Raw genomic sequence first — 57,671 nt, 5'->3', positions numbered from 1 at the left:
TGGCCCGCGTCCACGCCGGCGGCCACGACCCCGAGGCGCTGGCCGCCGCCGACGCCTGCGCCGCCCGCGTCTGCGCCCTGCAGGGCGAGGGCGGGCAGTGGTGGTGGCACTACGACGCCCGGGACGGCTCGGTCGTCGAGGGCTACCCCGTCTACAGCGTCCACCAGCACGCCATGGCGCCCACCGCCCTGTTCGACCTGGCCGACGCGGGCGGCACCGACCACCGGGAAGCGGTCCGGCGGGGCCTGCGATGGCTGGCGGGCCCGCCCGAACTGCCCGCAGGCGCCACGATGATCCGCGACGACCTGGGCGTCACCTGGCGCAAGGTCGGCCGCGGCGACCCCAGGAAGGCCGTCAGGGCCGCCCGGGGGCTCGGCACCCGTACCGTACCCGGGCTGCGCTTCGGCGCCCTGGACCGGATCTTCCGCCCCGCCGCCGTGGACCGCGAGTGCCGGCCGTACGAGTTCGGCTGGATGCTCTTCGCCTGGCTCGGCGGGCCCACGGCCGGCACCGCGCAGGGGGAGGACGCGTGAACGCGACAAGCGTCCTGTTCGGCGTCCGGATCGACGCGCTGACGATGGACCAGACCGTCGAGCGCTGCATGCGGGCCGTCCGTGACCGCGAACCGCTGGAGATCGGCGTGGTCAACGCCGCCAAGCTGGTCGGCATGCGGCGCGACCCGCGGCTGGCCGAGGCCGTCACCGGCTGCGACCTGGTCCTGGCCGACGGCCAGGCGGTGGTGTGGGCGAGCCGGCTGCTGCGCTCGCCGCTGCCCGAACGCGTCGCCGGGATCGACCTGTTCATGCGGCTGCTGGCCGCCGCGCAGAGCGAGGGCGAATCCGTGTACTTCCTCGGCGCGCGCGCCGACGTCCTGGACCGCATGCTCGACCGGGTCCACCGCCGCTTCCCCGACCTGGTGGTCGCCGGGCACCGGGACGGCTACTTCACCGACGACGAGCAGTCCGCCGTCGCCGACGCGGTCCGCGACAGCGGCGCCGCGATGCTCTTCCTCGGCATGACCTCGCCCAAGAAGGAGATCTTCACCGCCGGCTACGGCAAGCAGACCGGCGTGCGGCTCGTGCACGGCGTCGGCGGCTCCTTCGACATCCTGGCCGGCGTCACCCGCCGCGCCCCCCGCGCCTGGCAGCGGCTGGGCCTGGAGTGGCTCTACCGCCTGCTCCAGGAGCCCCGCCGGCTGGCCCGCCGCTACCTCACCACCAACGCGGCCTTCGTCCGGATGACGGCCCGCGAGATGCTCCGCCCCACACCTCCCCCCGGCCTCGGCGCCGGCCCCGTGAAGAGGAGTCGCTGATGCGCGTCGTCGTGGTTGGACAGGGGTATGTCGGCCTGCCGCTGGCGATCCGCGCCGCCGAGGTCGGACACGAGGTCGTCGGGTACGACGTGGATCCGGCCAGGGTCAAGAACCTCGCCGCCGGCGTCTCCTACGTCGAGGACGTCAGCGCGCAGCGCCTGGTCGCCGCCCTGGACAAGGGCGCCTACCGCCCCAGCGACTCGGCCCGCGACTGCGCCGGCTTCGACGTGGCCGTGGTCACCGTACCCACCCCGCTGCGCGAGGGCATACCGGACCTGCGCTTCATCGAGGACTCCGCCCGCACCCTCGCCCGCTACCTGCGCCCCGGCGCCACCGTCGTCCTGGAGTCGACCACCTACCCGGGCACCACGCAGGAGCTGTTCGCGCCCCTGCTGGAGGACGGCTCGGGCCTGGCCGCCGGAGCGGACTTCCACCTCGGCTACAGCCCCGAGCGGATCGACCCCGGCAACCCGGTGTGGGGCTTCCAGCAGACCCCCAAGGTCGTCTCCGGCGTCGACGCGGCCTCCCTGAAGGCCGTGCAGGGCTTCTACGGCGAACTGGTCGACACCACCGTGCCCGTCGCCTCACCCAAGGAGGCGGAACTCGCCAAACTCCTGGAGAACACCTTCCGGCACGTCAACATCGCGCTCGTCAACGAGATCGCGATGTTCGCCCGCCACCTGGACATCGACGTCTGGCAGGCGATCGAGGCCGCCTCCAGCAAACCGTTCGGCTTCATGAAGTTCACCCCGGGACCCGGCGTCGGCGGCCACTGCCTGCCCATCGACCCGTCCTACCTGTCCTGGCGGGTCCAGCGCGAACTCGGCCAGAACTTCCGGTTCGTGGAACTGGCCAACGACATCAACGGCCACATGCCCGAATACGTCGCCCGCCGCGTCATCGACGCCTTCAACCGCCGCCGCCGCTCCGTCAACGGGTCGCGCGTGCTGCTGCTGGGGCTTGCGTACAAGAAGAACACCGGCGACGCCCGCGAGTCGCCCAGCCTGCGCATCTCCCGGCTGCTGCTCGACATGGGCGCGAAGGTCAGGGCCGCCGACCCGCACGTGGTGGAGACCGCGGCGGTCGACCCCCGGCTGGTGCGGGTCGAACTGACCCGCAAGGAGGTGGCGGGCGCCGACGTCGTGGTACTGCTCACCGACCACGACGCCTTCGACTACGACCTGATCGTGCGGCACGCGGGCTTCGTCCTCGACTGCCGCCACCGGCTGTCCGGACCCACCGTCGAGGTGCTGTGATGAAACGCGTCGTGTGCGTGGCGGGCGCCCGCCCCAACTACATGAAGACCAAACCCGTCATGGACGCCCTGGAGGCGGCCGGCGCCGAGGTGGTGCTCGTCCACACCGGACAGCACTACGACGAGGCGATGAACGGCGTCTTCTTCCGCGACCTGGGACTGCGCCCGCCGGACCGGTTCCTGGGCGTGGGCTCCGGGAGCCACGCCCAGCAGACCGGCCGGGTGATGGCGGCCTTCGAGCCGCTGCTCGCCGACCTGGCCCCGGACGCCGTGGTCGTCGTCGGGGACGTCAACTCCACCCTGGCCTGCGCCCTGGTCACCGCGAAGGCGGGCCCGCTGCTGGCCCACGTCGAGGCCGGCCTGCGCAGCCGCGACTGGACCATGCCGGAGGAGGTCAACCGGGTGGCCACCGACCGGGTCAGCGACTACCTGCTGGCCCCCTCGCCCGACGCCGTCGACAACCTGCGGGCCGAGGGCTACCGCGAGGACCAGGTGCACCTGGTCGGCAACGTCATGATCGACACGCTGCTCGCCAACCTCGAACGGGCCCGGGCCCACGGCGTCCTGGCCGGGTACGGCCTCACGCCGGGGGAGTACGGCCTGGTCACCCTGCACCGACCGGCCAACGTCGACGACCCGGCGGTGCTCGCCGGCCTGCTCAAGGCGCTCGGCGAGATCGCCGGACGCTGCCCGCTGCTGCTGCCGGTCCACCCCAGGGCCGCCGGCCGCCTGGCGGACCTCGGCGTGCCGGGCGGCGTGCGGCTCGTGCCGCCCGCCGGGTACCTGGACTTCATCGCCCTGCAGGACGCCGCCCGGATCGTACTGACCGACTCCGGCGGCGTGCAGGAGGAGACCACCGCGCTCGGCGTGCCCTGCGTGACCCTCCGGGACAACACCGAGCGGCCCATCACCGTCGAGCAGGGCACCAACGTGCTGGCCGGCCGCGACCCGGACCGAGTCGTCGCCACGGCGCTGCGCGTCCTGGACGACCCGCCCGCGCCGCGCCGCCCCGCCCTGTGGGACGGCCGGGCCGGGGAGCGCGTCGCCCGGGTCCTGCTGGAGGGAGGCACCGCGCGCACCCGCCCCAGACCCACCGACCGGCCGGCGCCCGCCGCGTGAGCCGGGCCGCCGCGGGGGCCGAAACCGCCCTCGTCCGGTCAACACGCACCATATGCTCGACCACGTACTTGGGGCCGCGAGGGGGACATAGATGGATCTCGCCGAGATCTTCCGGGTCATGCGCAGGCGGTGGTACGTCCTGCTGCCCGGACTGCTGCTCACCGCCGGCCTGGTGACGGGCGCCTACCTGCGGGTGCCCCTGACCTACCAGTCGCAGAGCACGGTGGTGCTGCTCAACTCGCAGAAGGCGACGGTCGCCTTCGACGGCAACCCGTTCCTGAGCACGCAGACCTCGCTCACCGGCATGGCCGACAGCCTGGCCCGCAACCTCAACTCCGACGCCTCGGTGGCCGATCTGCGGGCCGAGGGCGCCAGCGGCAGCACCCTCGCGAAGATCGCCGACAACGCCCAGGGCCCCCTGATGTGGCTCACCGCCACGGGCACCGACAAGGCCGCGGTGCTGCACACCGACCGGCTGCTGACGGCCTACGCCGCCAAACGTCTCGAACAGTTCCAGGTCCAGCAGTCCGTGGCGCCCAAGGCGATGATCCGGATGGCCACCGTGGTGCCGCCGCAGATCCCGGTGGCGAAGACCAAGACCCGCACGGAATACCTGGTGCTGGCCGCGCTGATGGGCATCGTGATCAGCCTGGTGGCGACCTTCTGGTTCGAGGCGAGCAGGCGGCCCGCGCGCGCCGCCGCGGCGGGCACGGCGGCCGGCGCGACCGCGGCCGGGCAGGCGCGCGAGGAGGCCGCGGCCGGGCGGGAGCCGGCGCGGGAGGAGGCCGCGGCCCCGCCGGACACCCACGTACGCCCCGCTCCCCGCTGGTCCGCGGCCCGTACCGGGGAGCCCGGCCCCGACGGCGGCCCCGGCCCGGGCGACCGCGGCGCCCCGGACCCCGCGGATCACGCGAATCCCGCGGACACGTCCGGGACGCAGGCGCACCGCTTCGTGTGACCACCGCACCCACCAGCCGCCCGGCGAGGAGTCGGCCCATGGACCAGGCGCGCCCCACCGGCACCCCGGCGGGCCGGCCCGCCGCGCCCGCGCGCCCGGCACGCCGGGTCCCGTTCTGGGCGATCCCGGACGACGAGGACGAGCCGCGCCGGGACGCCCCCGGCGCGAACGCCTCGCGGTCCGGAAGGCCGCGCCCGCACCGGACACCGCCCCCGGCGCCCGCCGCGGCTCCGCCGTCCCTCGGCCGCAAGGTCCGCTCCGCGGCCGGCTGGAGCCTGGTCAACACCGTCGTCATGCGGCTGGGCAACTTCGCCACCGGCATCGTCCTGGCGCGCTTCGCCCTCGGCCCCGCCGCGTGGGGCGTGTACGGCGTCGCGCAGACCGTGCTGCTGGTCCTGCTGTCCGCCAACGAACTCGGTGTCGGGCTCGCCGTCGTCCGCTGGGACGGCGACCCCCGCCGCTTCGCGCCCACCGTGCTGACCCTCAGCGCCCTGTCCAGCACCGCGCTGTACGCCGCCCTGTTCGCCGCGGCCCCGGCCATGGCGCACGCCCTCGGCTCGCCCGACGCGGCCGCCGTACTGCGGGTGATGTGCCTGTGCGTCGTGCTCGACGGCGTCTCGCAGGTCCCGGCCGGCTTCCTCACCCGGGAGTTCGCCCAGGGCCGGCGCATGGCCATCGACGCCGTCAACTTCCTCGTCAGCACCGCCGTGACCCTGCTCCTCGCCTTCGACGGGCGGGGGGCGATCAGCTTCGCCTGGGGCTCGGTCGCGGGCAACGTCGCCGCGCTGGCGGGGCTGTGCCTGGCCGCCCCCGGCACCCTGCGTTTCGGCTGGGACCCGGCGCAGGCCCGCGCGCTGCTGCGATTCGGGCTGCCGCTGGCCGGGGCCAGCCTCCTCGCCCTCGCCGTGGTCAACGTCGACACCCTGGTCGTCGGCGCCACCCTCGGCAAGGTGTCCCTGGGCTTCTACGTCCTCGCCTTCAACATCTCCGGCTGGCCGGTGCGGATCGTCTCCGAAGCGGCCCGGCGGGTGTCGTTCGCCGGCTTCTCCCGCCTGGCCGGCTCCCCGCGGGCCCTGGCCGAGGGCTTCGGCCGCGCCCTGGCCGTCCTCGTCACCGGCACCGTGCCGCTGTGCGTCCTGCTCGCCTGCCTCGCCGCCCCGCTGATCGGCCTGGTCTACGGCGGCCAGTGGGTCCCCGCCGCCAGGGCACTGCCCTGGCTGATGGCGCTCGGCCTGATCCGGATCGGCTGCGAACTCGCCTACGACTGCCTCGTCGCCGCGGGCCGGCGGCGCTCCCTGATCGGCGTCCAGGCGCTGTGGCTGGCCGCCCTGTTCCCCGTCCTCGTCGCCGCCGCCCACCGCGACGGCATCGTCGGCGTCGCCCAGGGCCATGTACTGGTCGCCGGCGGCGTCATCGTCCCGGTCTTCCTGCTCGCGCTGCGGGGGAGCGGCATCGGGCCCGGGCGGGTGGCCCGCGCCTGCGCCCGGCCGTTCCTCGCCGGCGCCGTCATGGCCGCGGTCACCATCGCCCTGCACGGCCGACTCGGCGACGGCCGGCCCGCGCTCGCCGCCACCGGCTGCGCGGCCGTGGCCGCGTACGCGCTCTGCGTCCTGCCGGCCCTGCGGTCGCCGCGCGGCGGGAAGTCCACTGCCGAGACCACGAAATGAGACCACCATGACCGACAGCCCCGACACGCCGCCCGGACCGGGAGGAAGACCCGCGGGGGACGGCGGCCGGGATCCGGACCCGCGGGTGGACGCCGCGGGCCCGCCGGCCGGCCCGGGCGGCCGTACGGGCGACGGCCCCGCGCGGACCCGCCGCACGCGAGGAGAGCCGGGCGGGGGCGGGGGGAAGGGCCGTGAAGACCGGGCGGCCGGGGGCCGCCGGCGGTGGTGGTCCGGCAGAGCCGCGTTATTGATCGCTTGCGCCGTGGTGACGGCGGTCGCCTTGTCGGTGGTGCTCGCCACCCGCTCGGGACGGAGCGACACGACCGGCGGGCGCTGCCCCGTCGAAGCCCTCACCTGCGCGCCCGGCCAGTCCGACCCGGCCGACTCGGCGCCCGCGGCCACGCGCGGGCCGACGCCGGACGGTGGCAGCGGCGCCCGCGCCCCCGGCATGGGACGTACGTCCCCCACGGCGACGGCCGACCCGGCGGCGACGGACCGCGGCGACGCCAAAGCGCCCACCGCACCCGGGACCTGCCGCACAGCGGCGGCGTGCGGCTTCCCCGACGCACGCACCACCGGCCCGCGCCTGGCGCTCACCCCGCACCGGGTCGGCGCCATGAGCATCAGGACCGACGGCACCGTCATCCGCCGCTGGGACATCACCGGCTCGCTGGACGTGTACGCCAACAACGTCACCGTCATCGACAGCAGGATCACCTCCGACAACTGGTGGGGCATCAACCTGCGGGCCGGCTACAGCGGCCTGCGGATCCTGCACACCACCATCACCGCCGTGCCCGGCAAGGGCCCCGACAACGGAGGAGTGGACTACGCGGTGTCGAACATGGGGGCGAGCGCGGTCGAGGTCGGCTGGTGCGACGTGTCGGTCTTCGGCGACGCCCTGTCCATGGGCCAGGGCTACCTGCACGACAACTACGTGCACGACATCACGCCGTTCAGGAACCAGGGCGGCGAATGGCAGCACACCAACGCCGTGATCAGCGACGGCGGCGGCGCGGGCGGGCTGACCGTCCGGCACAACACACTGCTCAACCCGACCCCCGTCGACCGGGGCGCCTCCGGCAGCGTGGGGCTGTTCGCCGACACCGGCACCGTCAAGAACGTCACCGTCGAGGACAACTGGCTGGCCGGCGGCGCGTACACGCTCTACGCCGGAGGCAGCGGCGCGACCGGCATCAAGGTCACCGGGAACGTCTTCTCCACCGAATACCACCCGGCCGCCGGCGGATACGGCGCGGTGACCGCGTGGAACGAGGGCGGCGCGGGCAACGTCTGGCGCGACAACCGCATGTCCGACGGCCGGGCCGTCGTGCCGGGGACGACCTCGTGACGCCCGGCGGGGCCGCGGGCCCGCTGCGTGCGGCCGCCCGCCTGCCCTGGACGCTGCTGAAGGGGGCGTTCGGCTGGCTCGTGCTGTTCGAGCTGCGCAACAAAGTGCTGCTGGCCGGCTCCGCACTGCGCCTTCGGCGGATCGAGAACGCCGAGACCCGCCGCCTGGCGGCCGCCCTGCCGGTGCGCCCCACCGCCTTGGTGGCCACCGTGATCGCCACCCACGAACGGCCCGAGGCCCTGCGCGCGGCCGTCGGGTCCGCGCTGGCCCAGACCGTCCGCGACCAGGTCGTCGTGGTGGTGGACGACGGCGCCGGGCTGCCCGAACTGCCGGACGATCCACGGCTGTTCGCGGTGTCGCTGTCGGTCAACACCAAGACCGCGGGGGTGGTGCGCAACGTCGGCATCCGCCTGAGCCGCTCCCGGTACGTGGCGTTCCTGGACGACGACAACCTCTGGGAACCCGAACACCTGGCCCGCGCCCTGGAGGCGCTGGAGGCACCCGGCGGGCCGGACGGCGTGTACACCGCGCTGCGCCGCGTACTGCCCGACGGCACCGAGCACGACATCCTGTCGGTGCCCTGGGACCGGCGCCGCTCCGCGCGCGAGTCCTTCCTGGACACCAACGCCTTCGTCGCACGCCGCAACCGCGCCCTGCGCTTCAGCCGGCTGCGCCGCACCCCCGAGGTGCTGCCGCGCGAGGACTGGGAGCTGATCCACCGCTACGCCCGAACCCACCGGATACGCCACCTGCCGCATCCGACCGTCCGCTACCTGGTGAACCCCGGCAGCTTCTACACCCGCTGGTAGGACCGCGCGCGGCCGCCGGTCCCGCGGTCCGCGCGAACGCCCCGGTTCGCCCCCGCAATTGCCCCGATCGACCGTATCGTTGCCCCAATCGCCCGCGCCCGGACGTCCCGGGCGCTTCGACCGTCAGGTGGTTGACCATGCCCGCTGCCCGCACCCTGCGCAACCGACTCGTGGACGCCCCCGACTCGCTCGGCGAACGCCTGCGCGCCGCCCGCTGGGAGCGCTTCCGGCGACTGTTCCCCGGCGCGGCCCGCATGCGTGTCGTGGACCTCGGCGGCACCGCCGACATGTGGCTGCGGGCACCGCTGCGGCCCGCCCACGTCCACGTGGTCAACCTCGAACCGCACCCCGCGGACCTGCCCGACTGGATCACCGCGCAGAACGCGGACGTCACGGACCCGGCGGTGGCCGCCGCACTGGGCGGGTTCGACCTGGTGTTCTCCAACTCCACCATCGAGCACGTCGGCGGCCACAGCCAGCGCCGCCGCTTCGCGGACGCGGTACTGAAGCTGGCGCCGCTGCACTGGGTGCAGACCCCGTACCGGTACTTCCCGGTCGAGCCGCACTTCGTGGCGCCCGGATTCCAGTTCCTGCCGCTGTCCGCCCGCGCCCGGCTGGTGCGCCGCTGGCCGCTGACCCACTCGCGCCCGGCCGACCGGCAGGAAGCCATGGACGCGGTCATCGGCATCGAGCTGCTCGGCCGCGCCGAGATGCGCTACCTCTTCCCCGGCGACCTGCTGCTCGGCGAGCGGGTCCTCGGCCTCACGAAGTCGCTGATATCGGTGCGCGCGGAGCGGGACCCGGGGCCCGGCGAAGCGTCGCGGGGCTGAGCAGCGCCGCCACCGCTGCCCGGCTCGGCGCCCGGCCCAGTGCGGCCCGCGAGATCTCCCGCAGCAGCACCGCCGCCCAGAACGCCGCCGCGCCGATCGGGCCGTGCCTGCGGCGGTGCAGCCGCACCCGGTTGAGCACCAGCAGCGTCCACAGGAACGGCGACACCCGCGAGTCGCCGCCCAGGTGCACCGCCGAGGCGTCGGGCCGCAGCAAGGTGGCGAAGCCGGCGTCCCGGGCCCGCAGGCAGTACTCGGTCTCCTCCGAGTAGAGGAAGAACGACTCGTCCCACGGGCCGCACGTGTCCAGGCACTCGCGGGACAGGGCCATCAGGGCGCCGGTCGCCCAGTCGGCGCGCGTGGCCGAGGTGTACGCGGCCGGGTCGGTGACGAGTTCGCCCAGGTGCCGGAAGCGGCCCGCCCTGCGGTTGCCGAGCACCGCCTCCCCGAAGGCCCGGCTCACGCTGGGCTCCCGGCGCAGCGAGCGCACCACCGTGCCGTCCTGCTCGTACAGCAGCGGCACACTGATGCCCACCCGCGAGCCGTCGGGCAGCGGGCGGCCGAGCGCGGCCACCAGCGACGCGGCGCAGCCCTCCCGCATCCGGATGTCCGGGTTGCACACCAGCGCGGCCCGGATCCCGCCCGGCCGGCCCGCCGCCGCGGCCAGCGCCGCGTTGACGCCCGCCGCGTAACCCGCGTTGCGCCCGGTCTGCACGATCACGGCGTCCGGCGCGAGGCGCCGCACCACCTCCACGGTGTCGTCGGCGGAATCGTTGTCCGCCACCACCAGCTGCCAGTCCAGACCGGCCATGCCCGAAGGCAGCGACGCCACGAAGTCCGGCAGCACCCTCGCGCTGTTCCAGGTGACGACGAGAACGGCGACCGGTCCCGGCCGTGCGTCGGACTCGGCGGGGGTGTGCGCAAAGGTCATCGGGACTCCACGAGTTGGGGTTCGGGCTCGGGCACGGCCGCCGGCCCGCCGGAGGTCTCCCGGCCGCCGGCCGCGGCCGCCTCACGTCGTACGAAGCCGAGGGCGGCGCCCCCGGCGCCGAGCGTCACGAAGAACATCCCGGCGAACATCGGGAACATCAGGGCGTCGAAGGTCGCGCTGATCACGAGTGCCACCGCCGCCGAGGCGAAGAACGCCTGGCCCAGCTCCCGGTCGGACTCGGTCGCGGCCAAGCGGCGGATGGCGCCGCCGTGGTGGATCCCGGTCAGGAACAGGGTGAACAGCGCCACCAGCCCCAGCAGGCCCATCTCGGCCAGGGTGAGCATGTACTGGTTGTCGGTGAAGAAGTACAGGTCCGGGGTGAAGGTGCCGAACCCCCGCCCGAACCACGGGCGCTCGCGCAGGTACGGCATGATCGCCGAGTACTTGACGGTCCGCGCCTGGGTGCTGCTGTCGGAGTTGGTCAGGAACGTCGAGAACAGCGTGGTGATCGTGCCGATCAGGCCCGGCACCAGCACCTTGAACACACCCACCGACGCCACCAGCAGCCCGATCGCCGACCAGCGGCGCCGCGGCCCCCACCTGGGCACCAGCACCAGCACCACGATCAGCGCGCCGATGATCGAGGTGCGCGACACCGTCAGCGGCAGCGCGCCGCCCATGACCACCACCGGGCCCCAGCGCCGCCACGCCGAGGCGTGTCGGCGCACCGGGTCGAGCGCCTGCTGCACGGCGAAGGGCACCAGGATCGCCAGCATCCCGCCGAACTCCAGCGCCTGCGCGGTCGTCGAGCGCGGTCGCACGAACGACCCACGGTCCAGGGTGCGCACCGAGGCCACCGACGAGTGCAGGCCCGGGACGCGGATCGAGTCCGCGATGTTCGTCGCGGTGAAGAAGTCCCAGTAGCCGATCGCGGCGACCACCGTGCCCATCACCACCATCCGGCGCAGCAGGGTGTCCAGCCGCTCCCGCTCGTGCACCCCCGCCGAGGTCAGCACCACCAGCGACACCCACACCAGCAGCCCGATCAGCCCGCGGTCGGCGGCCAGCACCTCCTCGTGCGAACTGCCCCGCGTGGCGTCGGCGACGTACGCCATCAGCACCGCGGCGGCCAGCACGCACATGACCACTCGCGGGCCCCTGGTGCCCGGCGCCGGGACCACCCGGCCGGTCAGCCACGACGCCAGGTACCACAGCAGCCCCAGGAGCGCGAACACGTTCGCGGGGGTACCGACCCCGCCGAGCGCCGGCAGGTCCAGGTTGGACGGGATGAAGAACGCCAGCGCCATGTAGCCGGTGAGGATCGTGGTGGCGTCCAGCGGCCGGCGCAGCGGGCCCCGGCGCGGCCCGCCCCCGCGTCCCGCGCGGCGAAGGCGCGGCCGGCGCGCCGCCGCGCCCCTGCGCGCCCGCCGGGCCAGGGCCGCGCTCTCCGCCGCGAAGGCCAGGAAGAACGCGGCCACCAGGCCGGCGATGACGACAGCGGCCACGTACTGGTAGCGGCTCTTGAGTCTGGAGACCGGTGTCTGCGGCAGCACGATCGGCGCGGCCTTCACGTAGTACTGCGGCGGGACCTTCGCCGCTGCCTGCAGCGCCCGCAACTGGTCGGCGGCGAACTGGGTCAGCGTCGCCGTCTCCCGGAGCACCTTCGCCCGGTCGGTGCCGGTGACGGACAGCGACACCAGCGGCCCCGAGGTGTTCGCGGCGAAGCCCACCGCGTACCGGTCGGTGACCCCGAGGCCCAGCAGGCCGTGCGCGGCGTCGTTGGACTGCAGCGTCCTGATCAGGACGTCGGCGGTCACCACCAGCGAACCGCCCGCGTCGGCGATGGGGTTGCCGAACGCCGGGGCCAGCTTGGCCACGGCCGTGGAGTCCAGCAGCGACACCGAACTCTGCGACTCGTACGACACCGGCACGGAGCTGTACAGGTAGCCGCCGGCCAGCAGGCTCACGAGGGCCAGCGGCACCACCACGTACCAGCGGCGGCGCAGCACCGCCAGGATCTCGCCCAGGTTCACCCGGCATCCCCCCGTCGGCCGGATTCGCGGCGGTATCGCGCCGGAGCGGCCGTTTCGGTGGCGACGCCCGCTGTGTCCTGCCAGTATCGGAGCCGACCCGAGGAGGCCCCGTGTCCCCTGGTGAGGTGCTCCTCGCCCTGCTGCGCCGCTGGTACGTGCTGCTGCTCGCGGCGGCGCTGACCGCGGTCGGTGCCCACCATGTGCTGCGCCCGGCCCCCCGGTTCCTCAGTTCCGCGGTGGTCGTCCTCAAACCCCCGGTGACCGGCAACCAGCCCAACCAGCTCGCCAACCTCCAGCCGCCGCTGGCCGCCGTCTCCTACGCCGTCGTCCAGCAGCTCCGGTCGCCCGCGGGCGAAGCCGAGTTGCGCGCGGCCGGCGTCCACGGCACCTACCGGCTGGCGCCCCGCAACAGCGGCACCAGCGTCACCCCGGCCTACCTGATCCCCTCCCTGCAGGTGCAGGCACGCCTCGCGGACCCCGCGGGAGCCGACCGGGTGGTGCGGGAGATCATCGACGTCTACACCCGGCACGTGGACAGCCTGCAGAGCGCGCAGGACGTCCCGCCGGCGGCGCGGATGAGCGTGGACCTGCTCGTGCCGCCCAACGCCGCGCGCGTGGTGGGCAGCAGGAGCCGGGCCCTGGCCGGCGTGGCCGTCGCGGGCGTCACCGGCGGCCTGCTCGCCGCCTTGTGGACCGACCGCCTGCTCACCCGCCGCCGGGCCGGACGGCCCCGTGGCGCCGGGCCGTGGCGGCGTCCGGCCGGCCGCGCCCGCCCGGCTGCGGCCCCGCGCTGACGGCCCGCTCCCGCGCGGCGCCGGCCCGCGCCGAACCCGCCGTACGGTCCCCGGGATCGGCCGCATCAGATCCCCCGCCGGTTCCAGGACCGCCACCACAGCCACTCCCGGCCGCGCTCGGCCACCGCGGACAGCACCAGCGGCTGGAGGTACGGCATGGCCCGCGCGCCCACCCGGCGGCGCAACCGCAGCGCCCGGTACTCGGGCAGCGCCTCGTAGGACGGCAGGCAGTCCGCCGCGAACTCCACCAGCTCCTCGACCGGCACGACATCGGTGCGCCCCCGGTCGTACGCCCGGTACGCGCGGCGCAGCGCGAACCTCGCCAGCCGGGTGTGCACCGTCCGCGACAGCCCCGCGGCGTCCGGCAGCCGGTCCCCGCACTTGTCGAGCACCGCCTCGAACGCCGCCCGCCGCTGCCGCAGGTCGTCCAACTGCCCGCCGAAGTCCACGGTGGACATGTTGGCGCCGTGCACCCGGTAGTACGCCTGGTCAGCGCCCCGCACGTACCCCACGTCCGCGTGCGCGGCCAGCCGCATCCACATCTCGATGTCGCCCGCGTGCGGCAGCTTCGGGTCGTAGCCGCCGACCTTGCGCTGGAGCTCGGTGCGCACCACCACCTCCGGGGAGGTGATGCAGCCGGTGCCCTCGCGGAAGCGGCGCTCCAGCCACCACAGCCCGGGGTAGACGACCGAACCGGTGGCGCGGGTACGTGCTCCGGGCAGCGGGTCGCCGTGCCGGAACCGCAGCGGCCTGCCGTAGCAGAAACCCGCCTCGGGGTGGGCGTCCAGCAGGGCCGCCGCGCGGGCCAGCGCCCCGGGCACCAGCCGGTCGTCCGCGGACAGCAGCGCCACGTAAGTGCCGTCAGCCCACTCCAGCAGGCCCTCGTTGTACGTGGCGATGTGCCCCATGTTCCGCTCGTGCACCCGCACCTCGATCCGCGGATCGCGGGCCGCGAGCTCGCGGGCGGCCCGCGCCGAGTCGTCCGGCGAGGCGTCGTCGATGATCAGCACCCGGACGTCGAGGTCCTCCGCTCCGTCCAGCACACTGCCCACGCAGTCGGCCAGGAAGCGGCCGTACTTGTAGCAGGGGATCACGACGCTGACACTGCTCATCGCCTGGTTGCCAATCTGCCGGTGCCCGCGGGCTACTGGACTTCCGTGGTGGTGCCGTCCGGCGGCGCCGGCGGCGGGGTGGTGGTGAAGGTCGGCGCCACCCAGTAGTTCGCCGAGCCGTAGGTGCCGGAGGGGAAGGCCGTGGCGGCGCCGTACCGGAACACGCCGTTGGGACCGCCCGCTCCGTCGGCGGTGGCCGTCAGCGGATACGCCTGGTGGGCGGCGCCGAAGTAGCCGCCGTCGACGGAGTAGTTGCCGTTCGGCGCGTGGTAGGAGACGACGTACGGGGTGTTCGCCGTGATCGCCACCGCATGGGCGAAGGTCAGCAGCTGCCAGCCCGAGGCCGTTTCGCCGGAGAAGGTGCCGGTCGCGAGCTGGGTGCCGTCGGCCGCCCACAGGCTCCCGGTGTGCGTCCCGGTGTTGCCCGGGCCCTTGTAGAAGGTGACGCCCGTGACGTAGCCGGCGACCGCCGAGGTGAACCGGGTACCGAGCTCGACGGAGTTGGTGTCACCGGTCATGTCGGTGTTCGCCGGGGTGGTGGCCGTGCTCCACAGCGTGCACGGGCAGGTGACGGCGGGCGGCGAGGAACTCGTGGTGAAGCTCCACGTCGCCGGATCGGTCATGCGGTTGCCCCACAGGTCGTCGACCTGCACCGACGCGGTGTACGTGGTGCCCAGCGCGAGCTGCGTGGACGGGGTGAAGCTGACGCTGTTCGCCGCGCCGAGTGTCGTGCTGCCCGGCACCGGGTTGTCGGCGGAGTCCTTCACCGCGAACCGCAGCGTGTCCGCGTCCACGGGCTCGCTGAACGTGGCCGTCACCGGCGCGGTGATCGGCACGTTGACCGCGCCTGACGTCGGTGAGGGACTGGTGACCGCGGGCGGCACGGTACTCGCGGCGGAGGTGTCCAGCACCGCGTCCACCCAGTAGTTGCTGCCGTCCGAGGGCGTGTTCGGGAAGCCGCCGGAGGAACCGTAGTGGTAGACGCCGTTGGCGCCGTCCGTACCCGACTGCAGCGCGGTCAGCGGCGCGAGGCCCGCCGACTTGGAGGTGAAGTAGCCGCCGTCGTAGGAATAGCCGCCGTTCGGGGCGAAGTAGGAGGCGATGTACGTGGTACCGGCCTTGACCGGCACCGGCGTGGGGAAGTTCAACTGCTGCCAGCCGGAGGCCGTCTCGCCGGTGAACGTCCCGGTGGCCAGCCGCTGCCCGGACGCCGACCACAGCGACCCGGTGTGCGTGCCGGTGTTCTGGGGCGACTTGTAGAAGCGCACGCCGGTGATCGAACCCGTCGTCGTGGTGCGGAACTTCACCCCGAGCTCGACCGCGCTGGGGTCGCCGCTGTTGACGGTGGTCGGGACCGACGTGGCCGGCCACACCGTGCACGGGCACTGCTGCGGGCCGACGGTCAGCGGGATCGTGGTGGTGGCGCCGATGTTGACGCTGTCGTCCACGGCCCGCACCTCGATCTGCGCGGAGCCGGGCGCGGACGGCGTCCAGGTGTAGGTCCAGGAGTTCAGGCCGGTCGCGGCGTTCCAGGTGGCGCCACCGTCGGTGGACACCTCGACCCGCGCCACCACGCCGCCCACGTCGGAGGCCGTACCGGTGACCGTCACCGGCCGCAGCGCGGGCACGGTCGCGCCGATCACCGGACCGGTCACCGACACCACCGGTCCCAGGATGTCGGTGGAGGGCGCGGCTGCCACGAGGTCGCTCTGCAGCGTCCTGGGCTGGACGCCCATGTCGGCCAGCACGTTGACGGTGGCCTGCTGCATCCGCTTGTCCGCGGTCACCACGCCGGCGCCCGGGTCGGCGGTCGGCACGTCGGTCAGGCCCCACGACCACTGCACCGTCCCGGAGCCGAACACCAGCGCCTTGGACGTCTGGTCGCGGAATTCGACCAGGCTGTGGGTGGCCGTGCCGTTGCCGTAGGTGTTGCCGTAGTCGAGCCGGTACTTGCCGTCGGCGATGTCGACAGTCGTCGAGGACAGGTCGATCTCCCCGGCCGGCCGGGTGCTGTCGGACAGGTCGCTGTCCCACTCGTAGCCCAGCGTGCCGGCCGGGAAGGACGCGACCTGGGTCGGCGTCAGGCTCGCCACCGACGTGTTGCGCCACAGCCGCATCTTCGCGTACGTGCCGGGCACGGTGATCGCGTCGCTGCGGTAGCCGTTCACGGTGAACAGCGAACCGGTGAGGATGTTCTGCGGCTGGAACGGCTCGCCCTTCTTGGCGCTGTTCGGGTCGAGGAAGGCGCCGGTCCACACCGTCGGGTCCGGGTCCGGGACGCCGTCCGGCTGCGCCAGCTCCAGCTTGGTCTCCTTGTAGCACACCAACGTGCGGTCGGCGGTGTTCGCGCCGTCGACGCTGGGCGCCAGGCGGGTCTTCCAGGACACCTCGTTGCCCGAGAAGAACGCCTCGTCCACCCCTGCCTTGCGGGCGTTCAGCGCGTTGGTGAACTGGTCCTGCGTCCAGTACTCGTCGTGGCCGGAGGACATGAAGACCTTGTGGTTCAGCAGGTCCGCGGGCCGGGTCGAGACGTCGACGCCGGACAGGTAGCTGACGTCGTAGCCGCCCCGTTCCAGCCAGGACAGCATCTCGAACTCGGAGCCGTAGACCCCGTTGTCGCCGCCTATGTCCAGCGGCCGGTTGTAGCTCACCGCGTACGCGCGGCCGTCCGGCGCGGGTCCGTTGCCCTGGTACAGGTTGCGCCCGCCCCACATGTTGTACGCCTGCCAGGTCTCGTCGTCCGTCTGCACGACGATGTCGGAGTGGCTGGAGTCGTCGCGCACCACGAACGGGTACGGCATCACGCCGTTGCCGTCGACCTGGTCGAAGTTGGCGATGTACAGCCCGGAGACGGCGTCGGCGGGCACCGTCCAGGACGCGGTCACCGGCCAGTTCCCGCAGTCCACCAGCCCGGTGGAGTCGCCGTCGCACTTCAGCGGCTTGCCGTCCGGGACACCGTCGACGACCTTGGTGTCCAGCGGACTGCCCGGACTGCCGTCCGTGGTGAAGTTCGCCGGGTACGTCGCCGCGGCCTGCGTGCTCGTCGACATCTCCCGGGCGCCGTCCCCGCCGTACCAGCCCAGCCGGTAGACCTCCAGGTGGTACGCGACCGGCGACTGCACCTTGAACTGGACGGTGTCACCGGCCTGGACGCTCACCCGGGTCGAGAAGCCCTGCACGTTGCCGTAGGCGTTGGGCGAGAACCAGTCGGACATCGGGGTGCCGGGCTTGGAGTTCTCGCAGACGACGGGGTTCGATCCGCTCCCGCACGGATCGGCCGCCGCGGCGCCGCCCGCCGCGGTCAGCGGCAGTACGGCCGCGGCCAGCGCGGCCACCAGAGCGCACAGCGCGCCCCGGAGATGTCTGCTCGTAGCGTGCATCGGTACCTCTCAGGCGGTGCGGGGCCCCGGTTCGGCGGGACGGGTGGTGCGGTGTGTGGGGGGAGGGGAGCGGTGCGGCGGCCGGCCGGTCAGCGCAGGGCGCCGGCCAGGACGTCCACCACCCGCTGCTGCTGGTCGGCGGTGATCTGCGGGTAGAGGGGCAGGGACAGGATGCGGTCGGCGGCCTCCTCCGCGTGCGGGAAGTCGCCGCGGCGGTGGCCGAGATGGGCGAAGGCGGGGGTGAGGTGGACCGGCGCCGGATAGTGCACGCCCGCGCCGATACCCTCGGCGTTGAGCTTGCCGACCACCTCGTCGCGGTCGGCGCCCAGCACACGGATCACGTACAGGTGCCACACGTGCGCGCTGCCGGCGGCGGTGACCGGGAGCACCACCCGGCCCGCCGCCACCAGGCCCGACAGCAGCTCGTCGTAGCGGGCGGCGGCCGCCCGCCGGGCGGTGTTGCCGGCGGCGAGCCCGGCCAGTTTGGCCCGCAGCACCACCGCCTGCAGGCCGTCCAGCCGGCTGTTGAACCCGGCGACGTCGTGCCGGTACTTCGCGACGCCGCCGTGGTTGGCGATCGCCCGGACCAGCCCGGCCCGTTCCCCGTCGTCGGTCAGCACCGCGCCCGCGTCGCCGTACGCGCCGAGGTTCTTGCCCGGGTAGAAGCTGGTCGAGGCGATGCCGCCACGCCCCGGCGAGCGGCCGTCGCGGGCCGCGCCCTGGCTCTGCGCCGCGTCCTCCACCACGGCCACCCGCGGCGGCAGGGCCGCGGCCAGGGCCTCCACGTCGGCGCACTGGCCGTACAGGTGCACCGGCACGACCGCGCGGGTGGCGCCGCCCACCGCGTCGAGCGCGGCCGGGCCGTCCATCAGGTACGTGTCCGGGTCGCAGTCCACCAGCACCGGGCGCGCCCCGGTCCTGGCCACCGCCCCCGCCGTCGCGATGAACGTGTTCGCCGGCAGCACCACCTCGTGACCGGCGCCCACCCCGCTCGCGCGCAGCGCCAGTTCGAGGGCGTCCGTGCCGTTGGCGACACCCACGCAGTGGGCGACCCCGGCGAAGGCGGCGTACTCCCGCTCGAAGGCCCGCACCTCCTCGCCGCCGATGAACGCGGTGTTCGCCAGGACCCGCTCGAACCCGGTCCTGACGTCCTCGGCGACCTCGGCGTGCGCCGCCTTGAGGTCCACCAGTGGGATCTGGTTCATGTCGCTGGGCTCCCCATCCGTACGGCCGGCCGCGTTCCGGTGCGGTGCGTGTCGCCGGTCCGGTCGCTGTCGTCCGTGTGGTCCGTGTGGTCCGTGTCGTCTGTGCGGTCTGTGCGGTCCGTGTCTTCCGTAGTGCTCACGTGGTCTGCTGCGCGCTCCGTGCGGTGCGGGTCGGCCGTGCCGTCCCGGTCGTCGCCGTGCTCGCCGTGGCCGCCGTGGCCGCCGTGGTCGCGGTGGAGAGCGCTGTCGTGGCCGCTGTCGTGCTTGGCGCTGTCGTGCTTGCCGACGTCGTCCACGCCCTCGGCCGGGCGGGCGCCGCCCTCCGGCCGCGGCTTCGTGCGCAGTTCGGCCAGGGCGGGCGCGCCGGCCGCCCGCAGCCTGCGGGCCGGGTTGCCCGCCCAGATCTCGCCCGGGGGGACGTCGCCGAGCACCACGCCGCCCATGCCGACCAGGGACCAGGCGCCCACCGTGACGTTCTCCCTGATCAAGGCGCCGGCGCCGGCGTACGCGCCGCGTGCGAGACGGACGCCGCCGCCCAGGCGCGCCCCGGAGGCGAGGGTGGCGAAGTCCTCGACCACGTCGTCATGGGTCAGCACCACCTGCGGCATCACCGCGACATGGGCCCCCACGCGTACCGCCGCCGTCACCGCGCAGTGGGCGAGCAGCACGCAACCGGGGCCGACCGACGAGGTGGCCGAGACCGCCGCAGCGGGGTGGACGAGCGTGGCCCAGCGGTCGCCGTCCAGCCCGAGCCGCCGCACCACCCGCGCCCGCGAGGTGGGGTCGCGCGGACTGCCGACGCACACAAGCACCCGCGCGTCCGGCATCTCGTGCGCCAGAGCGCTCGCGCCCAGCACCGGCACCCCGTCCACCTCGCGGCCGTGCAGGCAGGGGTCGTCGTCCAGATGCCCCAGCAGGCGCCAACGCGTGCGGCGCGAGGCGCGGTTCACGTCCCGTACCGCCTGGGCGGCCTCCCGCGCGAAGCCGCCGGCCCCGACGATCAGCAGCGGCTCGCCGGCGCCGCGCCCGCCGCCCCGGCCGCCGCTCGCGGCCCCGCCGCCCGCCTTCACCGGTCCGCCTGTTCGCGCAAGGCGGCCACCACCCGGTCCTGCTGGTCGTGCGTCATGGAGTGGAACAGCGGCAGGATCAGCGAGTGGGAGCTGATGCGCTCGGTGACCGGCAGCGGGGCGTGCTCGTGGCCGGCGTAGGCGGGTTCGAGGTGCGCGGCCATGATGCCGCGGCGGGCGGAGACGCTGTCCCGCGCGAGGGCGGCGAGCAGGGCGCCCCGGTCCACCGGGAAGGACGGGTCCAGGAGCACCCAGTAGGACTGGAAGTTGCCCCGGCCGTACGCGGGGTCGCGGACCGGCGTCAGCCCCGGCACCTTCTCCAGCAGCGTGTCGTAACGGGCGGCGAGTTCGCGGCGGCGGGCCACCATCGCGTCCAGCCTGCCGAGCTGCACCAGTCCGACCGCGGCCTGGATGTCGGTCATCCGGTAGTTGAAGCCGACCTCCAGGTAGCTCTCCAGGACGGGTGCGGCGCCGGCGTGCCGCTGCGCGGCCGACACGTTCATGCCGTGCTCGCGCAGCCGGCGCAGCCGCGCCGCCCACTCGGCGTCGTCGGTGGTGACCATGCCGCCCTCGCCGGTGGTGACCAGCTTGCGCGGGTGGAAGGACCACGCGGCGAGCAGCGCCCCCTGCCCGACCGGCTTCCCGCCGACCGTGGCGCCGATCGCGCACGCCGCGTCCTCCACCAGCGCGACCCCCCACCGCGTACAGGCCGCCCGCAGGGAGTGGACGTCGGCGGGCACCCCGCCCTGGTGGACGGCGAGCACCGCCTTGGTGCGCGCGGTCCGCACCGCGTCCACCGTCGCCGCCGTCACGTTGCCGGTGGCGGCCTCGACGTCGGCGAACACCGGGGTGGCGCCCGTGTACCGCACGGCGTTGGCCGTGGCGATGAACGACAGCGACGGCACCACCACCTCGTCGCCCGGGCCCACGCCCAGCACGACCAGCGCCAGGTGCAGCGCCGTGGTGCAGGAGCTGACCGCGACGGCGTGCCCGGCGCCCACCCGCCCGGCGAAGGCCCGCTCGAACTCCTCGACCCGAGGCCCCTGCGCCACCCAGCCCGACAGCACGGCGTCCGCCGCCGCCCGGGCCTCCTCCTCGCCGAGCCACGGCACCATCACCGGGATCCGCGCGGCCGCGTTCACCCGGCGGCCCCGGGGGCGCCGGCCGCCACCGCCGAGCGCTCGGCCCGCCACCAGTCGACCAGGTCCCTCAGGCCCTCCCGCAGACCGATCCGCGCGGTGAAGCCGAGGCGCTCCGCCGCGTACGAGGTGTCGGCGAGCCGCCGGGTCACGCCGTTGACCGCCCGCGCGGGGCCGAACTCCGGCTCGGCCTTCGCGTCCATCGCCTCCAGCAGCGCCTGCGCCAGCCCGAGCAGCGACGTCTCGGCGCCGGCCGCCACGTTGAACACCTCGTCGGTCAGTCCCGGCCGGGCGGCCAGCACATTGGCCCGCGCGATGTCCCGCACGTGCACGAAGTCCATCGTCTGCGTGCCGTCGCCCAGGATCAGCGGCGGCCGCCCGGCCTCGATCCGCTCCATCCAGCGGATCAGCACCTCCGTGTAGAGGCCGTGGATGTCCATCCGCGGGCCGTACACGTTGAAGTACCGCAGCGCCACGTAGTCCAGCCCGTACATGGCGTGGAAGCTGCGCAGCATCCCCTCGTTGAACGCCTTGGCCGCGCCGTAGAAGGTGTCGTTGTTGTACGGGTGGTGCCGCTCGGTGGTCGGGAAGCTCTCCGCCAGGCCGTACACCGACGCCGAGGACGAGGCGACCACCTTGCCGACGCCGGCCGCGGCAGCCGCCTCCAGGACGTTGAAGGTGCCGTCCACCAGTACCTCGTTGGCCAGCCTCGGCTCCTGCGCGCACTGCGTGATGCGGATCGCGGCCAGGTGGAAGACCAGGTCGGCGCCCTCGGTGACGCGGCGGACCGTCGCGGTGTCGCGGATGTCGCCGTCGACCACCTCGACGGCGCCGCTGCGCAGGGCGGAAGCCAGGTTCTCCGGCCGCCCCCGCACGAAGTTGTCCAGCACCACCACGTGGCCTGCCCCCGCGGCCACCAGCAGGTCCACCACGTGCGAGCCGATCGTGCCGGCGCCGCCGGTGACCAGGATCCTCTTGCCGCGCAGGTACGGGGCGGGGTCCGCCTGCGCCGCCTCCGACGCCTGCGCCCTCTCGTCGTCCGTGCCGCGCTCTCGCGTGTCCAAGCCTCTTCCCCCCAACTCAGGTCCGCCGTTCCCCCGGCGGAACGCCTCGGGTGATGCGCTGTTGCCGCGGCCGGTGCGCGGGGCGGGCCCGCGCACCGGCCGTCTTTGCGTGCCGCGTGCCGCGTGCCGCACGTCGTGCGTGTCGCGTACGGGCCGGTGCGTGCCGGGTGTCAGCGGCCGCCGGCCCGCAGGCCCACGACGGCGCCGCGGAACTCCAGGCTGCGCGAGGCCGCTTCGAGGATGTCCAGGACCCGCAGCCCCGCCCGGCCGTCGGTCAGCGCCGGCCGGCCCTCGGCGATCGCGGCCGCGAACTCGTCGACCATGGCGCGCAGCGCCTCCTTCTCCTTCAGCGCCGGCGCCACCATGTCGCCCGTCCGGTAGGAGACGAGCATCTCCCGCCGCTCACTGACCCCGATGTCCTGCGGCGCGGTCAGGTCCACACCGCGGTCGAACACCGCGAGCCGCTGCGAGGGGTTGAGATCGTCCCAGATCAGGGTGCGCTTGGCGCCGCCGACCATGGTGGTGCGCACCTTCGTCGGCGACAGCCAGTTGACGTGCACGTGGGCGATCGCGCCGCTGCTGAGCTGCAGCGTCAGATACGTCACGCAGGCGCGGCCCGCGCCGATCGGGTCCGCGCCGTGCGCGGCGACCGCCACCGGCTCCACGCTGTCGGGCAGGATGAAGTCGAGGATCGACAGGTCGTGCGGGGCCAGGTCCCACAGCACGTCGATGTCCTTCTGCACCAGCCCCAGGTTGATGCGCACCGAGTCCACGAAGTGGATCTCGCCGAGTTCGCCGGAGCGCACCAGCTCCCTGATCCTGGCCACCGCCGGGGTGTAGCAGTAGGTGTGGTCGCACATCAGGGTCAGCCCGCGCCCCGCGGCCTCCTCGACCAGCCGCGCGCCGTCCGCGTACGTGGCGGCCAGCGGCTTCTCCACCAGCACGTGCTTGCCCGCGCGGACCGCGGCCAGCGCCACCTCCAGGTGGGTGCCGGCCGGCGTGGCCACCGCGACGGCGTCCACCTCGGGATCGGCGAGCACCTGTGAGTAGTCCGAGGTGGCCCGCACCGTGGAGTAGCCGCCCAGCACCCGCCGGGCCCGGTCCACGTCCAGGTCGCACACCCAGCGCAGCCGGAAGTTCGGGCTGGACTGGAAGTTGCGTACGAGGTTCGGCCCCCAGTAGCCGGCCCCGACGACCGCGACGCCCAGCGTCCTGGCGTCCTCCCGCCGCGCGTTCCGCTTGCGGTCCGCCACGTCCGCCGCGGACGTGACCTGTGCAGCACTCATCAATCCCCCCACACCGAGTGGTTCCCCATGCTCCGCCCGGCCCTCGGGCGTCCCCACGCCCGGACCGGAGGAGTTGCTGACTGTGCGGTCGGCGCGGGGCGGGACGCCGGGGCGCCCGGCCAGCGCCGTGCTGCGGTGCTCTCGTGCGGTGCTCTCGTGCGGTGACTCGCCGTTCCCGTCGGGGCTGAAGCGGATGGCTCCGCCCGCGACCGCGGCCGGTCCGGCACGGTGAGACGCTCCGCGCAAACCGGCTCCGCGTCGCTCAATCTAGACCACTCGCTTCCAGCTCGGGGGAGACTTGGACGAAACACTCGGCGGGCCCGCGGATCGCGGCTGCATACTCACCTGCGTGACGAGCATCGTGATTCCGGCGCACAACGAGGCACCGGTCATCGGCCGCCTGCTGGACGCCCTGCTGAGCGGCCCGGCCGACGGTCCCGCGCCGGACGTCGTGGTGGTCTGCAACGGCTGCACGGACGACACCGCGAAGGCCGCCGCCCGTCCCGGCGTGCGGGTGGTGGAGGTTCCGCTTCCGTCCAAGCACGACGCCTTGCGCACCGGCGACGCTCACGCCCGCGGCTTCCCGCGGCTGTACGTGGACGCGGACGTGGTGATCGGCGCCGCCGATGTCCGTGCCCTGGCCGAGACGGTGGCCGGCGGCGGCCCGGTGCTGGCCGCCGCGCCCGCCCGGGACCTGCCGATGACCGGCTGCGCCTGGCCGGTCCGCGCCTACTACCGGGTGTGGCAGCGGCTGCCCGCGGTACGCGAGGGGCTGTTCGGCCGCGGGGTGATCGCCGTGTCGCGCGAGGGGCACGCCCGGCTGGCCGCCCTGCCGCCGCTGATGGCCGACGACCTCGCCGCCTCGCTCGCGTTCGCGCCGGGGGAGCGGCGGGTGGTCGAGCAGGCCCGCGTCACGGTCCGCCCGCCGCGCACCTGGGCCGACCTGATCCGGCGCCGGGTACGCGCGGACACCTCCTCCGCCCAACTGGAGGCGCGCCAGGCGGAAGAGGCGCGCCGGGCGCGGGCGGGCGCACCGGCGCCGGCGGCCGGGGGAGCCGCCGGCGCGGGAACGGCCGCAGCACTTGGATCACCGGCCGGGAACGGCGGAGGGCCGGACGCCGGCGCGGGAGCTCCCGGCCCCGCTCCCGCCCCTTCCGCCCCCGCCGCCGGTGCCCCGGGGCCGCCGCCCTCCGCCCGCACGCGGCCGGCCGACCTGCGGCGCCTGCTGTACGCCGAGCCCTGGCTGCTGCCGCACGTGGCCGTGTTCCTCACGGTCGCCGCGGTGGCCCGCCGTACCTCACGCAAGGCCATCCGCGACGGGGACTTCGACACCTGGCTGCGGGACGAGAGCAGCCGCCGGGACTGACCCGGCGCGCACGAGGGGGGACCCGAACGATGTATCTCGCGGACCGCGCCGCTCCTGCGGCGGATCCCGCCCCCGGCAGGGGAGGCGGGCGAGCCCCGGCGGTCTCGTCCGTCGTCCTCGCGCTGGGTGCCGTCAGCCTGGTCACCGACGTCTCCTCGGAGATGGTGACCGCCGTGCTGCCGCTCTACCTGGTCGCGGGCCTGGGCCTGAGCCCCCTCGGCTTCGGCACCCTGGACGGCGTCTACAACGGCGTCGGCGCGCTGGTGCAACTGACCGGCGGTCACCTCGCCGACCGGGTGCGCGACCACAAGCTCGTCGCCGGGCTCGGCTACGGCCTGTCGGCCCTGTGCAAACCGCTGCTTCTGGTCGCCAGGAGCCTGGGCCCCCTCGGGCTGGTGCTCGCGCTGGAACGCACCGGCAAGGGCCTGCGCACCTCGCCCCGCGACGCCCTGATCTCGCTGTCCACCCCGCCGGAGCACCGCGGCCGGGCCTTCGGCGTGCACCGCGCGATGGACACCACCGGCGCGGTCCTCGGCCCCATGACCGCCTTCCTCATCCTGCGGGCCGCCGCGGACGGTTACGACGCCGTGTTCGGGGTCAGCGCCTGCGTCGCGGTGCTCGGCGTGCTGGTACTGGTGCTGTTCGTCCCCGGCAGGGACCGCGTGTCCGCCGGCGGCCCCGGACCGCGCCCGGCCCCGGTGGACCTGCGCCAGGCCCTGGCCCTGCTGCGACTGCCCCGCCTGCGTGCCCTGACCGGCTGCGCGGTGCTGCTCGGCCTGACCACCGTCAGCGACGCCTTCGTCTACCTGACGCTGCAGCGCCGGGCCGGCGTCGGCGAGGAGTTCTTCCCACTGCTGCCGCTCGGCACCTCCGCGGTGTTCCTGCTGCTCGCCGTGCCCGCGGGCGTCCTGGCCGACCGGATCGGCCGGCGTGTCGTGTTCCTCGCCGGACACGCCGGGCTGCTCGCCGCGTACGGGCTGCTGCTGTGGGCCCCCGCCACGCCCGCGCTGGCGTACGCCGTGCTCGCCCTGCACGGCGCCTTCTACGCGGCCACCGACGGGGTGCTGCCCGCCGCGGTGGCCGACGCCGTTCCCGGGGCGCTGCGCGGCACCGGACTCGCGCTGGTCGGCACGGGGCAGGCGCTCGCCCGGTTCTGCTGCTCCCTGGCGTTCGGCGCCGCATGGACCGCGTGGGGCGACGGCCGGGCCCTGCTCGCCTCGGCGGCCGGACTGGCGCTGTGCGCGACGGCCGCCGTCTTCGTCCTGCGCCCGGCCGAGGAGACGCCGTGACCGAACGACACGCCCTGCCACCCGCGGGAACCGGCGGCGGCCGGACACCGATGAGCGCGGGACGCCGCCTGCTCGTCCTCGGCGTCGCCGTACTGCTGCTTGCGGGCATCGGCACCGGTTTCGTGCTGCACGCGGCCTCACGGGCGGCCGAGGACGGCACGGCGCGGGCCGGCGACCCCGCCGTGACCGCGGGCGCCGTGGACCTGGACCGGCACGGATGGATCGCCGTCGTCAGCACGGCGCCGGGCCCGTACCGCGGCCGGGTCGCCACGGTCGCCGCGGACCGTCCGCGCGGCGGGCGCACCGCCTCCGGCCTGAAGTGCGCACGCTTCTACGCCGCCTCGGGCACCGGGGTGTGCCTGCAGTCCGCGCCCGGCGTGGTCTCACAGACCGACCGGGCGGTGATCACCGACGCCGCCCTGCGCGTCCGTCGCACCTTCCCCCTCGCCGGAACCCCCAGCCGCGCCCGCGTCTCGCCCAGCGGCCGGTTCGCCGCGTGGACGGTCTTCGTCGGCGGGGAGTCCTACGGCGCCGCCTTCTTCTCCACCCGCACCTCCATCGTGGACACCCGCACCTGGCGGCTCCTGCCCAGCCTGGAGGACTTCGCGATCACCCTGCACGGGCAGCGCTACCACGCCGCCGACGACAACTTCTGGGGCGTCACCTTCGCCCGCGACGACGACACCTTCTACGCCACCCTCGGCACCGGCGGGAAGACCTACCTCGTCAAGGGCTCCGTCGCCGCCCGCACGGTCACGGCGCTGGGCGTGGAGAACGTCGAGTGTCCCTCGCTGTCGCCGGACGGCACGCGGATCGCCTTCAAGAGGCGGGTGCTGGCCGGCGCCTCCCTGTGGCACGAGTACGTGCTCGACCTGCGCACCCTGCGCGAGACCCCCCTGGCCGAGCGGCACAGCGTGGACGACCAGGCCACGTGGCTGGACGACCGCACCGTGGCCTACGCCCTGCCCGCCCCGGACGGCGGTTCGCGCACGGACCTGTGGAGCGTGCCCGCCGACGGCACCGGCAGTCCCCGGCTCCTGGCGGCGGACGCCTCCTCACCGGCGCCGCTGTGACGGGGCCGCGGTGACCGCGCCGCCGTGACGGGGCTGCCGCGCGGGGGAGCGGCGCTCGGGGCGGTCGCGGCGAGGGCACCACGACCGGGCGGTCACGGCCGCGGCGACGGATCGCGCCGCCGCGGCCGGGAAGCCGCGGTTCGTCACCGTGACCCGGCCGCCCCCGGGGGTCGTGACCCCGCCGCCGTACCGGGCGGTTGTGACCGCGCGATCGCGACCGGGCCGGGCCCCCCGGGGCAACCGGCCCCCGGCAACCGGCCCGCGGCATACGCCAACCGCGCCCGGCGACCGGCCGTTTGCGGCGAATCCGGTGCGCGGCCCCGGCGGCCGTGGCAGCGTACCGTGCGCGGAACGTCGCACTGGGCGACCGTGACGCGCGGGCGGGGCGCACGACCGCCGCCCGGGCGTGCCCGGGCCCCGCCGGCCGGGTGGCGCGCCGTACCGCCGTCACGAGACCGCACCGCGGTGGTTCGACGGGCCCGACCGGCGCCCGCCACCGCGGGCGACCCGAGGGGGGCAGAGAACGTGATCCCGACAGAACACACCAGAGGCGGCGCCCGCCGCGGACGGCTGCCGCGGCCCGTCGCCCGGGCCCGGGCCACCGCCGCGGGCGCCGCGCGGCCGGCCGTCGCGGGCCCGCGCGGCGGGCGGACGGCCGGACCCACCGCCGTGGCCCTGGCCGCCGCGCTCGGCCTGGCCGCCGCCGTCACCGTGGCCGCCCAGCCGGCCGCGGCCGCCGTCCCCGGCACGGCGACCGCCTACGTGGCCGACGCCGGCGACAACGCCGTCTCCGTGGTGGACACCGTCACCGGCGCCGTCACCGGCACGATCCCGGTCGGCAGCGACCCGCAGGCCGTGGCCGCGTCCCCGGACGGCGCCCGCGTCTACGTACCCGACATCGGGTCCAACGCCCTGTCCGTGATCGACACCTCGACCCGGTCCGTGACCGCCACCGTCCCGGTGGGCGTCAGCCCCACCGCCGTCGCCGTCAGCCCGGACAGCGCCCGCGCCTATGTCGCCGACCTCGGCGCCGCCTCGGTCAGCGTCGTCGACACCGCCACCGGCACGGTCACCGCGACCGTGCCGGTCGCCCAGGGCCCGGACGCGCTGGCCGTCACACCCGACGGCTCCCAGGTGTACGTCGCCAGCAGCAGCGGCACCGTCTCCGTCGTCGATACCGCGACCGACTCGGTCACCGCCACCGTGCACGCGTTCTCCTTCCCGGTCGCCGTCGCCCTCGCCCCGGACGGATCCCGCGCCTACGTCGCCGACCTGGGCTCCGGCAAGGTGTCGGCGCTCGACACCGCGACGCACACCGTCACCGCCGCCATCGCGCCGGACGCCCCGCCGTACGCGCTGGCCGTGTCCCCGGACGGCTCGACCCTCTACACGGCGGGCGGCCCCGCCGACTCGGTCTCCGTGGTCGACCTCGCGGCGGGCACCGTCACCGCCACCGTCCGCGCCGGCACGAATCCGCAGGGCATAGCGCTGACCCCGGACGGTTCGCTCGCCTACGTCACCGACCTCGGCTCCGACGACGTCACGGTGATCGACACCGCCGCCCGCGCGGTGACCGCCACCACGCCCGTGGGCCGCGACCCCGCCGGAGTGGCGGTCTCCTTCACGCCGCTGCCCCCACCGGCCGTCACGTCGGTCACCCCCCGCTCGGGGCCGCCCTCGGGCGGCACCGCCGTCACCGTCACGGGCACCGCCCTGGGCGACGCCACCGCGGTCACCTTCGGCCCCGGCCACCCGGCCACGCGGTTCGACTGCACGGCGACCTCCTGCACCGCGACGGCCCCGGCGGGCGCGGTAGGCACCGTCGACGTCCAGGTCACCACCCCGGCGGGCACCAGCGCCGCCACCACGGCCGACCACTTCACCTACGCGGCCGCCGACGTGGCCGTGGCCCTGACCGCCGACCCGCGCCCGGGACTGCTCGGCGGACGCATCGACTACACCCTGACCGTCACCGACCGCGGCCCGTCCCCCCTCACCTCGGCCACCATCACCGCGTCACTGCCCGCGCCCATGACGGCCGACTCGGCCGACTGCGCGACGCGGACGGGCACCGTCACCTGCGCCGTGGACGGCCTGGCGGCCGGGACCTCGGCGACCCGCCACTTCTCCGTTCCCGTGGGCCTGCTCTCCCTCGACCTGCCCTACACCGTGACCGCCTCCCGCACCGCGAGCGACCCCGTCGACACCAGCACCGCCGACGACCGGGCCGCCAGCACCTGCACGGTGCTGACCTCACTGGTCATCACCTGCTCCTGACCGTCCCCCCGACGGCCGGGAGGCCCCCGCCCCGGCCCGGTCCCGCCCGCCCGCAAACCCGGTGGACAGGTCCGGGCCGGGGCAGCACGATGACGACCGTGTTCGGCACCCTCTTCGGCTTCCTCGGCGCGTGCACCCTGATCGCCGCCTCCCCCGGCCCCAGCACGATGCTGATCATCCGTCAGTCCCTGCGCGGCCGGCGCGCCGGCTTCCTGACCGTGCTGGGCAACGAGACGGGCGTGTTCGTCTGGGGCCTCGTCGCCGCCTTCGGCCTGACCGCGCTGCTAGCGGCCTCCCAGGCGGCGTACGACGCCATGAGGATCACCGGCGCGGTGGTCCTCGTCGGCTTCGGCGTCCAGACGCTGCGGTCCGCGCGGGCCGCCCGCGCCGGGGACGGGGCACCGGACGGGCCCGGCGTGCCGCGGGACCCGGCGGGCACGGGTGAGCCGGGGGCGGGGAGCGGTGAGGAGGGGGCGGGGAGCGGTGAGGAGGGGGCCGGTGCGGCGGGGGCCGCCGCCGCGCAGGCGCCGGCCGGCCGCGCGCCGGCGGGTTGGCGGACCTACCGCTCCGGGCTGCTGCTGAACCTCGCCAACCCCAAGGCCGCCGTCTTCGCGATGTCCTTCCTGCCGCAGTTCGTGCCCGCGGGCGCGCCCAAGCTGCCCGCGATGGTCGCGCTGGCCGCGCTGTGGGCCGTGTTCGAGGTGGGCTACTACGGGATGTACGTGTGGTTCGTCGGCCGGCTGCGGGGGATCGTGTCCCGCGCCGCCGTCCGCAGGAGGCTGGAGCAGGTCAGCGGCGGGGTGCTGCTGCTCCTGGGCATACGCATGGCCGTCGAGGGCTGAGCCGTCGAGGGCTGAGCGCTCCCGGGTCAGAGCCGCGGTCGCCGCCGCCCGCTCCTCGAACGCCACCCGCGGTGGCCCGGCAACCGCCGTGCTGACCAGCCGACTTCGAGATTCCGTGGGATCTTCACTACGATCCGCCGATGATCTTCAGAAAGCTGTTGACCGCGGGCGCGGCCGGCGGGCTGTTCGCCGTGCTCGCCTGCGGCCTCCTGCCCGCCCCGGCCTCGGCGGACGAGCCCACGCCCTCCGCCGACCCCCAGGCCGCCCCGAAAGTGGAGCTCGTCCTGGACGTGAGCGGCTCGATGCGTGCCCGCGACATCGACGGCCAGTCCCGGATGTCGGCCGCCAAGCAGGCGTTCGACGACGTCCTGGACTCCGTGCCGCAGGGCGTCCAGCTCGGCATACGCACGCTGGGCGCCGACTACCGCGGCAACAACCGCAGGACCGGCTGCAAGGACACCCGGCTGCTGTACCCGGTAGGGAACGTGGACCGCACCGAGGCCAAGACCGCCGTCGCCACACTGGCGCCCACCGGCTGGACGCCGATCGGTCCCGCGCTGCAGCAGGCCGCGAACGACCTCAAGGGCGGCGACGGCACCCGCCGCCTGGTGCTCATCACCGACGGCGAGGACACCTGCGCCCCGCTCAACCCCTGCGACGTGGCACGCGACATAGCCGCCGGCGGCATCCACCTGGTCATCGACACCCTCGGCCTCGTCCCCGACGTGTCCACCCGCAACCAGCTCAGCTGCATCGCGGCCGCGACCGGCGGCACCTACACCGCCGTCGCCCACCGGCAGCAGCTCACCAGCAAGGTCGAGCAACTGGTGCACCGCAGCACCGACCCCGGCGTGCAGCCCGTGGCCACCAAGGGCGCCGCCGACTGCGCGGACGCCCCGATGCTGCGCCAAGGCCTTTACACCGACCGCGAGATGTTCTCCGAGAACCGCTGGTACCGGGTCGAGGTCCCGGCCGGGCAGGAACTGCGAGCCGCGGTCAGCGTCGCCGACGACCGGACGATCAACGCGGACTACGGGGTCCTGCTGCGCGGCGTCACCCTGCACGGGCGGGAGATCGTCCGCGACGACGAGGCCGGCACCGGCCGCACCGACGTGGTCTCCGCCGGCATCCGCTACCCCAAGCCGAAGGGGGAGTCCGGCACCCCGCCCGAGACGGTGTGCCTCCAGGTCGGCAACTCCTTCTCGGCCCCGGCCTCCGTCAAGACCGCCCCCGGCCTGCCCGTGGAACTGTCCGTCGACCTCGTGCACGGCCCCGACCAGCCCTCCGACGTCGCCTTCTACGGGCTGGGCCGCGGCTGGTGGCTGCTGGGCGCGCTCGCCGCCGCCGGCGTGGTCGCCGGCCTGCTGACCGGCTGGATCGCCCGCTGGAACCTGAACTCGGGGAGGACCCGCTGATGCGCACGCCTCGACTGCCGGCAGCCGCCGCCGCACTGGCCGCGGCCTCGCTGTTCGCCCTCGCGGGCGCGGCGCACGCGGACACCCCGGCGAGCGGCCCCGCGCCCACCGCGTCGGCGACGGCGACGGCGGACGGGGGCCACGCGGCGCCGGCCGAGGCGGGCACGAGCTTCCGTACCGCCGCCGTCCTGCGCCAGGGGCAGGAAGGCACCGCGGCCGCCTCGGCGGGCGACTACCTGTACTGGACGTTCCCGGCCGACACCGGCAGCCACGTCTCCGTGGACGCCACCGTGACCTTCCCGGCCGCGGCACCGCGGCACGGCCCGTCCACCTGGCAGGTCGACGTCTACGACGGCCTGCGCCGCCGCCAGCCGTGCCGCTACGGCGCGCAGACCCGCACCGTCGCCGCGGACGCCGGCTCGGTGACGCTGACCTGCAAGCTGCGCACCATCCGGGCCTGGGCCGAGCCGTGGTCCAACGACCCGCTGCGCGGCGCCTACTACATCCGCCTCACCGTCGTCGACCTGCCGCCCGCCGACCTGGGACTGCCGGTCTCCGCTGTGGTGAAGGCGACCTCCTCGGGCACGGCGGGCAGCCAGGCGGTCGACGGTTCGGTGGCGCCCGTGGTGTCCGCGAACTCCCCGTCCGTCGAGCCTTCCGGCGGCTGGGCCGGCACCTGGTGGTCGCCGCGGTGGCTGTGGACGGGCGGCGGCGGTCTGCTCGCGGCGCTTCTGGCGGTCGGCGCCCACCGGCTGGCCCGCGGCCCCGTCACCCGCGGCGGCCCGACCCGCCCCGCGGCCCCCGACCGCCCGTCCCCGCGGCCGGTCGACTACACGAGCTGACGCGCGCGGCGGACGGCCGGGGCCCACCGGAACGGCTTCTCGCGCGGCGAGGTGCCGACTGCGGCGCGGGACCGTACGGGACGTACACCGGGCGACGGGCCGCCCGCGCCGGCTCCTGCCGGGGCGGGCGGCCCGCCCGGTGTCCGGCGGGCGGCCTCCGGCTGCGGGGGTGGGGGCGGCAACCCGGGCGCGCCGCGCGACGGGGCCCCGTCACCCGGCGCACCCGGGGCGTGCCCCCGCTCCGCGCCCGCCGTGCGCGCCTCGCTGTGCCTGCCCGGCGCGACCGCGCCGCGCGCTCCGTTTCGCGCCGAGCGCGCCGTGGGGCGATGCTGGACGTCGGAAAACGTAGGAAATCGTCGTCCCGGGCCCCGTCCGGGACCCGCGCCCACGGGGAGGCCGATGCTGCTGGCGCTGTGCGTCGTCTTCGCGTTGCTCGGCGCGGCCAGCAACGCGACGGGTACCGTCCTGCAGCGCAAGGCGGCCCTGTCGGTGCCGGCCGAGGACGCGCTGCGCCCCAGGCTCATGGTGGACATGGTCCGCCAGCCCGTGTGGCTGCTGGGCATCTGCGGGGTGGCGGGGGCGGCCCTCTTCCAGGCGCTCGCGCTGGTCACCGGACCGCTGGTGCTCGCCCAGCCCCTCTTCATCCTCGAACTGCCCTTCGCCCTGCTGATCTCCGTGCCGGTGCTGCACCGCCGCCTGCCGCGCTCCGGGTGGTTCGCGGTCGGCTGCATGGTCGCCGGGCTGGCGCTGGCCCTGGGAAGCGCGGCGCCCGCCGGGGGCGCGAAGCAGGCGGCGATGGTCCGCTGGATCCCCGCTCTCGTGCTGTGCGGCGGCGTGGTCGCCGTCGCGGTGGCACTCGCCCGGCACCGCCCCTCCGGTGCGCCGCGCGCGGCCCTGCTCGGCGCCGCCGCCGCCGTCGCCAACGCCATGACCGCCGCCATGATGAAATCCGCCGCCGACACCTTCTCCCAGCACGGCGGGACCGCCTTCCTCACCGCCTGGCAGACCTACGGCTTCGCGCTGTGCGGCATCACCGCGGTCTTCCTCCTGGAGAACGCCCTCCAGGCCGGTTCCATCGCCGTCTCCCAGCCGGCCCTGACTCTCGGCGACGCCGTCGTGAGTCTCGCCCTCGGCGTCTTCCTCTACGGCGAGCACATCCGCACCGGCTGGTGGACCCTGCCGGAAATCGCGGGCCTGGCCGTGATCACCTACGGCACCGTGCACCTGTCCCGGGCCGTCCCGCTGACCCAGGAACTCACCGCCTGAACCGGGGGCCGCCGTCGACGCACGGCGACCGGCCCGCACCCCTGCGTGTCCGGCGGCCGTCCGAAGTGGCGGGCGGGTGCCACCGGCCGCACAGTGAAGACAGGGCCGCGTTCCGATGTCCGCGCCGCCCGCCCCGACTTGGGGCGCACGCGGCGGTCCCGGACCCCGCGTGCCGCCGTGCGGCCCCACGCGACGGCGGCGGGCGCGCGCGGCGCACACGTGCCGGCGATCCGGCCGGTACGCGGGCGGGGGCGGCCCGTGCGGTCGGGCGCTCGCCGGACCTCACGAGCCCCACCGGCGTCGGCGGTACGACGCCGTACCGGCGACCGCCGGCGCACCGCACCCGTCGGCACACGGCATCCGTCAGCCATCGCAGGAGAACCGCGAAAGACCCGAAGGGACGTCCCATGACCACCAGCGCGCGCCAGTCCGCCGGCGTCTCCACGAACAGGGGGAAGGACATCGCAGGGAGGACCACCATCGCGGATTCGGTGGTGGCGACCATCGCCGGCATCGCCACACGCGAGGTCGAGGGGGTCCACACCATGGGCGGCGGCACCGCCCGGGCGGTGGGGGCCGTACGCGACCGGGTGGCCCGCTCCTCCGATCCCACCCGCGGCGTGAAGGCCGAGGTCGGCGAGAAGCAGGCGGCACTCGACCTGGACATCGTCGTGGTCTACGGCACCCACATCTCCGAGGCCGCCACCGAGATCCGCAGCCGGGTCGCCGGCGCCGTCGAGCGCATGACCGGGCTGGAGGTCGTCGAGATCAACATCAACGTCAGGGACGTCAACGTCCCCGGTGAGGAGAGCGAGGAGGAAGAGGTACGGGTGCGCTGACCGCGCGGCGGGCGAGCGGACCCGGAACCCGCCTCCGACCCGGGCCGGGCCCCGCTCCCGCGCCGTCAGGCGGCCCCCCGCCGGGCCTGCTCCCGCGTCTGCTCCCGGGCCGCTTCCGGGCCTGCTCCCGCGCCCGCCCCCGCGCCCGCCCCCGCGCCCGGCGCACCCGGAGCGCGGCCCCCGTCAACCGGCCGCCGCGGTTCTCCCGCCGGCGCGAGGCCACCGTTCGAAGAACCCGCGCGCGGTCCTGTGCCGGGGAACGTACTCTCTGTTCCGTGAGTGAAGGTGTCACCGTCCCCCTGGGATGCGCCCGGTGCGCAGTCCTGGAGTCGCGCTTCCTCGACCCCGCGACCCCCAACCCCGGGGCCTTCCTCTACGCGTGGGCCGCCCACCACCTCGACGAGCACGCCGCCACCCCCGCACCCAGACCCGGCTGCCCCGAGTGCGCCCGCTTCGCCGCGGGCCCCGATGGCGTCGACTCGCAGGTGTGGGCGCGCTGGGCCCGTACGCACTACATGGTGTGCGCCCTGGCACCGCAGTGGACCGGAACCGACTCCCGGGAGTGACCAGGAGCGCGCCGGCTGCCGGAACCGGGCCCCGGGGCGGCGCGGGCGCGGGCACCGTCCCGCACACGGAGTTTCGTGAACAAGGAGCAAGAACAGCCCTTGTTTGGGCGAACGTCAGCGTCGGCGTCGTCCGCCTCGGCGACACCGTCCGCCGTCCCGCCGGGCCGCGGACCCCTGCCGTGCACCACCTGCTGACACACCTTCACGACACCGGCTTCCGCGCCCCCGCGCCCCTTGGGCATCGACGCCCAAAGACGCGGGATGCTCGCCTCCATCCCCGGACAGCTGGTGCGGACCGGCCGCTTCCACCGCCGAGCGGCCGCCGTCCGGCGGGGTGAGGGCACGCCGTAGGGTGGGCATGGTCCACATCGCCGGTCCCGGCCGGCACCGACGAGGAGTGTGGGGCATGAGCGGTACGTTCCTGGGGCTTCCCGCCTTTCCGCGGGCGGCGCACGAGGCGGTGCGCGACAGCACGCTGCGGGGCAACCTGCGGCACGCCACGCACACCATCAGGGCCAAACGGGCGGTCGCGGTCGGGGAGCTGGCGGACTGGGACGCGCTGCGGGAGGCCGGCCGGCAGATCAAGGACCACACGCTGCGCCACCTGGATCGCTACCTGGAGCAGTTGGAGGCGGCGGTGACCGCCGCGGGCGGCACCGTCCACTGGGCCGCGGACGCCGCCGAGGCCAACCGCATCGTCACCGGCCTGGTCAAGGCCACCGGCGAGAGCGAGGTGGTGAAGGTCAAGTCGATGGCCACCCAGGAGATCGACCTCAACGCCGCGCTGGAGGCCGAGGGGATCAGCGCGGTGGAGACCGACCTCGCCGAGCTGATCGTGCAGCTCGGCCACGACAGGCCCTCGCACATCCTGGTGCCGGCGATCCACAAGAACCGCGGCGAGATCCGCGACATCTTCCGCGCGGAGATGGGCGCGCGGGGGCGCCCGGCGCCGGCCGGGCTGACCGACGCCCCGGCGGAGCTGGCCGAGGCGGCACGCCTGCACCTGCGGGAGAAGTTCCTGCGGGCGAAGGTCGCCGTGTCCGGGGCGAACTTCATGGTGGCCGAGACCGGCACGATGGTGGTGCTGGAGTCGGAGGGCAACGGCCGGATGTGCCTGACCCTGCCGCAGACGCTCATCTCCGTCGTCGGCATCGAGAAGATCGTGCCCACCTGGCGCGACCTGGAGGTCTTCCTGCAGACCCTGCCGCGCTCGTCCACCGCGGAACGCATGAACCCCTACACCACCATGTGGACCGGTACCACCGACGGCGACGGGCCGGGCACGTTCCACCTGGTGCTGCTGGACAACGGCCGCACCGACGCGCTGGCCGACACCGTCGGCCGCCAGGCCCTGCGCTGCATCCGCTGCTCGGCCTGCCTGAACGTGTGCCCGGTCTACGAACGCGCCGGCGGCCACGCCTACGGCTCGGCCTACCCCGGGCCCATCGGCGCCATCCTCACCCCGCAACTGCGCGGCGTCACCACGGAGCTGGACGCCTCGCTGCCGTACGCCTCCAGCCTGTGCGGCGCCTGCTACGAGGTCTGCCCGGTCGCCATCGACATCCCCCAGGTACTGGTGCACCTGCGCGAACGCGTCGTCCAGGGCGGGCCGGTGGTGGAAGGCGGCGAGCGGAAGGTGCTCAGGCCCGCCGGGGGGCACGCCGCCGAACGCGCCGCGATGCGCGCCGCCCGCTGGGCCCTCGACCACCCCGCCGCCTGGGCCGCGGGCCAGCGCCTGGCCTCGCGCACCCGCCGGCTGCACCCGCGCCGCCTGCCCGGCCCCGGCAAGGCCTGGACCGACACCCGCGCGCTGCCGCCCGTACCCGCCGAGTCCTTCCGCGCCTGGTGGCAGCGCACCCACGACGCGAAGGAGGAGATCCGGTGAGCGGTCCGGCCGACAGCAGGGACGTCGTTCTCGGGCGGGTGCGTGCCGCACTGGCCGCCGCCCCCGGCGACCCGGCACCGCCCGACATCCCGTACGAGCGGGCCGTCGACCGCGCCTACCTGCGCGAGCACGGCAGCCGTACGGTCGCCGAGACGGTGGACCTGCTCGCGGGCAACCTCGCGGACTACCGGGCCCTGGTCCACCGCACCGACACCGCAGGCCTGCCCGCGCTGATCGCCCGGCTGCTGGCCGAGCGCGGCGCGCGGCGGGTCCTGGTCCCCGGCGGCCTGCCCGGGGAGTGGCTGGCGCAGGCCGCCCCCGACCGCGTCCCCGACCGGGACGACAGGACCCACCACGAGCTGGACGCGGTGGACAGCGTCGTGACGGCCTGCGCGATCGCGATCGCCGAGACCGGCACGATCGTCCTGGACGCGGGTCCCGGCCAGGGCCGCCGCCGGATCACCCTCATCCCCGACCACCACATCTGCGTCGTCCGCGTCCCCGGGCAGGTCGTCTCCTCCGTACCCCAGGCGCTGGAACGCCTCGACCCCACCCGCCCCCTGACCTGGATCTCCGGGCCGTCGGCCACCAGCGACATCGAACTCGACCGTGTCGAGGGCGTCCACGGCCCCCGCACCCTGGAAGTCGTGCTGGTCGCAGCCTGACCGCAGCGCCGGCGGGCGCGGCGCTGCGGGACGCGTGGGGGAAGAGACGCAGGTCACATTCCTTTCGGCCGGCCGGCCTGTCACATCGCGGCGGCGCGGTACGTCGGTCCGGTACAAGCGTCCACGCAGCGAGGAGAGACCACGATGAACGCCCGGATCAACTACTACGGCACCCCGGTCGCGGCCAGGTTCGCGAAGTACATCAACTCCGCCGGCGCGGCCGTGACGGATTCGCAACTGCCCGCCGTGACCCAGGAACTGGTGAAGATCCGCGCCAGCCAGATCAACGGCTGCGGTTTCTGCACCGACATGCACACCAAGGACGCCGCGCACGCCGGGGAGAGCGCTCAGCGCCTCAACCTGATCGCGGCCTGGAGGGAGGCCACGGTCTTCACCGAGGCCGAGCGCGCCGCCCTGGAACTGACCGAGCAGGGCACCCGCATCGCCGACGCGGCCGGCGGCGTCAGCGACGAGGCGTGGGCGAACGCCGCCAAGCACTACGACGAGGACCAGCTCGCCGCCCTGGTGTCCCTCATCGCCCTGATCAACGCCTACAACCGCATGAACGTCATCGTCCGCCAGCCGGCCGGCGACTACCGGCCGGGGCAGTTCGCCTGACCCGCCGGCCGGCCGGGCTCCTCGGCGGGCCGCGCCGTCGCTCCTCGACGGCGCGGCCGCCCGGCCCCGGCGGCCCCGGAGGTCCCGCGGCTCAGGCGATCCCCTGCGCGAAGCGGAAGGCGCCGTGCGGGTCGTACCTCCTCTTGATCCGGACCAGGCGCGGGTAGTTCTCGGCGTAGTACGCCTCCGCCCAGCCGGTCAGCTTCGCGTCGATGAAGTTCTGGTACGTCTCGCCCGACGAGTGCGGGTCCAGGACGCCGAAGCCCTCGTCGACGTAGGCGTGGGCGGCCGCCCGCCCGGCCGCGTCCGCCGCGGCGGGGGACTGGATGCCCGCAAGGTAGCTCACGGAGAACAGCGCGTCGCGGTGCACGAACGCGGTGTCGGTGCGGCCGAGGTCGCCGACCGCGCCGCCGAACGGCACCAGTTCGACGGCCCGGGACTGGCCCGCCGCCCGGTTCCTGTCGAGGACGGCCACCACGTCCCGCCACAGGCTCTCGCCCGGTACGGAGCGGAACAGCCGGCTGCGCAGCAGATACAGGCTGGGGCGGGGGAGCTCGCCGCCCGGCGCGGTGTCGGCGCGGTGGCACCGGTCCGGGCTCATCGACCCGCAGCCGTAGAAGTTCATCATCAGGGCCTGGTACGGCACGGCAGCCGCGGGGGACCGCTGGACGGGCGCGGCGCCGGTCAGCGACAGCAGGCGGGCGACCTCGCCGTTCAACAGGGCGGTGTCGCCGGTGGTGCAGGCCATGAAGACCGAGGGCACGGGCGTGTTGCCGGGCGCGGCGTCGGGCAGCTCGATGAAGACGCCGCCGTTGAGCGTGCGCGGCGCGTCCACCAGCCAGCGCGCGTACCCGTCGAGCATCGCCGCCGCGTCCTGCCAGTTCCAGGCCAGGTCGGCGACGGCGATCTGCGAGACGGGCGCCGGCTGCATGGTGTACGAGGTGACGACGCCGAAGTTGCCGCCGCCGCCCCCGCGGATCGCCCAGTACAGGTCGCTGTGCCGGGTGGGGGAGGCGGTGACGAGGGAGCCGTCGGCCAGCACCACCCGGGCCGAGGTGATCCGGTCGCAGCCCATGCCGAGGGAACGGGTCAGCAGCCCCAGACCGCCGCCGGTGTAGAAGCCGCCGACCCCGACCGACGGGTGGTAGCCGCCGACCACGCCCAGGCCGTGCGGCGCGAGGGCGGTCGTCACGTCGACGCCCTGGGCGCCCGGGCCGACCGTGAGCAGACCGCCGTCCAGCGAGACCGAGTTCAGCGAGGAGACGTCGACGACCAGCCCGTCCGTCGTGGAATAGCCGCCCAGGCTGTGCCCGCCGCTGCGCACGGCGAACGGCAGCCGGTGGTGCTGCGCGAACTCCAGGCACCTGGCGACGTCCGCGGGGTTCACGCAGTACGCGACCGCCTGCGGGCTGATGGCGTCGAACTGCTGGTCGTAGAGATCCTTGGCCGTGGCGTAGGCGGCGTCGCCGGGGCGCACCACGCGGCCCGCCAGCCGCGCGGACAGCCGGCGCCACGGGACGCCGCCGTAGTGGGCGGCCCGGTCGGTGGCCGCCTGGCCGGTGGTGGCCCGGAGACCGGTCACGGCCAGCGCGCCGGCACCGGCGCCGAGAAGGGACCTGCGAGTGATCACGGTACCGCCTCAATCTGCTGAAACGAGCGGACAGTTGACCGAACGCAGGAAGGCTAGGCCGCCGCGCGGCGGGTGCGGGCGCGGCCTGAGGAAGCGATGACACAGTTCTGACGCGGGCCTGCGCGTTGCCCTCCCGCCGGTCGCGGCGCGGCAGGCGAAAAGCGTTTGGAGGGCGCGCCGGCGCGCGGCATGCTGTCCCCGTGCTGATCAGGGAAGCGGACGCGGGGGACTGGCCGGCCATCTGGCCGTTCTTCCGCACCATTGTCGCCGCGGGCGAGACGTTCACCTATCCGACCGACCTCGGCGAGGACGAGGGCCGTGACTGGTGGCTGCTGCCACCGCCCGGCCGGACGGTCGTCGCGGTGGACGACTCGGGGACGGTCCTCGGCACCGCGAAGATGAACCGCAACCACATGGGCAACGGGTCGCACATCGCCGGCGCCAGCTACATGGTGGACCCGGCGCGTTCCGGACAGGGCGTGGGGCGCGCGCTGTGCGCGTACACGCTGGAGTGGGCGCGGGCGGCGGGCTACCGCGCGATGCAGTTCAACGCGGTGGTGGAGACGAACGACCGCGCGGTGCGGCTGTACCGCTCCCTCGGCTTCGACATCCTCGGCACCCTCCCGGAGGGTTTCCGCCACCCGGCGAAGGGCTACGTCGGCCTGCACATCATGCACCGCGCGTTGTGACGCGTACCGGCGACCGCACGACCGCGAGCCGCGGCTGACGACGGCCACCCGGCCCTCGGGCACGGTGAGACGTCAGGGCGCCCCGGCACGGCGGGAAACCGCTTGTCGGCGCCCCGCCCGCACCCGTACGGTCGGGCTGGAGCCAAGCGGGCGGCGCGCGGCGAGGGGGACGGGTGGCCAGGGTCGTCGAGTTGTCGTACTACCCCGTCAAAGGGTGCGCCGGCGTGCGGGTGGACGAGGCCGAGGTGACGTCCGCGGGGATCGCGCACGACCGCAGCTTCATGGTCACCACCGCCGAGGGCGTCTTCCGCAGCCAGCGCCGCACTCCGCGCCTCGCGCTGATCCGCCCCGCGACCAGTGCGGACGGCAGCCGCCTCACCCTGCGCGGACCGGGCCTGGACCCGCTGGCCGTCGAGGTGGACACATCCGGTGCGCGACGGGACGTGACGCTGTTCGCGGCGCCTTTCAAGGGAATCGACCAGGGCGACGAGGCCGCCGGCTGGCTGTCGGAGTTCCTCGGCGCACCGAGCAGGCTGGTGCGCGTACCGCCGGAGCACGACCGGGTCACCGATGGCCGCACGCCCGGCACCTCGGGCTACGCCGACAGTTGCGCCGTGCACCTCGTGTCGCGCGTGGCGCTCGGCCTGCTCAACGCGCGCATGGCCGAACGCGGGGCCCCAGCACTGCCCGTCGACCGGTTCCGCCCGAACATCGTCGTCGACGGATGGGACGAACCCCACGCCGAGGACAGGATCCGGCGGGTCCGCATCGGCGGCGTGGAACTCGGCTACGCCAAACTCGCCATCCGCTGCGTCGTCACGACGGTCGACCAGGCGGAAGGGGCGAAAACCGGCCCCGAGCCGCTGCGCACCCTGGCCGGCTACCGGCGGGCGGCCGGGGGCGGCGTCGCGTTCGGCGTGAAGTTCGCCGTGCTCGGGACCGGCAAGCTGTCCGTGGGCGACGAGGTGGGCGTCGCCTCCTGGGGGGAGTCCGAGCTGTAGCGGCGGCGCCGCGCGCCGCCGGGCCCCCGAGGGGGAGCGCTCACCCGGCAGCGGTGGCGCACGCGTCCCGCGCGCCGGGCGGTCCACCGCCGACCGCGGTGCATGGTTGACGCCCTGAAACCGCCCTGTTCCCCCATTAGGGGGAATACTCCGGCAACTCACGAATGATCTGATCCATCCATGCCAAGCTGAGCCGCCCGCTCGGGGTGGCCGCACTCCGAACGGACGCCGCCTCCCGCCCCCTTGGGGGCTGCCGGGGCTTTCGGACCCCCGAAGGCTCCCGCGGCTCCCGGGGCCCCGGGGCTTTCCGGGGCTTCCGGCGCAGGAGGCGGGTCGTGCTGTGAGGGGGGTTCCGAGCAGTTCCGCGGGGGAGGGGACGACCCCTGATCAGTGCCGGCCGACCGTGCCCGAGGAGGGCGCGGTGCCGTGCGTCGCGGCCGGAGGCCGCGACGTCCACACCAGGAGGAACAGCATGCGCATAGGCCGCTTATCACCGCCCGGCGTCCGGGCCGGCTCCCGGCCGCGCCCGGTCCGGGCCGCACAACGCCTGGCACCGGCACGGCCGGTCCCGGCCGGGCACCCGCTCCGGCCCGAGCACCGCGCCGCCCCCGCCCACGAGGTCCGTCCGGGCGGGTGCCGAGGCGACCGGGGCGCCGGCGTACGCCACGGGAGCGCGGGATGACACGGACCCGCTCCCCGCTGCGCGCGATCCCTGCCGTCCTCGGCATCATGGCGCTGGTCCTCGCGGCACTCGTCGCGAGCCCGCTCACCAGGGCGCAGGCCGCCACGGGAACCGGCCACGCCGCCGCGAAGCCCCGCCCGGCCGCCACCGCCGCGTCCTCCAGCCTCGACGTCTTCGTCGGCTACGCGGACAACCTGCGCGCCGACCCCGCCAACTTCCCGACGCCCTGGGACGGTTCCCCGGGCGTCATCTTCGCCGGCTGCCACGGCGGCTGCAGCTTCGACGGCGGCGCGGTCCGCTTCGTGAACAACTCCCCGGCGCCGGTCACCCTCGACTCGGTGCGGGTCAGGCTCAGCACCTGCGTGTTCGACCTGTGGCCGCACGGCACCGTGCTGCCCCCCGGACAGCAGTTCATCATCGCGCAGACCGCCGGCGGGGCCTCCAGCGGGTGCGACAACACCAGCGGCCTCTTCGACACCTCCGACATCGGGCCGAACGGGGCGAGCTGGTCGGGCAACTGCGGCCAGTCGGGTGTCGTACCGGAAGTGGACGCCTCGATCAACGGCACGGCGCAGGTGTTCACCGACACGGGCAAGGTCATCAACACCGGCGGCGTCGACCTCGCCTCCTGCCCCGCCGGCACCAACGAGTCGACGCAGTGGACGTCGGTCGGGAGCCTGCCGTGTCCCGGCGCCACCTTGGTGCTGGCCCCGCCCACGCAGACCCTGCCCATCGGGTCGACCGCGACGGTGAAGGCCACCCTGGCCAACACCTGCGGCACCGGCCTGCAGGGCGCGGCGATCTCGTTCGCCGCCACCTCAGGACCCGACGCCGGACTGAAGGGCACCGCCACCACCGACTCCGACGGCGTCGCCACCTTCTCGTACAGCGGCAGCACCGTCGGGACCGACACGCTCACGGCCGGTACGGCCAACCCGGCCGGGACGATCACCTCCAACGACGTCGCCGTCGTCTGGCAGAAGCGGCAGGCACACCTGGCCGTCTCCGCGGGCTCCACGACCGGTGACTTCGACGACCCGGCCACCGTGTCGGCGGCCTTGAGCGACAGCGGCGGCCCGCTGGCCGGGCGAAGCGTCACATTCGCCCTGAACGGCGCCGAGACCTGCACGGCGACCACGGACGCCGCGGGAATCGCGTCCTGCTCCCTCACACCGGCGGAAGCGGCCGGCACGTACCCGCTGACCGCGTCGTTCGCCGGCGACGCGACGGACACCGCGGCTTCGGCGAGTGCCGGATTCACGGTCACCCTCGAAGAGACCACCCTCGCCTATACGGGCCCGACCCGCGCTGCCAACGGCGAGCCGCTCACCCTGTCCGGTGTGCTCAAGGAGGACGGCGACACCCCGATCGCGACCAGGACCGTCACCTTCACTCTCGGCTCGGGCGCGTCCGCGCAAGTTTGCTCCGGTGTCACCGACACCGCAGGCAACGTCTCGTGCACCCTGGCGAACGTCGACCAGCCCTCGCCGACCACCAGCGTGCCGGTCACCGCGGTCTTCGCCGGCGACTCCTATTACCGGCCGGCCACGGCGACGGCCACGCTCCGCTTCACGTACCTGACCGGGCGTGCGTACGGCCTGGCCGCCGGCGGTCTGGTCACCGTCTCGCCGACCCCGGACACCGGGCCGGTCTCGACCGCGACGGCGGGCACCCACGCCCCGCCGTGCGTGGCCACCCTGTCCGGCCTGATCAGCGCGCACACCCTGTGCGCCAGTGTGGTCACCGCGCTGGACCCCGCGACCTCCACGGCCACCGCCTCCGTCCAGGACGCGACCGTCGGGATCGTCGGGATCCCGGTCATCAAGGTCGGCCTGGTGCAGGCGTCCTCGCAGACCCGGTGCACCGGCTCCACGGGAGCGGTCACCGTCACCTCGATCACCGTCGGGGGCGTGGCCGTCAACCTGAACATCCACCCCGCGCCCAACACCGTCATCTCGGTCCTGGGCGTCACGCTGGTCCTCAACGAGCAACTCCCGGTGGCCGGCGCCGACCAGGGCCTGGAGGTCAACGCCGTCCACATCAAGGCCAGCCCGCTCGGCCTCGGCCTGCTCGACGTCAAGATCGGCTCGGCCACCAGCGACATCCACAACTGCTGACCGCGCCACCGCGCCACCGCACCACGGTGTCCGGGGATCGTCCGGACGACGATCCCCGGCACCGAACGACCGACCGCCCGGCCCCGCGGCCGGGCGGTCGCCGCGTGCCGCCACCCGGCCCCCGAGCGCGACGCCCACCACGCGGAAACGCGGGGACGCGGGGACGCGGAAACCCGGTCGACCGCGGGCGCCGCGGCGCGAGACGATCACGGGCACAGCCCAACTCAGGAAGCCCGACTCGAAGGGGCCGGCTCAGGAGCCCCGGCCCGGGAGGCCCGTGTGAACGTCCTGCTGTCCGGCATCGTGGGATCCACCGCCTACGGCCTCGCCCACGACGGTTCCGACATCGACCGTCTCGGCGTGTTCGCCGCGGCCACGGAGGATCTCCACGGCCTGCACGCCCCGAAGGACTCCCGCGTCACGACCCGCCCCGACCGCACCCTCCACGAGGCGGCGAAGTGGTGCCGGCTGGCCCTCGGCGGCAACCCCACCGTCATGGAACTCGTATGGCTGCCCGACGAGCTGTACGAGGTGCGGACGCCGCTGGGCGACGAACTCATCGGGATACGCTCCTCGCTGCTGTCCGCCGGGCGCGTCCGCGACGCCTATCTCGGATACGCGACCCAGCAGTTCAAGCGGCTGTACGAGCGGGGCGACGGATCGTTCTCGGCGGACACCCGGAAGCGCACGGCCAAGCACGCCCGGCACTTGCTGCGCCTGTGCCGGCAGGGCTACCTGCTGTACACCACGGGCCGTTTGGAGATCCGCGTCGACGACCCGCGGGAGTACGTCGACTTCGGGGAGCGGGTCGCGCGGGACGGTATGGCGGCCCTGCCGGTCCTGGAGAAGTACCAGGAGCTGTTCGCCGCGGCCCGCAGCCCGCTGCCCGAGCGCCCCGACGAGGCCCCGGCGGAGGCGTGGCTGCGCCGCGTGCGCCGCCACTTCTACACCGCCGGCGCGCAGGACGCGGCGTGAGGCGCCGGCCCCCGGCCCGGTGAGGAGGCGCCGTGGGGCCGCCGGTTCGCCCGGCGGTCCCACGGCGCGGCTCTTTCCCGCCCGCCGCTACGAGACCGTGCAGATCGGCGAGGGCGTTCCCGGCGTGCCCGTGGCGGTGAAGCCGAACGAGACCGAACCGCCTCCCGTGACGGCCCCGTTGTAGGGAGCGTTGGTCACGGACACGGTCGCTCCGCTCTGGGTGTACGTGCCGTTCCACAGACTCGTGATCGTCGCCGTGGGGAAGGACCAGCTCACCTTCCAGCCGGCGAACGGCGATGTCCCGGTGTTGGCCACGGTCACCTCGGCCTGGAAGCCGCCCGGCCAGGAGTTGGTCACCTTCCACTGCACCGCGCAGCCCGGACCCGGCGGCGGCGTCGTGGGCGGAGTGGTCGGCGGGGTCGTCGGGGGAGTGGTCGGCGGGGTGGTGGGCGGAGTGGTGGGCGGGGTGGTCGGGGGAGTCGTCGGCGGCTGGCCGCTGTCGTACGTGAGGCCGTACCCGTACGGGAACAGCGGCGTCTGGCCGTCACCGTCGTTGATCGGCTCCTGGGAGGCGCTCTGCATCCAGGTGACGGGGAGCTTGCCGGTGGGGGCGTAGTCGCCGAACAGGACGTCGGCCACGCCGTTGCCCTCGGTGCCGGGCAGCCAGGAGGCCAGCAGCGCCTTCCAGTCGGGCAGTTGGGCCGCGATGTCCAGCGGGCGTCCCGAGACCAGCACGGTGACCACGGGTACGCCGCTGGCCTTGAGCCTGGCGAGCGTGGCGAGGTCCTCCTGGTCCAGGCCCATCGAGCCGGTCCTGTCCCCCTGGCCCTCGGCGTAGGGGGTCTCGCCGACCACGGCGACGGCGGCGCTGTAGGAGCTGTTGATGCCGTTGCCGTAGCGGTCGTACGTCACCTGGGAGGGGTCGTTCACCGCCGCCTTGATGCCTTGCAGGATCGTGGTGCCGGGCGTGGTGCTGCCGCTGCCGCCCTGCCAGCTGATGGTCCAGCCGCCGCTCTGGTTGCCGATGTCGTCCGCGTTCTTGCCCGCCACGAAGACCTTCGCCGACTTCGCCAGCGGCAGGACGTTCCCGTCGTTCTTCAGCAGCACCTGCGACTCGCGCACCGCCTGCCGGGCGAGCGCGCGGTGGGCGGCCGAGCCGACCGTGGAGGTGTACGACCGGTCGGTCAGCGGGTGCTCGAACAGGCCGAGCTGGAACTTCTTGGTCAGGATGCGCCGGTTGGCGTCGTCGATCCGCGACATCGGGACCGCGCCGCTGTTCACATCGCTCTTGAGGTCCGTGATGAACGACTTGTAGTCGGTGGGCACCATCACCATGTCGATGCCGGCGTTGACGGCCGTGGCGACCTCGGCCGCGGTGAAGCCGCTCCTCCCGTCGATCTGGTCGACGCCGGCCCAGTCGGACACCACGAAACCGGAGAAGCCCAGTTCGCCCTTGAGCAGCGTGGTGATGAGGTAGGAGTTGGCGTGGTCCTTCACCCCGTTCCAGCTGCTGTACGAGACCATGACCGCGCCGACCCCGCGGTCCACGGCGGCCTTGAACGGCGGAAGGTGGATGGCCCGCAGCTGCGCCTCCGTCAAAGTGGCGTTGCCCTCGTTCACCCCGCCGTCCGTGCCGCCGTCACCGATGAAGTGCTTGGCGGTGGCCATCACCGAGGCCGGCCCGCCCAGAGTCGTGCCCTGCAAGCCGGTGATCTCGGTGGTCATCGCCGACGGCAGGTCCGGCGTCTCCCCGAAGGACTCGTACGTGCGGCCCCACCGGTCGTTGCGCGCGACGCAGACACACGGCGCGAAGTCCCAGTCGATGCCGGTGCCGGACACCTCCTCCGCGGTGGCCCGCCCGATCCGCTGCACCAGGTCGGGGTCGCGGGTGGCGCCCAGGCCGATGTCGTGCGGGAAGATCGTCGCGCCGTACACGTTGTTGTCGCCGTGTACCGCGTCGATGCCGTAGATCATGGGGATGGCCAGCGGCGTGCCCAGCGCGGTGCGCTGGAAGGTGTCGTACATGTCGGCCCAGGACGTGGCGTTGTTGGGGCTCGGGGCCGAACCGCCGCCGGAGAGCACCGAGCCGATCCGGTACGTCGCCAGGTCGGAGGGGGTGGCCGCCAGCGCGGTCCGGTCGACCTGCGTCATCTGTCCGACCTTCTCGTCCAGCGACATCCGCGACAGCAGGTCGTCGACCCGCTGCGCCACCGGCAACGACGGGTCCTGGTACGGCAGTCCGGCCGTCGCGCCGGACACCGCCGTCCGGTGCGCCGACGGCGAGGAAGCCGTGGCGTGCACGGCCGCGACGGACAGGGACAGCGTCGCGAGCAGGGCGCCGACGGCGGCCCCGACCCGGCGATTGGTACGTCTGCGCATGGGGGACTCCGTGTGGGGGGGATGTATGGGAGCGCTCCCATCACGCCAGTGGAGCAGGGACCTGTCAAGAGGTACGCGAGCCCGTCACGAGGTACGGGAGCGCGCCCGGCACGGCGGCCGCCCCCGCGGGACGACGGGTCAGCGGCGGTACACGCGCAGCAGCAGCCGGTGCAGTTCCGACCGCTCGCCGGGCGACAGGGGCGCCAGAACGGAGTCCTGGACGGCGAGGGCCTGCGCTGTCTGGTGGTCCAGCGCCCGCCGCCCCGCCGGGGTGAGGGTGACCAGCACGCGCCGGCGGTCGGCCGGGTCGCGATCGCGCTCGACCAGGCCGCCGGCCGCCAGTTCCTCCAGGACCTTGGCCATGTCGCTGGGGTGGACGGCGAGCCGCTCGCCGAGCTCCCGCTGGGCCTGGGAGCCGAAGTCGGCGAGGGCGGCAAGGGTCGCCATGTGCCACAGGCGCAGCCCCTCGGCCGCCAGGCGCTCGGCCATCAGCCCGCGGGCGGCCTTTCCCGCCTGGGACAGGAGGTAGGTGGTCAGCGCGGTCAAGGTGGGGGGCGTCTGCGTCATGCCCCTATTGTATGGTGAGCACCAATCATGAGTCCGCACCTACGAATGGACGCGAGTGGCATGGACGCGCTGCACCCCCGCCTGCTGGTGACCCGGTTCGCCGAGTGCTTCCGCTTCTACGACGCCGTCCTGCCGCGCCTGCTCGGAGCGCGGCTGGCGCGAGGAGACGGGCAGGGCCCGTACGCCGCCTGGGACGTGGACCGGCAGGGGGCGCTGGCGCTGTTCGACAGGCAGGCCCTGGCCGCCGTGGCCGGCACCTCCGGCCTGCTGGCCGCGGCCCCCTCGCAGGACGCCGCCATGCTGGTCAGCCGGGTGGACGACGTGGACGCCGGGTACGCCCTGTGCCTGTCCCACGGAGCCGAAGGCGTCGCGGGACCGGTCGACCGGCCCGCGTGGGGACCGGGCCTGCGCACCGCCCACGTTCGCGACCCCGACGGCAACCTGTGGGAGCTCCAGTCGTACTGACGGCCGCCCGGGACGGTCCGCGACCCTCGCGCGGCGGCGAGCGGCGGATTCCCGGCGGCGGAGCCTCGACCGGCCGGGATCGCGGCGCGGGCGGGCGCGGCCGGCGGCCGGGGGTCCGGCCGCACCCGCGCGCGCCGAGCCCGGCCGGGCCCCCGTACGCGCGACGGCGGGCGAGGGCGGGCGTGTCCGGCGGCGATCCGGGCCGTGGACCGCGGTCGGCCGGTGGCCGCGGTCCGCGCCGGAAGCGGCTTCCTACGCGCCGCCGGGCGCCGCCGGGCCGAGGGCGACGCTCGCCTCCGAGGTGTGGACCAGGAAGGTGAGCGTCTCCTGGAAGTACAGGTCGATGGTGGTCGCGTCGTGGGACAGGTAACCGATGGAGACGTCCTGGCCCAGGACCAGTTCGAAGTCGCCGCCGCGGGTGGACAGCAGGAAGGCGCCGTCGATGGCCGGCGCCCAGATGATCTCGCCGTCCAGCAGCCGGGCGATGTGCTCGTGGATGGGGTAGCCGTGGTCGGAGGTCTCGCTGACCGCCGTGTAGGCGTCGGCGCTCAGCGCCAGCGAGTACGCGCCGTCCACACCGGCGAGCCGCAGGGCGGTCACGGCCTGGGCGATGGCGTTGGGGTAGTCGCGGACGTCGGCGGGCAGGGACAGCCGCGGGTTGGACGAACCCGCCCGGATGCCGGTGATCCCGGCGGCGGGGTAGCCCTCGAAGACGACGCGGTCCTCGGCGTGGGCGAGCTGCCGGGCGGCGTCCTTGACGGGCTGCCAGTCGGCGTCCTTGGCTCCGCGTTCCACGTCGTCGACCTGGCCGCGGTCGACGGTGAAGGGGACCCGCAGCTCGACCACGGGCTGGGACCGCCGGGTGTGCGCGACGACGCCGTCGGCGGGCGCGGCCAGGGCATCGAGGTGGCCGGTGGCCACCGCCGCCAGATCGGCTCCGGCCGGCTCCGGCACGTCGACGACGCGCCGGCCGGCCACATGGCGTTTGAAGGTGCGCCGCGCCTCGGCCTCCAGGTCGGCCCAGGCGGCGGCGGAGATCGGCGCGAGTTCGCGGTGCAGGTTGTTCACGGGGTCGTGCTCCTGTTCAGGTTGCCGATGCCGAGGCTGCCGTCGCCGACGGCCGGGTGGGTGGCGGGGGCCGCGCCCGCGGGCCCGAGGGTCTGCGGGGCCGCGCCGGGAACCGGTTCCCGGGCCGGCCGCCCCGTCAGGACGCCGGCGGCCGGCGGCCCGGGCAGGTCGTCGAGGAAGCCGGCCGGCGGAACGTAGAAAAGGGTGCCGGTCACGGCGGTGGAGAAGTCGAGGATCCGGTCGTACGCCGCGGCCCCGTTGCCGAGGAACATGTGGGCGAGCATCTCCTCGGTGACGTCCGGGGTGCGCGAGTAGCCGATGAAGTACGTGCCGAACTCGCCGCGGCCCGGGCTGCCGAAGGGCATGTTGTCGCGCAGGATCTGCCGCTCCTCGCCGTCCGGACCGGTGATCGTGGTCAGGCCGACGTGGGAGGCCTCCTCGTCCATCTCGACGTTGGAGGTCTTGCGGCGGCCGATGATCCTTTCCTGCGTCTCGACGGGCAGGGCGTTCCAGGCGTCCAGGTCGTGCAGGTACTTCTGCACGATGACGTAGGAGCCGCCGGCGTGGTCGGGGTCCTCGTCGCCGATGAGGACCGCCTCGCGCGCCTCGCGCCCGACCGGGTTCTCGGTGCCGTCGACGAAGCCCAGCAGGTCGCGGTAGTCCAGGAACTTGAAGCCCTGCACCTCGTCGGCGAGCGTGACCGCGCCGGCCAGCCGCTCCATGACGAGCGCGGCCAGCGCGAAGCACAGGTCGAGGCGGGTGGCCCGCAGGTGGAGGAGCAGGTCGCCCGGGGTGGCCGGGGCGCGGTGCCGGGCGCCTTCGAGCGCCCGGAAGGGATGCAGCCCGGCCGGGCGCGGGAAGTCGAACAGCCGGTCCCACGCCTCGGAGCCGATGCCGGCGACGCAGCTCAACGAGCCGTCGGGGGAGCCGAAGCCGACCGACCGCCGCAGTCCCGGCAGATTGGCGAGCAGGTCGCGCACGCGCTCCTCGCCACCGGGGTCGACGGTGAGCACGAGGAAGATCGCTGCGGTGGTCAGAGGGCTGAGCACGGCCTGCGGCTCGGCCCCGGGAGGGGAAGCGGACGTCACAACCGGGCTCTCCTGCGTCGACGGCGGTTCCCGATCATTATGACCACGCGCTCCCTCCTCCGGGCCAGCGCGCTCCTCCGAGCCAGCGCGGGCACCGCCCGGCGCCTGCCCGGCCCCCCTGCCCGGCGCCGGCCCGGCCCCCCTGCGCGGCGCCGGCCCGGCCCCCCTGCGCGGCGCCGCGGTCGCGCGGATCCCGCGCACCACCGCCTCCGCGGTCCTCGACGTGCTCGCCGCCGTCCCGGTCCCCCTGACTGGGTGTGGTGGTCGCATTGGGCGCGTGGCCGGCCGGTCCCGGGCGCCTCTGCCCGTCGCCGTCCGCGGCGGGAGCGGGTGGCGCGGCCGGCACGCCTGACCGCGCCGCCGGGATCCCGGCAATAGGCGCCCGCCGCGGGCAAGACGAAGATTTTGCGATACCGCGCGGCCCGCCGGCACCGCCTCCGACCAGCGCTGTGCCCCGTTCGTCCCGGCGCGCCGCCTTCCCGTTACGACATCTTCACCCGCCCGCCCCTGCTCGGCGTTCTACGCGCGTGGTGTCATGTGCACGCTCATTCCCCCGTTCGAGCGTCACCTCGACTAGGAGCCACGCATGCTGTGGAAGGTCCTCCGCCGCGCCGGCGCCGCCCTCGCGGCCGGCGGCGCCGTGCTCGCCACCGCCATACCAGCGAACGCCGCCACCTATACCGCCTTCGCCTTCTCGCGCAGCGGCAGCCAGCCCACCATCTACAGCTTCATCAACTCGGCCACCACCTCGCTCGACATGACCATGTACGAGCTGGAGGACACCACCGCGGTCGACGACCTCATAGCCCTGGAGCAGAAGGGCGTCACCGTCCGCGTCATTCTGGACCGCCAGCACAAGACCGCCAACAGCTCCGCGTACAACGCCCTCACCGCGGCGGGCGTGGGCGTGGTGTGGTCGCCTTCCACCTTCGTCTACACCCACCAGAAGACGATCACGGTGGACGGCGCCGAGTCGCTGATCCTCACCGGCAACCTGACCTCGCAGTACTACACCACCAGCCGCGACTACGGCGTCTTCGACGACGACAGCCGTGACGTCGCCTCGATCGAGAAGGTCTTCAACGCGGACTACGCGGGCACCTCGATCACCCCGACCGACGGCGACCACCTGCTGTGGTCGCCCACCGACTCCCGCAACCGCCTGCTGACGGTGATCAACGGCGCCACCGCGAAGCTCGACGTCGAGGAACTGGAGCTGAGCGACAGCACGGTGGTCAACGCCATCGTGGCGCGGGCCAAGGCCGGAGTGGCCGTCCGGGTGGTGCTGGAGACCCCGTCCGACTACTCCTCCGAGGTCTCCGCGATCAAGGCGGCCGGAGGCACGGTCGTCGGGTACTCCGACCCCAACGGCTTCTACATCCACGCCAAGGCGATGGTCGCCGACTACGGCCTGTCCACCCAGCAGGTGGAGGCCGGCTCCATGAACCTCAGCTCCAACTCGCTGAGCAACAACCGGGAGCTGGGCCTCATCCTCACCGGGACCGGCGTGGCCGAGTCCGTGGCCACCACGATCGAGACCACCTTCGACGGCGACTACGCGGGCGGCACCCCAGCCTGACCCCGGGGCCGTCGCCCGGCGGCGGCCCGGGTGCTGTCCTCGCGGGTCCGGGTCCGGGTCCGGGGCCGGGTCCGGGGCCGCGGCCTCGACCCCGGACCCGCGCGACCGCGCGCCGTACCGTCCGGCACCGCGGGCGCCTTTCCCTCCACCTTTCCGGGGAGGCGCCGGGCAGGCGCGGGATGGCGCACGGCCCCGTGCGCCGCTTCGTCGGCGGCGTGGTGCGGGGCCGGCTCCGCTGGAGGGCCGTCAGGGCCGCTGACCTGCGCGGTCGTTGGACAGTCACCCCGATTCCGCCCCGGGTGCCGATCGGCAGTACCCTCGTGACCCTCACGGCTCCTCCCGCGGCCCCGGGACGCCCCCCGGGCCTGCCCGCGTGCCGAAACCAGCCCGCTCATGGGGGGCGGACTGGTCGCCGTGCGCCCCGGCGGACCAGCCCGGCCGCCGGCGGGAACCGGGAGCGGAACAGGGCATCGAGGGGCTGCGAGCAGGCCCCTCCCACAGGGTCGGCGCGAGGGGCGGAATCAGGTGGACAACCACGACGGCACGGGCATACCCGGCAAGGGCGAGGAAACGGCAGGGCGACCCCGGCCCACCGGGCGGCGGCGCACCGCCCCGAAGCCCCCGGCGAAGCCGCGCGGGTCCCGGCCCGGGCCCGGCGCGGCCCCCGATACCGACCGCACTTCCGGCCCCACCGGGTCGGCGCCCGCGAAGCCGCCGGCCTCCGAAGCGCAGGCGGCGGCGGACCAGGGACAGGCCGCGGACAAGCCCGCCGGTGCGAAGCCGGGGAAGCGGACGGCGGTGGCGCCCGCGGCGCCCGCGGCCACCGCGAAAGCGGCGGCGGACACCTCGGGTACGTCGGGTACGTCGGGTTCACCGCGCACACCGGGTACGGGGGCGCGGAAGGGCGCCGCCGCGAAGGCGGCCCCGTCCGGAACGGGGAGCGCGCGGACGCCCGACCAGGCGCCGACCGCCGAGGACCGGCAGGCGCGCGGCACGTCCGGTACGAAGGCGCCGGAGAGCGCGGACCCGAACGCGGCACCCGCGACCGCGGCGAACGGAGCGAACGGGCCGACCGGAACCAGCGGATCGGCCGGAGCATCGGACGCGGCGGACGCGGAACCGGGCGAGCAGGCGGCTGCCGGTGGCAAGAAGAAGGCGGCTGGTTCCGCGGCAGCGGCCGCGCCGGCGTCGAGTGGCGCGCGGGCGCGGAAAGGCGCTCCCGCCACGGCGCGTTCAGGCGCGGCAGCGGGCAGCTCAGGGCCGGGCAGGCGGGCGGCGTCCTCGAAGAGGACCCAGGCCGCCAATCCCACGAGCCCCGCGGACCCGGCGAACCCCGCGAAGACTGCGCCGGGCACCCGACGGCAGCGGGCCGCCGCCCCGCCGTCGGCAGACGTGTCCCCGGCGGCAGGACCGTCCGGCGCCGACGGGGGAGGGCAGGGCGCCGCGTCCGACACGGCGTGGCGGGTGCCGGGCTACGTCCACGAGGAGGCACCGGGCGTCCGCGGCTCCGGCCGCGCGGTGCGGGCACGCCGAGAGGCGGACGGCACGCCGGTCGCGCTGACGTACCTGCCGGCCGCGCTGGAAGGCGACGCCGCCTTCCGCGAGGTGTTCGAGGGCGAGGCCGAGGCGCTCGGCGGGCTCGACTCGCCGTACCTCGCCCGGGTCCACGCGTACGTCGAGGACGGGCGGCACGCGGCGCTCGTCGGGGAAGCGGTCGACGGCGTCGGCCTGGACGAATTGCTGCGGACCGGCGGCCCCACCACCCCCGAGGCGGCGCTCGCCGTCCTCAAGGGAACCCTGCTGGGGCTCGCGGCCGCCCACGCGGCGGGCGTCCTCCACCGCGACCTGCGGCCCGCCGACGTGCTCGTCACCCCGGAAGGGGCGGTGAAACTCGCCGGGTTCGGCCTCGCCGCCCGCGGCGCGGAGACCGACGGCCCGCCCGTGGACACCTCCACTTCCTCGCACACCACGGACACCACGGACACCACGGACACCACGGACACCACGGACAGCAAAGACGCCAAGGACTCCGACGGCGCCGAGCACGCGGAGAACGCCGGGCACACCGAGAACGCCGGGCACACCGCGCACACCGCGTACACCGGTCCCGAGCGCCGTGCGGGCGGTCCGGCCAGTGTGGCCGGTGACCTGTACGCGGCGGCGGCCTGCTTCCAGGAGTGCCTCGTCGGGGCGCCGCCGAACCCGGGCACGGGCTCCACGCGGGCCCCGGCGCGCCATGACGCGGTTCCCGCACCCGTACGGCCGCTGGTGGCCTGGGGCACCGCCGGCGAACCGGCCCGACGCCCCTCCGGAGCGGCCGAGTTCGCGGCCGAGTTGGACGCCCTCGCCGTCGCGGCCTACGGCGGGGGCTGGGAGGAGCGGGGCAGGCGTCAACTCGCCGCGCGTGCCGCGGCCCCGACCGGGGATCCGGCCGCCGGTGAGGGTGCGGCCGCGGCGGCGCAGGGCGGCCAGGGGCAGGCCCCCGCGCCGTTCCCCTTCGGCTTCGGCGGCGCCGCGGGCGGCAGCACGAGCGGCGACGCGGCGGGCGCCGGGGGCGGTCGCGGACCCCGCTTCGGGCGGCGACAGAAGATCCTCGCCGCCGTCGTCGCGGGTGTGGTCGTCGTCGGCACCGTGGCCATCGCCGCGGCGGCGTCCGGCAAGGACTCGGGTACCGCGGCCGCGCACCCCGGCCCGACCGGCCCGACCGTGCGGGCGCAGGGGCCGGTGAGCGCCGCACCGCCGGCCACGACGGCCGCGGCTTCCCCGGGCGCCCACCCGTCCGCGTCAGCGTCCCGCACGGCCGCGGCCTCGACACCCGCCGCCCCGGCCACGACCGTCCCCGCCACGACCGCCCCGGCGGCCGACCCCACCACCGTGCCGGCCACCCCCGCCTCCACCGCCCCGGCGAAGCCCTCCCGGCCGGCGGCCGGACCGCATGTGTCGTCCCTGTCCTTCACGGGCTTCCAGTGCTCCAACGGCAAGCGCCGCACGGCGACCGCGACGGTGCTCGTGCGGTACGACGGCACCGCAGCGGGAACGCTGCACCTGACGTGGTGGCGCAGCGCCACGGGGACCCCGCAGGGCGCCGTCACCATGGCCCCGCAGACCGCGCGACTCCCCAAGGGGGCGCAGAGTTACACCTTCACCGACAGCTTCACCTTCACCACCGACCGGGAGCACCCGTACATCGGCCTGACCGTCTCCAGCGACCCGGCCGCCGACTCCGGCAACGGCTCCTACGACGTGGGTTGCCACTGACCGTCCGGTCGTGCCGTCCGCCCGTCGCCCGCCCGATCCGCGCGGGTCGGGCGGGCGACGGGCGCGGTGCCGCGGGCCGCCGGCGGCGCGCCTTCCGCCGGGAACGGAAACGTGCCAGGCTGGCGGGATCCTTGTCGGCCCATGGGGGTCCGGTCGAGAGGGGAACGGCCATGCTCGTCCTGCGCTTCACCGTCGACGACCTGCTGCGTGTGCGCTTCGCTCCCGGCCCGGCGCCGCTGGTGGAGACCGGGCTCGCGCTGGCGGTGCTGCGCGCGGGGACCCCCGATCCCTCTCTGGCCAGGTGGCGCCGCAGCACCACCGCGGAGCTGACCACCCGTGCGAGCACGGCGGCCGGGCGGATGCTCGAACTGCTGCGCCCGGACGGCCTCGGGCCGACCTTCCTGGATCCCCCGCTGGACGGCATCGGCGACGCCCTCGACGCCGTCGCCGCGACCCCGCAGGTGCGCGCCGCCGCCGAGCTGCGGCGGCTGTGGGCGGGACGGGCGGCCGGGCGCGGATCGTGGACCACCGCGCTGGAGCGTCACGAAGGGCGCGCCTGGCGCGAGCTGATCGGCCGACTCGCGACGGTTCACCACGCGGTCGTGGAACCCTGGTGGCCGCGGGTGCGCGTGGGATTCGCCGCGGACGTCGCCTGGCGCGGCCAAGTCCAGCAGCGGCAAGGGCTGCGGGCGATGCTGGCCGGGCTGGTGCCGGGGGCGACCTGGTCCGGGGCCGACCTGCGGCTGCCCGGGCCACGCCCGGCGAGCATCCCGCTGGAGGGCCGGGGGCTGACCCTGCTGCCCTCGCTGCTCTGGCGCGGCGCTCCGCTCCGGACGCGGCACCCCGACGGCTCGCTGCTGCTCGTCTACCCCGCGCTCACGCCCCTGCCACTGGTGCCCCCGCCGGACGACCTGGAGGACCCGCTGGCCGCGCTTCTCGGCCCGACCCGGGCCCACGTGCTCCACCTGCTCGTCGACCCGCACACGACGACGGCCCTGGCCGGTACGCTCGGCATCAGCGTCGCCTCCGCCTCGACCCACGCCAAGACGCTGCGCGCGGCTGGCCTGGTCACGACGGTCCGCACCGGTAAGGAGGTCCGCCACTCCTGCACGGAGCTGGGCAGCCTCCTCCTGGCGGGCGGCCTGGGAGGCGGCGGCGCACCCGGCGCGGTATGACGCGCGGCCGGCTCCCCGCGCAGTGCCCGGCTTCCCGGCGCCGCCCCGCGGGCTCTGCGACGCGGCGGGCGGTCCCGGCGCCGCGGGCGGACCGCCGGCTCGGCCGCCCCCGGCCGCGCACCGGGCCGCAGTGGCCCCTGGGGTCTGTTGTGAGCGCTCACTTCCAACGGTCCGCGTTCGCCGCACGCCGTCGGTCCGCCGGCCCGCGCAACTCACTTGACGCCATGGCGGTGAACGCTAACAATCTGTGCCTAGCGACGGAGCGCAGGACCAACGGGGAAAAGATCCGGTGGGCTTCGTACCCGGCATACCGCGGGGAGGGGCTGATAGCCCGAGTCCACCCGTGGAAGGAAGCGGCTACGGGCGACAACAACCCTGAGCGCGAGCCTGACCAGCAAAAAGCGCTGTTGCCCGACCTGAGTCTGTACCACCACCCCCCACCGCTCAGGCCGCGAGGTACCGGCCGTTGGCGACAAATTGCCCTGCTCCCATGAGCGTGAGCGCTAACAGGCCACTAAAGGCCCTTCTCGAACAGGATGTACATCATGCGTCATATGAGGTCCGGCGGAAAAAGGATCGCGCGCTGGGGCGCCGCCGCGATGGTGATCGCCGTCGTCGCCACCGCGAGCGCCTGCAGCAAGAGCGGAGCGGGCGGCGGTTCCTCGTCCTCCGACTCCAGCCCCGGTCCCTCGTCGAGCAGTTCCGCCGCCGCCTCGATCCAGGGTGACATCACCTTCAACGACGCG

47 protein-coding genes (1 of these 47 running past the window's edge) are annotated in these 57,671 nt (G+C 74.8%); 31 read left to right on the top strand and 16 right to left on the bottom strand.

Annotated features, from left to right (window positions below):
• From K7G61_RS13775 to K7G61_RS13735, 9 genes are all read left to right on the top strand, one after another.
• A protein-coding gene (locus tag K7G61_RS13775) for a hypothetical protein (protein ID WP_225847074.1) crosses the window boundary here: on the top strand, positions 1–533 show its final stretch. It extends 700 nt beyond the left edge of the window; 533 of the gene's 1,233 nt are visible here — the last part of the coding sequence; its start codon lies off the left edge, out of view; it ends in the stop codon at positions 531–533.
• Positions 530–1,312 (top strand): WecB/TagA/CpsF family glycosyltransferase, encoded by a 783-nt coding sequence (locus K7G61_RS13770; RefSeq protein WP_225847073.1) that lies wholly within the window; start codon positions 530–532, stop codon positions 1,310–1,312. Before K7G61_RS13775 ends, K7G61_RS13770 begins: the two co-directional genes overlap by 4 nt.
• A complete protein-coding gene (locus K7G61_RS13765; protein ID WP_225847072.1) occupies positions 1,312–2,568 on the top strand; it encodes a nucleotide sugar dehydrogenase in 1,257 nt (418 codons plus the stop codon). The genes K7G61_RS13770 and K7G61_RS13765 overlap by 1 nt, the downstream gene beginning before the upstream one ends.
• Positions 2,568–3,686: a non-hydrolyzing UDP-N-acetylglucosamine 2-epimerase gene (gene wecB / locus K7G61_RS13760; RefSeq protein WP_225847071.1), complete on the top strand. Its 1,119-nt coding sequence runs from the start codon at positions 2,568–2,570 to the stop codon at positions 3,684–3,686. The genes K7G61_RS13765 and wecB overlap by 1 nt, the downstream gene beginning before the upstream one ends.
• Positions 3,687–3,777: 91 nt before the next feature.
• Positions 3,778–4,644 carry a chain length determinant protein gene (locus K7G61_RS13755; protein WP_225847070.1) on the top strand — a complete coding sequence of 289 codons (867 nt, stop codon included), beginning with the start codon at positions 3,778–3,780 and terminating at the stop codon, positions 4,642–4,644.
• Positions 4,645–4,682: 38 nt separating this feature from the next.
• Entirely contained in the window at positions 4,683–6,311 is a 1,629-nt protein-coding gene (locus tag K7G61_RS13750; protein WP_225847069.1) for an oligosaccharide flippase family protein, read from the top strand.
• Positions 6,312–6,573: 262 nt separating this feature from the next.
• Positions 6,574–7,662, top strand: a complete 1,089-nt coding sequence (locus K7G61_RS13745; protein WP_225847068.1) for a hypothetical protein — start codon at positions 6,574–6,576, stop codon at positions 7,660–7,662.
• Positions 7,659–8,471 carry a glycosyltransferase gene (locus K7G61_RS13740; protein WP_225847067.1) on the top strand — a complete coding sequence of 271 codons (813 nt, stop codon included), beginning with the start codon at positions 7,659–7,661 and terminating at the stop codon, positions 8,469–8,471. The genes K7G61_RS13745 and K7G61_RS13740 overlap by 4 nt, the downstream gene beginning before the upstream one ends.
• Positions 8,472–8,608: 137 nt before the next feature.
• Positions 8,609–9,301 carry a class I SAM-dependent methyltransferase gene (locus tag K7G61_RS13735; RefSeq protein ID WP_225847219.1) on the top strand — a complete coding sequence of 231 codons (693 nt, stop codon included), beginning with the start codon at positions 8,609–8,611 and terminating at the stop codon, positions 9,299–9,301.
• Here the strand turns inward: K7G61_RS13735 and K7G61_RS13730 are convergent.
• Positions 9,234–10,229 carry a glycosyltransferase gene (locus K7G61_RS13730; protein WP_225847066.1) on the bottom strand — a complete coding sequence of 332 codons (996 nt, stop codon included), beginning with the start codon at positions 10,227–10,229 and terminating at the stop codon, positions 9,234–9,236. The two genes, K7G61_RS13735 and K7G61_RS13730, sit on opposite strands and share 68 nt — an antisense overlap.
• Entirely contained in the window at positions 10,226–12,262 is a 2,037-nt protein-coding gene (locus K7G61_RS13725; RefSeq protein WP_225847065.1) for an O-antigen ligase family protein, read from the bottom strand. Before K7G61_RS13725 ends, K7G61_RS13730 begins: the two co-directional genes overlap by 4 nt.
• A gap of 110 nt (positions 12,263–12,372) precedes the next feature.
• On the opposite strand from K7G61_RS13725, the gene K7G61_RS13720 reads away from it, so the two are divergent.
• Positions 12,373–13,056, top strand: coding sequence for a hypothetical protein (locus K7G61_RS13720; protein ID WP_225847064.1), 684 nt, complete (start codon positions 12,373–12,375; stop codon positions 13,054–13,056).
• Positions 13,057–13,121: 65 nt separating this feature from the next.
• On the opposite strand, the gene K7G61_RS13715 is transcribed toward K7G61_RS13720, so the two are convergent.
• From K7G61_RS13715 to K7G61_RS13685, 7 genes are all read right to left on the bottom strand, one after another.
• Complete coding sequence (locus K7G61_RS13715) at positions 13,122–14,168, bottom strand: glycosyltransferase (protein WP_225847063.1); 1,047 nt, start codon at positions 14,166–14,168, stop codon at positions 13,122–13,124.
• Between the two features lie 32 nt (positions 14,169–14,200).
• Positions 14,201–17,548 (bottom strand): DUF4082 domain-containing protein, encoded by a 3,348-nt coding sequence (locus tag K7G61_RS13710; RefSeq protein WP_225847062.1) that lies wholly within the window; start codon positions 17,546–17,548, stop codon positions 14,201–14,203.
• 89 nt (positions 17,549–17,637) lie between these two features.
• Positions 17,638–18,753 carry a DegT/DnrJ/EryC1/StrS aminotransferase family protein gene (locus K7G61_RS13705; RefSeq protein WP_225847061.1) on the bottom strand — a complete coding sequence of 372 codons (1,116 nt, stop codon included), beginning with the start codon at positions 18,751–18,753 and terminating at the stop codon, positions 17,638–17,640.
• Complete coding sequence (locus K7G61_RS13700; RefSeq protein ID WP_308190631.1) at positions 18,750–19,823, bottom strand: acetyltransferase; 1,074 nt, start codon at positions 19,821–19,823, stop codon at positions 18,750–18,752. The genes K7G61_RS13705 and K7G61_RS13700 overlap by 4 nt, the downstream gene beginning before the upstream one ends.
• Positions 19,820–20,962 carry a DegT/DnrJ/EryC1/StrS aminotransferase family protein gene (locus K7G61_RS13695; RefSeq protein WP_225847059.1) on the bottom strand — a complete coding sequence of 381 codons (1,143 nt, stop codon included), beginning with the start codon at positions 20,960–20,962 and terminating at the stop codon, positions 19,820–19,822. Before K7G61_RS13695 ends, K7G61_RS13700 begins: the two co-directional genes overlap by 4 nt.
• Complete coding sequence (locus K7G61_RS13690; protein WP_225847058.1) at positions 20,959–22,023, bottom strand: NAD-dependent epimerase/dehydratase family protein; 1,065 nt, start codon at positions 22,021–22,023, stop codon at positions 20,959–20,961. Before K7G61_RS13690 ends, K7G61_RS13695 begins: the two co-directional genes overlap by 4 nt.
• Before the next feature lie 170 nt (positions 22,024–22,193).
• Entirely contained in the window at positions 22,194–23,309 is a 1,116-nt protein-coding gene (locus tag K7G61_RS13685; RefSeq protein ID WP_225847057.1) for a Gfo/Idh/MocA family protein, read from the bottom strand.
• A 349-nt stretch (positions 23,310–23,658) separates the two neighbouring features.
• Between K7G61_RS13685 and K7G61_RS13680 the strand changes: the two genes are divergently transcribed.
• From K7G61_RS13680 to K7G61_RS13620, 13 genes are all read left to right on the top strand, one after another.
• Positions 23,659–24,675 carry a glycosyltransferase family 2 protein gene (locus tag K7G61_RS13680; RefSeq protein ID WP_225847056.1) on the top strand — a complete coding sequence of 339 codons (1,017 nt, stop codon included), beginning with the start codon at positions 23,659–23,661 and terminating at the stop codon, positions 24,673–24,675.
• A 29-nt stretch (positions 24,676–24,704) separates the two neighbouring features.
• Positions 24,705–25,964, top strand: coding sequence for an MFS transporter (locus K7G61_RS13675; RefSeq protein ID WP_225847055.1), 1,260 nt, complete (start codon positions 24,705–24,707; stop codon positions 25,962–25,964).
• A 50-nt stretch (positions 25,965–26,014) separates the two neighbouring features.
• A complete protein-coding gene (locus K7G61_RS13670) occupies positions 26,015–27,037 on the top strand; it encodes a TolB-like translocation protein (RefSeq protein WP_225847218.1) in 1,023 nt (340 codons plus the stop codon).
• A gap of 525 nt (positions 27,038–27,562) precedes the next feature.
• The gene (locus K7G61_RS13665) at positions 27,563–29,314 is read left to right on the top strand and encodes a beta-propeller fold lactonase family protein (protein ID WP_225847054.1); all 1,752 of its coding nucleotides are present in this window, start codon (positions 27,563–27,565) and stop codon (positions 29,312–29,314) included.
• A gap of 89 nt (positions 29,315–29,403) precedes the next feature.
• On the top strand, positions 29,404–30,156 hold the full coding sequence (locus K7G61_RS13660) for a LysE family translocator (protein ID WP_225847053.1): 753 nt from the start codon (positions 29,404–29,406) through the stop codon (positions 30,154–30,156).
• A gap of 140 nt (positions 30,157–30,296) precedes the next feature.
• Positions 30,297–31,571 (top strand): VWA domain-containing protein, encoded by a 1,275-nt coding sequence (locus K7G61_RS13655; protein ID WP_225847052.1) that lies wholly within the window; start codon positions 30,297–30,299, stop codon positions 31,569–31,571.
• Positions 31,571–32,413, top strand: a complete 843-nt coding sequence (locus tag K7G61_RS13650; protein WP_225847051.1) for a hypothetical protein — start codon at positions 31,571–31,573, stop codon at positions 32,411–32,413. Before K7G61_RS13655 ends, K7G61_RS13650 begins: the two co-directional genes overlap by 1 nt.
• Positions 32,414–32,815: 402 nt before the next feature.
• A complete protein-coding gene (locus K7G61_RS13645) occupies positions 32,816–33,679 on the top strand; it encodes a DMT family transporter (protein ID WP_225847217.1) in 864 nt (287 codons plus the stop codon).
• A 407-nt stretch (positions 33,680–34,086) separates the two neighbouring features.
• Complete coding sequence (locus K7G61_RS13640; RefSeq protein ID WP_225847050.1) at positions 34,087–34,518, top strand: Asp23/Gls24 family envelope stress response protein; 432 nt, start codon at positions 34,087–34,089, stop codon at positions 34,516–34,518.
• Between the two features lie 275 nt (positions 34,519–34,793).
• Positions 34,794–35,084, top strand: coding sequence for a hypothetical protein (locus K7G61_RS13635; RefSeq protein WP_225847049.1), 291 nt, complete (start codon positions 34,794–34,796; stop codon positions 35,082–35,084).
• A 406-nt stretch (positions 35,085–35,490) separates the two neighbouring features.
• On the top strand, positions 35,491–36,969 hold the full coding sequence (locus tag K7G61_RS13630; protein ID WP_225847048.1) for a lactate utilization protein B: 1,479 nt from the start codon (positions 35,491–35,493) through the stop codon (positions 36,967–36,969).
• A complete protein-coding gene (locus K7G61_RS13625; RefSeq protein ID WP_374204124.1) occupies positions 36,966–37,634 on the top strand; it encodes a lactate utilization protein C in 669 nt (222 codons plus the stop codon). Before K7G61_RS13630 ends, K7G61_RS13625 begins: the two co-directional genes overlap by 4 nt.
• A 144-nt stretch (positions 37,635–37,778) precedes the next feature.
• A complete protein-coding gene (locus K7G61_RS13620) occupies positions 37,779–38,252 on the top strand; it encodes a carboxymuconolactone decarboxylase family protein (RefSeq protein WP_225847047.1) in 474 nt (157 codons plus the stop codon).
• A gap of 91 nt (positions 38,253–38,343) precedes the next feature.
• Here K7G61_RS13620 and K7G61_RS13615 read toward each other — a convergent pair whose 3' ends face one another.
• Entirely contained in the window at positions 38,344–39,882 is a 1,539-nt protein-coding gene (locus K7G61_RS13615) for an FAD-binding oxidoreductase (protein ID WP_225847046.1), read from the bottom strand.
• Positions 39,883–40,082: 200 nt separating this feature from the next.
• Between K7G61_RS13615 and K7G61_RS13610 the strand changes: the two genes are divergently transcribed.
• From K7G61_RS13610 to K7G61_RS13595, 4 genes are all read left to right on the top strand, one after another.
• Positions 40,083–40,571, top strand: coding sequence for a GNAT family N-acetyltransferase (locus K7G61_RS13610; RefSeq protein ID WP_225847045.1), 489 nt, complete (start codon positions 40,083–40,085; stop codon positions 40,569–40,571).
• A gap of 173 nt (positions 40,572–40,744) precedes the next feature.
• Positions 40,745–41,572, top strand: a complete 828-nt coding sequence (locus K7G61_RS13605; protein ID WP_225847044.1) for an MOSC domain-containing protein — start codon at positions 40,745–40,747, stop codon at positions 41,570–41,572.
• A gap of 678 nt (positions 41,573–42,250) precedes the next feature.
• The gene (locus K7G61_RS13600) at positions 42,251–44,371 is read left to right on the top strand and encodes a choice-of-anchor P family protein (RefSeq protein WP_225847043.1); all 2,121 of its coding nucleotides are present in this window, start codon (positions 42,251–42,253) and stop codon (positions 44,369–44,371) included.
• 279 nt (positions 44,372–44,650) lie between these two features.
• Positions 44,651–45,346, top strand: coding sequence for a DNA polymerase beta superfamily protein (locus K7G61_RS13595; RefSeq protein WP_225847042.1), 696 nt, complete (start codon positions 44,651–44,653; stop codon positions 45,344–45,346).
• A gap of 87 nt (positions 45,347–45,433) precedes the next feature.
• Here K7G61_RS13595 and K7G61_RS13590 read toward each other — a convergent pair whose 3' ends face one another.
• Together K7G61_RS13590 and K7G61_RS13585 are read right to left on the bottom strand one after the other, a co-directional pair.
• Positions 45,434–47,725, bottom strand: coding sequence for a glycoside hydrolase family 3 N-terminal domain-containing protein (locus K7G61_RS13590; protein ID WP_225847041.1), 2,292 nt, complete (start codon positions 47,723–47,725; stop codon positions 45,434–45,436).
• 138 nt (positions 47,726–47,863) lie between these two features.
• Positions 47,864–48,292, bottom strand: coding sequence for a MarR family winged helix-turn-helix transcriptional regulator (locus K7G61_RS13585; RefSeq protein ID WP_225847040.1), 429 nt, complete (start codon positions 48,290–48,292; stop codon positions 47,864–47,866).
• Positions 48,293–48,337: 45 nt separating this feature from the next.
• Between K7G61_RS13585 and K7G61_RS13580 the strand changes: the two genes are divergently transcribed.
• A complete protein-coding gene (locus tag K7G61_RS13580) occupies positions 48,338–48,757 on the top strand; it encodes a VOC family protein (protein ID WP_374204123.1) in 420 nt (139 codons plus the stop codon).
• Positions 48,758–49,009: 252 nt separating this feature from the next.
• Here K7G61_RS13580 and K7G61_RS13575 read toward each other — a convergent pair whose 3' ends face one another.
• Together K7G61_RS13575 and K7G61_RS13570 are read right to left on the bottom strand one after the other, a co-directional pair.
• Positions 49,010–49,825, bottom strand: coding sequence for a family 1 encapsulin nanocompartment shell protein (locus tag K7G61_RS13575; RefSeq protein ID WP_225847039.1), 816 nt, complete (start codon positions 49,823–49,825; stop codon positions 49,010–49,012).
• Positions 49,822–50,913 (bottom strand): Dyp-type peroxidase, encoded by a 1,092-nt coding sequence (locus tag K7G61_RS13570; RefSeq protein WP_225847038.1) that lies wholly within the window; start codon positions 50,911–50,913, stop codon positions 49,822–49,824. The genes K7G61_RS13575 and K7G61_RS13570 overlap by 4 nt, the downstream gene beginning before the upstream one ends.
• A 586-nt stretch (positions 50,914–51,499) precedes the next feature.
• Between K7G61_RS13570 and K7G61_RS13565 the strand changes: the two genes are divergently transcribed.
• Positions 51,500–52,492 carry a phospholipase D-like domain-containing protein gene (locus tag K7G61_RS13565; RefSeq protein ID WP_225847037.1) on the top strand — a complete coding sequence of 331 codons (993 nt, stop codon included), beginning with the start codon at positions 51,500–51,502 and terminating at the stop codon, positions 52,490–52,492.
• A 521-nt stretch (positions 52,493–53,013) separates the two neighbouring features.
• Here the strand turns inward: K7G61_RS13565 and K7G61_RS36950 are convergent.
• The gene (locus K7G61_RS36950; RefSeq protein ID WP_225847036.1) at positions 53,014–53,847 is read right to left on the bottom strand and encodes a hypothetical protein; all 834 of its coding nucleotides are present in this window, start codon (positions 53,845–53,847) and stop codon (positions 53,014–53,016) included.
• Positions 53,848–53,956: 109 nt separating this feature from the next.
• On the opposite strand from K7G61_RS36950, the gene K7G61_RS36945 reads away from it, so the two are divergent.
• Both K7G61_RS36945 and K7G61_RS13550 read left to right on the top strand, forming a co-directional pair.
• Positions 53,957–55,750 (top strand): protein kinase, encoded by a 1,794-nt coding sequence (locus tag K7G61_RS36945; RefSeq protein WP_225847035.1) that lies wholly within the window; start codon positions 53,957–53,959, stop codon positions 55,748–55,750.
• Between the two features lie 170 nt (positions 55,751–55,920).
• The gene (locus K7G61_RS13550) at positions 55,921–56,925 is read left to right on the top strand and encodes a helix-turn-helix domain-containing protein (RefSeq protein ID WP_225847034.1); all 1,005 of its coding nucleotides are present in this window, start codon (positions 55,921–55,923) and stop codon (positions 56,923–56,925) included.
• Positions 56,926–57,475: 550 nt separating this feature from the next.
• On the opposite strand, the gene K7G61_RS13545 is transcribed toward K7G61_RS13550, so the two are convergent.
• On the bottom strand, positions 57,476–57,671 hold a 196-nt coding region (locus K7G61_RS13545; protein ID WP_225847033.1), incomplete at its 5' end, for a hypothetical protein.

Origin of the sequence: Streptomyces sp. HPF1205, assembly GCF_020400825.1 — a bacterium.
Taxonomy (GTDB): Bacteria; Actinomycetota; Actinomycetes; order Streptomycetales; family Streptomycetaceae; genus Actinacidiphila.
Note: the sequence above shows the minus strand (reverse complement) of the source record. Positions and strands in the feature narration are given on the sequence as shown.

Coding starts and splice junctions, on each gene's coding strand:
- K7G61_RS13765 (WP_225847072.1), top strand. CDS start 1,312: ATGCGCGTCGTCGTGGTTGGACAGGGGTATGTCGGCCTGCCGCTGGCG.
- wecB (WP_225847071.1), top strand. CDS start 2,568: ATGAAACGCGTCGTGTGCGTGGCGGGCGCCCGCCCCAACTACATGAAG.
- K7G61_RS13755 (WP_225847070.1), top strand. CDS start 3,778: ATGGATCTCGCCGAGATCTTCCGGGTCATGCGCAGGCGGTGGTACGTC.
- K7G61_RS13750 (WP_225847069.1), top strand. CDS start 4,683: ATGGACCAGGCGCGCCCCACCGGCACCCCGGCGGGCCGGCCCGCCGCG.
- K7G61_RS13735 (WP_225847219.1), top strand. CDS start 8,609: ATGCCCGCTGCCCGCACCCTGCGCAACCGACTCGTGGACGCCCCCGAC.
- K7G61_RS13730 (WP_225847066.1), bottom strand. CDS start 10,229: ATGACCTTTGCGCACACCCCCGCCGAGTCCGACGCACGGCCGGGACCG.
- K7G61_RS13715 (WP_225847063.1), bottom strand. CDS start 14,168: ATGAGCAGTGTCAGCGTCGTGATCCCCTGCTACAAGTACGGCCGCTTC.
- K7G61_RS13710 (WP_225847062.1), bottom strand. CDS start 17,548: ATGCACGCTACGAGCAGACATCTCCGGGGCGCGCTGTGCGCTCTGGTG.
- K7G61_RS13705 (WP_225847061.1), bottom strand. CDS start 18,753: ATGAACCAGATCCCACTGGTGGACCTCAAGGCGGCGCACGCCGAGGTC.
- K7G61_RS13685 (WP_225847057.1), bottom strand. CDS start 23,309: ATGAGTGCTGCACAGGTCACGTCCGCGGCGGACGTGGCGGACCGCAAG.
- K7G61_RS13675 (WP_225847055.1), top strand. CDS start 24,705: ATGTATCTCGCGGACCGCGCCGCTCCTGCGGCGGATCCCGCCCCCGGC.
- K7G61_RS13670 (WP_225847218.1), top strand. CDS start 26,015: ATGAGCGCGGGACGCCGCCTGCTCGTCCTCGGCGTCGCCGTACTGCTG.
- K7G61_RS13660 (WP_225847053.1), top strand. CDS start 29,404: ATGACGACCGTGTTCGGCACCCTCTTCGGCTTCCTCGGCGCGTGCACC.
- K7G61_RS13655 (WP_225847052.1), top strand. CDS start 30,297: ATGATCTTCAGAAAGCTGTTGACCGCGGGCGCGGCCGGCGGGCTGTTC.
- K7G61_RS13650 (WP_225847051.1), top strand. CDS start 31,571: ATGCGCACGCCTCGACTGCCGGCAGCCGCCGCCGCACTGGCCGCGGCC.
- K7G61_RS13640 (WP_225847050.1), top strand. CDS start 34,087: ATGACCACCAGCGCGCGCCAGTCCGCCGGCGTCTCCACGAACAGGGGG.
- K7G61_RS13630 (WP_225847048.1), top strand. CDS start 35,491: ATGAGCGGTACGTTCCTGGGGCTTCCCGCCTTTCCGCGGGCGGCGCAC.
- K7G61_RS13620 (WP_225847047.1), top strand. CDS start 37,779: ATGAACGCCCGGATCAACTACTACGGCACCCCGGTCGCGGCCAGGTTC.
- K7G61_RS13600 (WP_225847043.1), top strand. CDS start 42,251: ATGACACGGACCCGCTCCCCGCTGCGCGCGATCCCTGCCGTCCTCGGC.
- K7G61_RS13590 (WP_225847041.1), bottom strand. CDS start 47,725: ATGCGCAGACGTACCAATCGCCGGGTCGGGGCCGCCGTCGGCGCCCTG.
- K7G61_RS13585 (WP_225847040.1), bottom strand. CDS start 48,292: ATGACGCAGACGCCCCCCACCTTGACCGCGCTGACCACCTACCTCCTG.
- K7G61_RS13580 (WP_374204123.1), top strand. CDS start 48,338: ATGGACGCGAGTGGCATGGACGCGCTGCACCCCCGCCTGCTGGTGACC.
- K7G61_RS13565 (WP_225847037.1), top strand. CDS start 51,500: ATGCTGTGGAAGGTCCTCCGCCGCGCCGGCGCCGCCCTCGCGGCCGGC.
- K7G61_RS13550 (WP_225847034.1), top strand. CDS start 55,921: ATGCTCGTCCTGCGCTTCACCGTCGACGACCTGCTGCGTGTGCGCTTC.